General features: G+C 67.6%; 49 protein-coding genes and 2 tRNA genes (2 of these 51 only partly in view). 17 read left to right on the top strand and 34 right to left on the bottom strand.

Annotated features, from left to right (window positions below; translation table 11 throughout):
• From purQ to CVM50_RS14790, 6 genes are all read left to right on the top strand, one after another.
• A protein-coding gene (gene purQ / locus CVM50_RS14815) for a phosphoribosylformylglycinamidine synthase subunit PurQ (RefSeq protein WP_085888220.1) crosses the window boundary here: on the top strand, positions 1-566 show its 3' portion. Its footprint begins 103 nt before the window's first position; the window shows 566 of its 669 coding nt (coding positions 104-669); its start codon lies beyond the left edge, outside the window; its stop codon occupies positions 564-566.
• Between the two features lie 360 nt (positions 567-926).
• A complete protein-coding gene (locus CVM50_RS14810; protein WP_085888219.1) occupies positions 927-2,681 on the top strand; it encodes a sensor histidine kinase in 1,755 nt (584 codons plus the stop codon).
• Between the two features lie 23 nt (positions 2,682-2,704).
• Complete coding sequence (locus CVM50_RS14805) at positions 2,705-4,042, top strand: sigma-54-dependent transcriptional regulator (protein WP_085888218.1); 1,338 nt, start codon at positions 2,705-2,707, stop codon at positions 4,040-4,042.
• A 710-nt stretch (positions 4,043-4,752) separates the two neighbouring features.
• Entirely contained in the window at positions 4,753-7,452 is a 2,700-nt protein-coding gene (locus CVM50_RS14800) for an Rne/Rng family ribonuclease (protein WP_085888217.1), read from the top strand.
• A 240-nt stretch (positions 7,453-7,692) separates the two neighbouring features.
• Positions 7,693-7,769 (top strand) — tRNA-Asp (locus CVM50_RS14795).
• Positions 7,770-7,908: 139 nt separating this feature from the next.
• Positions 7,909-7,985, top strand: a tRNA-Asp gene (locus CVM50_RS14790).
• Between the two features lie 316 nt (positions 7,986-8,301).
• On the opposite strand, the gene CVM50_RS14785 is transcribed toward CVM50_RS14790, so the two are convergent.
• Positions 8,302-8,709 (bottom strand): hypothetical protein, encoded by a 408-nt coding sequence (locus CVM50_RS14785; RefSeq protein WP_085888216.1) that lies wholly within the window; start codon positions 8,707-8,709, stop codon positions 8,302-8,304.
• A gap of 56 nt (positions 8,710-8,765) precedes the next feature.
• Positions 8,766-10,160 carry a dipeptidase gene (locus CVM50_RS14780; RefSeq protein WP_085888215.1) on the bottom strand — a complete coding sequence of 465 codons (1,395 nt, stop codon included), beginning with the start codon at positions 10,158-10,160 and terminating at the stop codon, positions 8,766-8,768.
• 611 nt (positions 10,161-10,771) lie between these two features.
• Here CVM50_RS14780 and hemA point away from each other — a divergent pair.
• The 4 genes from hemA to ispG all read left to right on the top strand — a co-directional run bounded on the left by hemA (position 10,772) and on the right by ispG (position 15,928).
• Positions 10,772-11,995 carry a 5-aminolevulinate synthase gene (hemA, locus tag CVM50_RS14775; RefSeq protein WP_085888214.1) on the top strand — a complete coding sequence of 408 codons (1,224 nt, stop codon included), beginning with the start codon at positions 10,772-10,774 and terminating at the stop codon, positions 11,993-11,995.
• Between the two features lie 461 nt (positions 11,996-12,456).
• Entirely contained in the window at positions 12,457-13,758 is a 1,302-nt protein-coding gene (locus CVM50_RS14770; RefSeq protein ID WP_085888213.1) for a helix-turn-helix domain-containing protein, read from the top strand.
• Positions 13,759-13,947: 189 nt separating this feature from the next.
• Positions 13,948-14,664: a class I SAM-dependent methyltransferase gene (locus CVM50_RS14765; RefSeq protein ID WP_085888212.1), complete on the top strand. Its 717-nt coding sequence runs from the start codon at positions 13,948-13,950 to the stop codon at positions 14,662-14,664.
• Between the two features lie 133 nt (positions 14,665-14,797).
• A complete protein-coding gene (gene ispG / locus CVM50_RS14760; RefSeq protein ID WP_085888211.1) occupies positions 14,798-15,928 on the top strand; it encodes a flavodoxin-dependent (E)-4-hydroxy-3-methylbut-2-enyl-diphosphate synthase in 1,131 nt (376 codons plus the stop codon).
• Positions 15,929-16,187: 259 nt separating this feature from the next.
• On the opposite strand, the gene CVM50_RS14755 is transcribed toward ispG, so the two are convergent.
• Both CVM50_RS14755 and CVM50_RS14750 read right to left on the bottom strand, forming a co-directional pair.
• The gene (locus CVM50_RS14755; RefSeq protein ID WP_157792194.1) at positions 16,188-16,925 is read right to left on the bottom strand and encodes a thioredoxin domain-containing protein; all 738 of its coding nucleotides are present in this window, start codon (positions 16,923-16,925) and stop codon (positions 16,188-16,190) included.
• Positions 16,922-17,728 carry a DsbA family protein gene (locus CVM50_RS14750; RefSeq protein ID WP_232618254.1) on the bottom strand — a complete coding sequence of 269 codons (807 nt, stop codon included), beginning with the start codon at positions 17,726-17,728 and terminating at the stop codon, positions 16,922-16,924. The genes CVM50_RS14755 and CVM50_RS14750 overlap by 4 nt, the downstream gene beginning before the upstream one ends.
• Before the next feature lie 537 nt (positions 17,729-18,265).
• Here CVM50_RS14750 and CVM50_RS14745 point away from each other — a divergent pair.
• Positions 18,266-19,423 carry a pyridoxal phosphate-dependent aminotransferase gene (locus CVM50_RS14745; protein WP_085888545.1) on the top strand — a complete coding sequence of 386 codons (1,158 nt, stop codon included), beginning with the start codon at positions 18,266-18,268 and terminating at the stop codon, positions 19,421-19,423.
• A gap of 79 nt (positions 19,424-19,502) precedes the next feature.
• Here CVM50_RS14745 and CVM50_RS14740 read toward each other — a convergent pair whose 3' ends face one another.
• Complete coding sequence (locus tag CVM50_RS14740) at positions 19,503-20,324, bottom strand: helix-turn-helix domain-containing protein (protein ID WP_085888209.1); 822 nt, start codon at positions 20,322-20,324, stop codon at positions 19,503-19,505.
• A gap of 237 nt (positions 20,325-20,561) precedes the next feature.
• Between CVM50_RS14740 and CVM50_RS14735 the strand changes: the two genes are divergently transcribed.
• Entirely contained in the window at positions 20,562-20,942 is a 381-nt protein-coding gene (locus CVM50_RS14735; RefSeq protein WP_085888208.1) for a hypothetical protein, read from the top strand.
• Positions 20,943-21,065: 123 nt separating this feature from the next.
• On the opposite strand, the gene ilvN is transcribed toward CVM50_RS14735, so the two are convergent.
• From ilvN to CVM50_RS14715, 4 genes are all read right to left on the bottom strand, one after another.
• Positions 21,066-21,629 carry an acetolactate synthase small subunit gene (gene ilvN, locus CVM50_RS14730; protein ID WP_085888207.1) on the bottom strand — a complete coding sequence of 188 codons (564 nt, stop codon included), beginning with the start codon at positions 21,627-21,629 and terminating at the stop codon, positions 21,066-21,068.
• A gap of 67 nt (positions 21,630-21,696) precedes the next feature.
• Entirely contained in the window at positions 21,697-23,451 is a 1,755-nt protein-coding gene (locus tag CVM50_RS14725) for an acetolactate synthase 3 large subunit (RefSeq protein ID WP_085888206.1), read from the bottom strand.
• Positions 23,452-23,875: 424 nt separating this feature from the next.
• Positions 23,876-24,532, bottom strand: coding sequence for a response regulator transcription factor (locus tag CVM50_RS14720; protein ID WP_085888205.1), 657 nt, complete (start codon positions 24,530-24,532; stop codon positions 23,876-23,878).
• Complete coding sequence (locus CVM50_RS14715; RefSeq protein WP_085888204.1) at positions 24,529-26,010, bottom strand: cache domain-containing protein; 1,482 nt, start codon at positions 26,008-26,010, stop codon at positions 24,529-24,531. Before CVM50_RS14715 ends, CVM50_RS14720 begins: the two co-directional genes overlap by 4 nt.
• A 319-nt stretch (positions 26,011-26,329) precedes the next feature.
• On the opposite strand from CVM50_RS14715, the gene CVM50_RS14710 reads away from it, so the two are divergent.
• The 3 genes from CVM50_RS14710 to CVM50_RS14700 all read left to right on the top strand — a co-directional run bounded on the left by CVM50_RS14710 (position 26,330) and on the right by CVM50_RS14700 (position 30,768).
• Positions 26,330-27,415, top strand: coding sequence for a TRAP transporter substrate-binding protein (locus CVM50_RS14710; protein WP_085888203.1), 1,086 nt, complete (start codon positions 26,330-26,332; stop codon positions 27,413-27,415).
• An 88-nt stretch (positions 27,416-27,503) separates the two neighbouring features.
• Complete coding sequence (locus CVM50_RS14705) at positions 27,504-28,397, top strand: TRAP transporter small permease subunit (protein WP_085888202.1); 894 nt, start codon at positions 27,504-27,506, stop codon at positions 28,395-28,397.
• Between the two features lie 13 nt (positions 28,398-28,410).
• Positions 28,411-30,768 carry a TRAP transporter large permease gene (locus CVM50_RS14700; protein ID WP_085888201.1) on the top strand — a complete coding sequence of 786 codons (2,358 nt, stop codon included), beginning with the start codon at positions 28,411-28,413 and terminating at the stop codon, positions 30,766-30,768.
• 69 nt (positions 30,769-30,837) lie between these two features.
• Here the strand turns inward: CVM50_RS14700 and CVM50_RS14695 are convergent, their stop codons facing one another.
• From CVM50_RS14695 to CVM50_RS14675, 5 genes are all read right to left on the bottom strand, one after another.
• The gene (locus CVM50_RS14695) at positions 30,838-31,281 is read right to left on the bottom strand and encodes a DUF1236 domain-containing protein (protein ID WP_085888200.1); all 444 of its coding nucleotides are present in this window, start codon (positions 31,279-31,281) and stop codon (positions 30,838-30,840) included.
• Between the two features lie 299 nt (positions 31,282-31,580).
• A complete protein-coding gene (locus CVM50_RS14690) occupies positions 31,581-32,399 on the bottom strand; it encodes an arginyltransferase (protein WP_085888199.1) in 819 nt (272 codons plus the stop codon).
• Between the two features lie 245 nt (positions 32,400-32,644).
• Complete coding sequence (locus tag CVM50_RS14685; RefSeq protein ID WP_085888198.1) at positions 32,645-33,088, bottom strand: RDD family protein; 444 nt, start codon at positions 33,086-33,088, stop codon at positions 32,645-32,647.
• 186 nt (positions 33,089-33,274) lie between these two features.
• Positions 33,275-33,775: a DUF2852 domain-containing protein gene (locus CVM50_RS14680; RefSeq protein WP_085888197.1), complete on the bottom strand. Its 501-nt coding sequence runs from the start codon at positions 33,773-33,775 to the stop codon at positions 33,275-33,277.
• 106 nt (positions 33,776-33,881) lie between these two features.
• Positions 33,882-34,349, bottom strand: a complete 468-nt coding sequence (locus tag CVM50_RS14675) for a YbaK/EbsC family protein (protein WP_085888196.1) — start codon at positions 34,347-34,349, stop codon at positions 33,882-33,884.
• 79 nt (positions 34,350-34,428) lie between these two features.
• Here CVM50_RS14675 and CVM50_RS14670 point away from each other — a divergent pair, with 79 nt between their 5' ends.
• On the top strand, positions 34,429-37,263 hold the full coding sequence (locus CVM50_RS14670; RefSeq protein WP_085888544.1) for a bifunctional [glutamine synthetase] adenylyltransferase/[glutamine synthetase]-adenylyl-L-tyrosine phosphorylase: 2,835 nt from the start codon (positions 34,429-34,431) through the stop codon (positions 37,261-37,263).
• Entirely contained in the window at positions 37,253-37,525 is a 273-nt protein-coding gene (locus CVM50_RS14665) for a hypothetical protein (RefSeq protein WP_198431908.1), read from the top strand. The genes CVM50_RS14670 and CVM50_RS14665 overlap by 11 nt, the downstream gene beginning before the upstream one ends.
• A gap of 27 nt (positions 37,526-37,552) precedes the next feature.
• Here the strand turns inward: CVM50_RS14665 and CVM50_RS14660 are convergent, their stop codons facing one another.
• From CVM50_RS14660 to CVM50_RS14565, 20 genes are all read right to left on the bottom strand, one after another.
• The gene (locus CVM50_RS14660; protein ID WP_085888194.1) at positions 37,553-38,845 is read right to left on the bottom strand and encodes a DUF3422 family protein; all 1,293 of its coding nucleotides are present in this window, start codon (positions 38,843-38,845) and stop codon (positions 37,553-37,555) included.
• A 68-nt stretch (positions 38,846-38,913) separates the two neighbouring features.
• The gene (gene hypE / locus CVM50_RS14655; RefSeq protein ID WP_085888192.1) at positions 38,914-39,957 is read right to left on the bottom strand and encodes a hydrogenase expression/formation protein HypE; all 1,044 of its coding nucleotides are present in this window, start codon (positions 39,955-39,957) and stop codon (positions 38,914-38,916) included.
• Between the two features lie 46 nt (positions 39,958-40,003).
• Positions 40,004-41,146 carry a hydrogenase formation protein HypD gene (hypD, locus tag CVM50_RS14650; protein ID WP_085888190.1) on the bottom strand — a complete coding sequence of 381 codons (1,143 nt, stop codon included), beginning with the start codon at positions 41,144-41,146 and terminating at the stop codon, positions 40,004-40,006.
• Positions 41,146-41,457 (bottom strand): HypC/HybG/HupF family hydrogenase formation chaperone, encoded by a 312-nt coding sequence (gene hypC / locus CVM50_RS14645; protein WP_085888188.1) that lies wholly within the window; start codon positions 41,455-41,457, stop codon positions 41,146-41,148. Before hypC ends, hypD begins: the two co-directional genes overlap by 1 nt.
• Positions 41,458-41,460: 3 nt before the next feature.
• Positions 41,461-42,939, bottom strand: a complete 1,479-nt coding sequence (locus CVM50_RS14640) for a sigma-54-dependent transcriptional regulator (RefSeq protein WP_085888186.1) — start codon at positions 42,937-42,939, stop codon at positions 41,461-41,463.
• A complete protein-coding gene (hypB, locus tag CVM50_RS14635; protein WP_085888184.1) occupies positions 42,939-43,841 on the bottom strand; it encodes a hydrogenase nickel incorporation protein HypB in 903 nt (300 codons plus the stop codon). The genes CVM50_RS14640 and hypB overlap by 1 nt, the downstream gene beginning before the upstream one ends.
• A 1-nt stretch (position 43,842) precedes the next feature.
• Positions 43,843-44,184 carry a hydrogenase maturation nickel metallochaperone HypA gene (hypA, locus tag CVM50_RS14630; RefSeq protein ID WP_085888182.1) on the bottom strand — a complete coding sequence of 114 codons (342 nt, stop codon included), beginning with the start codon at positions 44,182-44,184 and terminating at the stop codon, positions 43,843-43,845.
• Entirely contained in the window at positions 44,177-45,127 is a 951-nt protein-coding gene (locus CVM50_RS14625; protein WP_232618253.1) for a hydrogenase expression/formation protein HupK, read from the bottom strand. Before CVM50_RS14625 ends, hypA begins: the two co-directional genes overlap by 8 nt.
• Before the next feature lie 5 nt (positions 45,128-45,132).
• The gene (gene hybE / locus CVM50_RS14620) at positions 45,133-46,032 is read right to left on the bottom strand and encodes a [NiFe]-hydrogenase assembly chaperone HybE (RefSeq protein ID WP_085888180.1); all 900 of its coding nucleotides are present in this window, start codon (positions 46,030-46,032) and stop codon (positions 45,133-45,135) included.
• On the bottom strand, positions 46,029-46,844 hold the full coding sequence (locus tag CVM50_RS14615) for a hydrogenase expression/formation protein (RefSeq protein ID WP_085888178.1): 816 nt from the start codon (positions 46,842-46,844) through the stop codon (positions 46,029-46,031). Before CVM50_RS14615 ends, hybE begins: the two co-directional genes overlap by 4 nt.
• A gap of 12 nt (positions 46,845-46,856) precedes the next feature.
• Entirely contained in the window at positions 46,857-47,267 is a 411-nt protein-coding gene (locus tag CVM50_RS14610; protein ID WP_085888176.1) for a thioredoxin domain-containing protein, read from the bottom strand.
• 4 nt (positions 47,268-47,271) lie between these two features.
• On the bottom strand, positions 47,272-47,592 hold the full coding sequence (locus CVM50_RS14605) for a HypC/HybG/HupF family hydrogenase formation chaperone (RefSeq protein WP_085888175.1): 321 nt from the start codon (positions 47,590-47,592) through the stop codon (positions 47,272-47,274).
• 3 nt (positions 47,593-47,595) lie between these two features.
• Positions 47,596-48,204 (bottom strand): HyaD/HybD family hydrogenase maturation endopeptidase, encoded by a 609-nt coding sequence (locus CVM50_RS14600; RefSeq protein WP_085888173.1) that lies wholly within the window; start codon positions 48,202-48,204, stop codon positions 47,596-47,598.
• Between the two features lie 282 nt (positions 48,205-48,486).
• Entirely contained in the window at positions 48,487-49,257 is a 771-nt protein-coding gene (cybH, locus tag CVM50_RS14595) for a Ni/Fe-hydrogenase, b-type cytochrome subunit (RefSeq protein WP_085888171.1), read from the bottom strand.
• Positions 49,254-49,433, bottom strand: a complete 180-nt coding sequence (locus CVM50_RS14590) for a hypothetical protein (protein WP_085888169.1) — start codon at positions 49,431-49,433, stop codon at positions 49,254-49,256. Before CVM50_RS14590 ends, cybH begins: the two co-directional genes overlap by 4 nt.
• A 14-nt stretch (positions 49,434-49,447) precedes the next feature.
• A complete protein-coding gene (locus CVM50_RS14585; RefSeq protein WP_085888167.1) occupies positions 49,448-51,241 on the bottom strand; it encodes a nickel-dependent hydrogenase large subunit in 1,794 nt (597 codons plus the stop codon).
• Between the two features lie 3 nt (positions 51,242-51,244).
• A complete protein-coding gene (locus CVM50_RS14580; RefSeq protein ID WP_085888166.1) occupies positions 51,245-52,339 on the bottom strand; it encodes a hydrogenase small subunit in 1,095 nt (364 codons plus the stop codon).
• Positions 52,340-52,530: 191 nt separating this feature from the next.
• Positions 52,531-54,831: a carbamoyltransferase HypF gene (gene hypF, locus CVM50_RS14575; RefSeq protein ID WP_085888164.1), complete on the bottom strand. Its 2,301-nt coding sequence runs from the start codon at positions 54,829-54,831 to the stop codon at positions 52,531-52,533.
• Positions 54,832-54,847: 16 nt separating this feature from the next.
• The gene (locus tag CVM50_RS14570) at positions 54,848-56,278 is read right to left on the bottom strand and encodes a nickel-dependent hydrogenase large subunit (RefSeq protein WP_085888162.1); all 1,431 of its coding nucleotides are present in this window, start codon (positions 56,276-56,278) and stop codon (positions 54,848-54,850) included.
• Positions 56,275-56,335: the 3' end of an NADH-quinone oxidoreductase subunit B family protein gene (locus CVM50_RS14565; protein ID WP_085888160.1), read on the bottom strand. The gene runs 929 nt beyond the window's last position; 61 of the gene's 990 nt are visible here — the last part of the coding sequence; its start codon lies off the right edge, out of view — the gene reads right to left on this strand; its stop codon occupies positions 56,275-56,277. Before CVM50_RS14565 ends, CVM50_RS14570 begins: the two co-directional genes overlap by 4 nt.

Raw genomic sequence — 56,335 nt, 5'->3', positions numbered from 1 at the left:
ATCATGAGCTGCCCGAGGGTGTCGATATCGTCGGCGTGCCCGGCGGTTTCAGCTACGGTGACTACCTGCGCTGCGGCGCCATCGCGGCGAACTCGCCCATCTGCACCTCTCTGAAGGCCCACGTGGATCGCGGCGGCTATGCCATCGGCATCTGCAACGGCTTCCAGGTGCTGACCGAGACCCGCATCCTGCCGGGCGCGCTGCTGCGCAATGCCAACCTGAAATACATCTGCAAGACCGTGCCGCTGACGGTGCAGACCTCGGAAAGCATCTTCACCCGCCAGTACAACGCCGGCACCACGGTGCATATCCCGATCGCCCACCACGACGGCAACTACCAGGCGGATGACGAGCTGTTGGCCGAGCTGCGCGGCGAGGATCGGGTGGCCTTCACCTACGACGACAACCCGAACGGCTCTGCGGGCGCCATCGCCGGTGTGCTTTCGGCCAACCGCCGGGTGCTGGGTATGATGCCCCACCCCGAGCGCGCCGCCGACGCGGGCCATGGTGGTACCGATGGCGCCGGGGTTTTCCAGGGGATCCTGGACGCGCTGGTCGAGGCCTGATTTCGGGTTCCGGTTTTGGGGGCTGAGGCCGGGCAGGGGGCGCTGCCCCCGTCGCCTGACGGCGACTCCCCCGGAGTATTTCCAGCCTTCAGGATGGGAAAGGGCGCGGCACATGGACGGCCCGGCCTGGGCGCCCTTTGGGTATCCTCCGCCAACGAGCGTCGCGCCCCTGCTAGTCGACAGCGACGTGGCTCTGCCCGTTCGGGCCTGAAGCGCGCCATCGGCGCCTTTCCGGGGCGGCCCTCACCACCCGTCGGAGGCATGGGGCTGGTCTTCGAAGGGCCCATATCGGCGCTTTGCCGCCTGTGTCGTGCCCTTGTCTGCTTGAGCGTACGGCCCCGAGCGGTGTAATTTCGCCCAATGGAGAACGAAAGCCCCCCGGCCGGTCATTCCGGCCGCACCATTTCCTGGCGCGCGCGCATCGCCCTGGCGTTGTTCCTGGTCGTGGTGATCGTCATCATGGCCGTGACGAACGCCATGCTGATGCAGCGCTATACCGAGCCGACCCGCAACCGGGCCGAGCTGCGCCTGGCACTGTTCGGGGCCAATATCGTCAGTGAACTGCAACTGAATTCGATCGTGCCGCAGCTGCTGGCCCGCGACCAGGAGCTGATCGGCGCGCTCAACAGCGACGACTTCAGCACCTCGACCCTGCGGTTGATGTCCTTCCTCGACGAGATCAGCGCCCAGGGGCTGGTGCTGCTGGACGAGGACGGGCGCATCGTGGCTGCCACCAATCGAAACCGCCTGGGCGAGAACCACCGCCAGAGCCGCTATTTCATCGAGGCGCAGCGCTCCAACGGGACTGTGTTCAGCGTCATCCCCCGCGAAACCGGCGGCTTCAGCTTCGTCTATTCGCGGCGCATCGACTTCCAGGGCAGCCTGATCGGGGTCATCATGGTGGAGGCCGACCTGGCGAAGTTCGAACGCTCCTGGGCGGGGATCTCGGACGCGCTGCTGGTCAAGGACAGCGAGGGGCGGATCATCCTGTCGACCGAACCGCTGTGGCGCGGTCTGACCGAGGATCAGGCCGTGGCGCGCGAAACGCCCTCCTCCGCCATCGAGCGGGCGCTCTATGCCACCACCGACTGGACGACCGAGGTGGATGGCTACCTGGAGGGGGAAGCGGTGATGCGCGTCGGCTCTCGCATCCCGTTCCGCGGCTGGCAGGTGGTCAGCTATACCTCCTACCAGTCCGTGCGCGAGCAGGTGAACGGTGTTCTGGCGCTGGAAATCATGGGCTTCGCCATCCTTCTAGCACTGGCCTTCTACGCCCTGTCGCGCAAGACCATGCTGCGGCTGTCGGTCTTCCAGCGGGAGTCGGCGGATCTGCGCGCGCTGAACGAACGGCTGCAGCGGGAAATCGCCGAACGGGAGCGCATGGAGAAGAACCTGGAGGTGGCCGAACAGACCATCGCCCAGAGCCAGAAACTGGCCGCCCTGGGCGAGATGTCGGCGGCCGTGGCGCATGAGCTGAACCAGCCGCTGGCGGCGATGAAGACCTACCTGGCCGGCGCGCAGCTGCTGCTGAAGCGCGCTCGCCCCGACGAGGCCTTGGCCAGCTTCAGCCGGATCGACGATCTGATCGGTCGCATGGGCGCCATCACTCGCCAGCTGAAGAGCTACGCGCGCACTGGCGGGGACGGGTTCACCCCTGTAAACGTTGGCGATGCGCTGGCGTCGTCCCTGTCGATGATGGAACCGCAGCTGCGTCAGCGGCGGGTGCGGATCACCCGCGCGCTGCCAGAACGCCCGGTTATGGTCATGGCCGACCGGGTGCGCCTGGAGCAGGTGATGATCAACCTGCTGAAGAACGCGCTGGATGCCACCGCCAACGTGGAGGATGCGAAGATCGACATCCTTCTGTCGGCGGGGGAGACGGCCACGCTGACCGTGCGCGACAACGGCGAGGGGATCCAGGACCTGGATGCCCTGTTCGAGCCATTCTACACCACCAAGCAGCCCGGTGACGGTACCGGCCTGGGCCTGGCGATCTCGTCAGGGATCATTGCCGACCTAGGTGGTCGGCTGACGGCCCGGAACGCCGAGGCGGGCGGCGCGGTTTTCGAGGTGCAGCTTCCGATCCTCTCGGATGAGATCGAAGCGGCAGAGTAACGACAAGAGCGGAGAAACGTGAGATGCAGAAGGCCATGAAGATCGCGATCGTCGATGACGAGCAGGACATGCGTCAGTCGATCAGCCAGTGGCTGGCCCTGTCGGGCTACGATACCGAGACCTTCCCCAGTGCGGAGGAGGCGCTGAAGACGCTCGGCCCCGATTACCCCGGCATCGTGATTTCGGACATCAAGATGCCCGGCATGGACGGGATGACCTTCCTGAAGAAGCTCATGGGCACCGACAGTTCGCTGCCGGTCATCATGATCACCGGCCACGGTGACGTGCCGATGGCGGTGGAAGCGATGCGTCTGGGCGCCTTCGACTTCCTCGAAAAGCCGTTCAACCCGGACAAGATGACGGCTCTGGCCAAGAAGGCGGCCAATGCCCGCCGGCTGACCATGGACAACCGCCAGCTGCGGCGCGAACTGTCCGATGGCGGCCAGATCATGAAAAAGCTGATCGGGACCTCTCCGGTGATGGAGCGCCTGCGCGAGGACATTCTGGATCTGGGCCAGGCAGATGGCCATGTCCTGATCGACGGCGAGACCGGCACCGGCAAGACCCTGGTGGCCCATGCGCTGCACGCCGTGGGCGCCCGCGCCGGCAAGAAGTTCGTCCTGCTCAGCTGTGCCGCCCTGGAGGAGGAGCAGCTGTCGAAACGCCTCTTCGGTCCGATGCAGCCGGACGACAGCCAGCTGCCGGCCGTCGAGGAGGCCCGCGGCGGCACCCTGGTGCTGGAAGACATCGAGGCGCTGTCGGAAAGCCTGCAAGCGCGGCTGCTGTCGGCGATCAACGAGCAGGGCACGCCGTCCGAGACGCGGATCGTCGCGATCTCCAACCTGCAGGAGCAGGATCGCACCTGCGAGGACGTGCTGCGCCCCGATCTCTTCTACCGCCTGGCCGCGCTGCGCATCACCGTGCCGCCGCTGCGCCAGCGGGGCGAGGACATCCTGGCGCTGTTCACGCGCCTGTCCGAGCAGTTTGCCGACGAATACGGCTGTGACGCGCCGCAGGTGACGGCGCAGGAGGCCGCGCAACTGCTGCAGGCGCCCTGGCCGGGCAACGTGCGCCAGCTGATCAACGTGGCCGAACGCGCCGTGCTGCAGTCGCGCCGCGGTTCCGGCACCATCGCCTCGCTGCTGATGAGCGAGAACGAGGAGATGCAGCCGGTGATGACCACCGAAGGCAAGCCGCTGAAGGAATATGTCGAGGCGTTCGAGCGGATGCTGATCGACAACACAATGCGCCGCCACAAGGGCTCGATCTCCTCCGTCATGGAAGAGCTGTGCCTGCCGCGCCGGACCCTGAACGAGAAGATGGCGAAATACGGTCTGCAGCGCGCCGATTACCTGAACTGAGTGAGGGCGGGCAGGGCGCACGGATCGTGTCCTGCCCGTCACCCCCGGGCCCTCCCTGTAGGGCGACCCATGTCGTGGAGGAACTCGGGCGGATGATCCTTGTGCCGCTCTCCGGTCCTGGCCAGCGCCTCAGTTGCCGGGGCGTCTGATTGCTTACGGGCGAGGCGCGCGGGGTTCCTGCGGCCTCTCTTGCCGAGCCGGCAAGGTGGTCAGAGCGAGGGCATTCTGCGGTTCCCGTTTCGGCTGTGCTATTTTCTGCATTGTCAGAGGCCCACAATGCACCTTATGTTCATGAAACGGCCATAAGCGTTTCCATCGAGGTTTCGCAGAGGCCTGAAGAGTTTCGCTGGCCCCGGATGTGACGGGAAGAACCTCCGTTCGGACGCCAGATCGATTGAACCCCTGATGGGTTTCGCACTTGCCGAAGGATCTTACGGGGTCGCTTCGGTTCAGAATGGGCGGCTGCCCGGCACCAGGAAGCCTCGGACGGTTCACGAAACCGGGGGCTTAACCGGGCCGGAAGGTCGTCGGAGAAGAAACGCGATGACGCGCGACAGGATCGAGACAGGCCGGAGGCACGCCCATGCAGGCGGCCCTTGCCGCGTCGACGCCGGCGCCCAAGTCGCCCCTGACAGTCACGCCCTCAATGCCTTCGCTCCCCCCGGGTTCCGCCCGGGCGACGGGGGCGTTTCGGCGTGCAATTGGAACACATGGCCAAGAAAATGCTTATCGACGCCACCCACGCGGAAGAAACCCGCGTCGTGGTGGTGGATGGAAACAAGGTCGAGGAATTCGACTTCGAATCCGAGAACAAACGGCAACTCGCCGGCAATATCTACCTTGCAAAGGTAACCCGGGTCGAACCGTCGCTGCAGGCGGCCTTCGTCGATTACGGCGGCAACCGCCACGGTTTCCTCGCCTTCTCGGAGATCCACCCCGATTACTACCAGATCCCCGTCGCGGACCGTGAGGCCCTGATGGAGGAAGAGCGCGCCTATGCCGAGGCGGTGCGCGCCCGCGAGGAAGAAGACGAGAAGCCGAAGAAGAGCCGCTCGCGCACCCGCTCCCGCGCCGCCAAGGCCGACAGCGCCGATGCGACGGTCTCCCGGGAAGCAACCGACGGCGACAGCGACCAGATCGAGGGGATGGAAACCATCGACCTCGACGCGGGCGATGTCCCCGAAGAGGGCAGCTCGCCCATGGAAACCGTGCGCGAGACGCCGGTCGAGGAGCCCGAGGACGGGTCCGGCGACGAGGCGCTGAGCGCCGAGGATGACGCGGCCGAGGCCTCCGACGACAGCAGCGATGACGACGACGGCGAAGCCGAGGGCAACGCCCCGCGCAAGGACCGGTCGCGCTCGCGCAGCTCTTCGGAGAAGGACAGCGACATCGAGTCGGTGGCCGATGACGACGACCACGAGGATATTCGCCCGCCGCGCAAGCCGCGGCCCAAGCGCTACAAGATCCAGGAAGTCATCAAGGTCCGCCAGATCCTGCTGGTGCAGGTCGTCAAGGAAGAGCGCGGCAACAAGGGCGCGGCCCTGACCACCTACCTCTCCCTCGCAGGCCGCTACTGCGTCCTGATGCCCAACACCGCCCGCGGTGGCGGCATCTCTCGCAAGATCACCAACGCCGCCGACCGCAAGAAGCTGAAGGAAATCGCCGCCGAGATCGACGTGCCGACCGGCGCGGGCCTGATCGTGCGCACGGCGGGCGCCAAGCGCACCAAGACCGAGATCAAGCGCGACTACGAGTACCTGCAGCGGCTGTGGGAACAGATCCGCGAGCTGACGCTGAAGTCCATCGCGCCGGCGAAGATCTACGAGGAAGGCGACCTGATCAAACGCTCGATCCGCGACCTCTACTCGCGCGAGATCGACGAGGTTCTGGTGGAAGGCGAACGCGGCTACCGCAACGCCAAGGACTTCATGAAGATGATCATGCCGTCCCACGCAAAGAACGTGAAGCATTACACCGATCCGCTGCCGTTGTTCGCGCGATACCAGGTCGAAAGCTACCTGGGCGGCATGTTCAACCCGACGGTGCAGCTGAAATCCGGTGGCTACATCGTGATCGGCGTGACCGAGGCGCTGGTGGCGATCGACGTGAACTCCGGCCGGGCCACCAAGGAAGGCTCGATCGAGGAGACCGCGACCAAGACCAACCTGGAAGCCGCCGAAGAGGTGGCGCGCCAGCTGCGTCTGCGCGACCTTGCCGGCTTGATCGTCATCGACTTCATCGACATGGACGAGCGCAAGAATAACCTCGCGGTCGAGAAGAAGCTGAAGGACAAGCTGAAGACCGACCGCGCGCGTATTCAGGTCGGCCGCATCTCGGGCTTCGGCCTGCTGGAGATGTCGCGCCAGCGTCTGCGCCCCGGCATGATCGAGGCCACGACGCAGCCCTGTTCGCATTGCCACGGCACCGGCCTGATCCGGTCCGACGACAACATGGCCCTGTCGGTCCTGCGCCAGATCGAGGAAGAGGGCACCCGCCGCCGTACCCGCGAGGTTCTGGTGAAGGTCCCCGTGGGCATTGCCAACTACCTGATGAACCAGAAGCGCGAGCATGTGGCGATGATCGAGGCCCGTTACGGCATGGCCGTGCGGATCGAGGGCGTGCCCTCGATGGTCTCGCCCGATTGCGAGATCGAGAAGTTCAAGACCGCCACCCGCAAGGTGGCCGAGGTGGCCCATGTCATCTCCGCCAGCAGCTCGCTGATGGACAGCATCGACGAGTCGAGCGAGGACGAGGACGAGAGCGAGGTTCCGGAAACCCCGGAGGAGGAGACCACCTCCTCCGACGAGAGCAACCGCTCCGAGGCGCCCTCCGGCAATGGTGAGGACGGCGATCAGCCGAAGAAGAAACGTCGTCGGCGTCGCCGGCGTCGGAAGAGCAAGGGCGACAATGGCTCTGGCGATGATTCCATGAGCGGAGACGACAACGTCTCCGGCGAGGATCAGCAGCCGGCGAAGGCGGCAGAGGCCGAAGCGCCGAAGGACAGCGCCCCCAAGGGCAAGCCGGACCCCGAGGCCGCGCCCGCAGAGGCGAAGGTCGAGGCCAAGGCAGCCGAGGAGGCCGCCCCCGTGGCCGAAGCGGCCCCTGCGGCGGAAGACGCGCCTGCCGCGGCCGAAGCGCCGGCCCAGGACGCGACGCCGGTCGCTGTCGAGACGCCCGCTGCGGAGACCTCCGAGGATGCACCCGCCCCCGAGGCCGAACCGGCTGCCGAGGAGGTTGCGGAGACGCCCGAGGCGGAAACCGCCGAAGCTGCCCCGGCAGAGGCCGAGGAGACGCCCGCCGAGGAAGAGCGCGCACCGGAGCCTGCCATGGCCGAGGCCGAGCCCGCGAAGGAGGCCGAAGAGGCCGACCAGGCAAAGCCCAAGAAACGTGGCTGGTGGTCGCTGGGCTGATCCCGCGCCCCATACCCCGACACGGAAGGCCGCCCCCCGGGGCGGCCTTCTTGCGTTTCATGGTGTGCAGGCGCTGCCCTGGTGCGGTCTCTCGGGGGTAGGCGCGCCTCCGCGGCATTCGCGGCACGAGGGAGGATAAAGCGATGTATTTCAAATGGATGCGTGTTTTTCCAATTATTGTCGCTTTTCCTGCTTGACGGTTTGGGCCCCTCCGCTTAGAACGCCCTCCACGGTGAGAGAGCGGTTGTAGCTCAGTTGGTTAGAGTGCCGGCCTGTCACGCCGGAGGTCGCGGGTTCGAGCCCCGTCAACCGCGCCATCACCGTGCTAGAAAGCGTCCCTTCGGGGGCGCTTTTTGCGTTTCGGGCCAAGGCGTTGCGCCGTCCAAAATTCCTTGGGCAGGGGGCGCATTTTCTCATTGACCTGCCCGGCGCCCCAGACTATTCCACGCCCTACGCGCGGTTGTAGCTCAGTTGGTTAGAGTGCCGGCCTGTCACGCCGGAGGTCGCGGGTTCGAGCCCCGTCAACCGCGCCACTTATCTTCCAGATCATCTTTAGATGCCCACGGTCGAAGTGGCCACGACGCGCGCCGGTCGCAGATCATGCCTGTCTCTGCCGCATGCCACGCCCGGCCTGCACGGCAGGGCGCCAGATCGCTCTCGACATCCTCGTCCTGGATGCCTCTAGCCGAGAGGACCTCCTGTCCCAAGCAGGCGTGCTCCGCCGACGGCAAGCATCGTCCCGCCTCTTCACGTCGTGGGAGATACTCCGGGGGAGTCTCCGGCACGGAGACGGGGGCGGAGCCCCCCGCTGCCGTCGCACCCCGGCCTGACGCCGCTCGTGTGCGCTTCTCAGGGCCGCGAGTGCAGATCCGCATAGGTGAACCCGTCCGGCCAGATACCGATCCACAGCCAGCGCTTGCGGTGCTGCAGCTGGTAGAGGACGTGATCCAGGTGCGCCTGGTCGAGCCAGAGGCGGATCGTCTTGTCCTCTTCCTTGTAATAGGGGGGCTTCAGGTCCTCGGGGGCGCGAAAGCGCAGGATGCCGCGCGTCACCCGGGAACTGGGGGAGGCGATACCGGTCACCTCGATCTGGCTGAGGCCGCGCAACGCGGGCGCGGCCTCGGCGCCGGTTGTGTGGATCATGTCCTGCACCAGCAGGATCTCCCGCCGGATGTCCGTCACCGCCGCCGAGGCATAGGGTTCGGCCTCGATGGCATGCAGGCGGGCGTCGATCTCTTCTTCGATATTCAGGGCCATGGCATCTCTCCTCCGGCCGGCGAAACGGGGCGGGGGAGAGACGCGCGGCGGTTTCGTCAGCGGCTCAGCGCGTCCAGCACCCGGGCCCAGCTTCTGATTCCTTTATGAAAGGAGTTAAGATCGTATTTCTCGTTGGGGGAGTGCAGCGCATCATCCTCCAGCCCGAAGCCGATCAGCATGGCGTTCATGTCCAGCAGGCGGCCGAAATGCCCCGCGATCGGGATGGACCCGCCGCAGCCGATATAGGCCGCCGGGTTGGGCCATTCGTCGGACAGGGCCTGACGCGCCTTCTCGAAGGCCGGGTCGGAGATGTCCATCTGCCCCGCGCCCGAGGCGCCATGGGCCTTGAACTCCACCTTGCAGTCCTCGGGCAGCAACTCCTGCACATAGGCGCGGAAGCTTTCGCGGATCGCATGGGGATCCTGCTGGCCGACCAGGCGGAAGGAGATTTTCATGTGCGCCTGCGAGGGCAGCACGGTCTTGAACCCTTCGGAGGTATAGCCGCCCCAGATCCCGTTCACCTCGCAGGTGGGACGGGACCAGACCATTTCCAGCGGCGTCCGATCCTGCTCGCCCGCCGGTTTCGACAGGCCCACGTCGCCCAGGAACTTGTCCGCGTCGAAGCCCAGGCCCTCCCACTGTGCCATCAGTTCCGCCGGCATCTCCGGCACGCCGTCGTAGAAGCCGGGGATGGTCACGCGGCCCTGGTCGTCATGCAGCGCCGCCACGACTTTGGACAGCGCGCGGATCGGGTTCATCGCCGCCCCGCCGTAGAAGCCCGAATGCAGGTCCTTGTCCGGCCCCGTCACCATCAGCTCCTCGCCCAGCATGCCGCGCAGCATGGTCACGATCGCCGGCGTCTTGGGGTCGAACATGGCGGTATCGCAGATCAGGGCGACGTCCGCCTTCAACTCCTCGGCGTTCTCCTTCATGTAGGGGATCAGCGACGGCGAGCCGCTTTCCTCCTCGCCCTCGAAGAAGAAGGTGATGCGGCAGGGCAGCTGCCCGTGCACTTCGGTCCAGGCGCGGCAGGCCTCGACGAAGGTCATCAGCTGGCCCTTGTCATCGGACGACCCGCGACCACGGATGACGCGGCCCTTGGGCGTATCCTGGATCTCCGGCTCGAAGGGCGGTGTGTTCCACAGCTCCAGCGGGTCTACGGGCTGCACGTCGTAGTGGCCGTAGAACAGCAGGTGCGGCACGTCCTCGCCCTCGGGGCCGACATGGCCCACGACCATCGGATGGCCGGGGGTGGGGCGCTTCGACACCTTGGCGCCGATCGAGGTCAGATCGGCCACCAGCCAGTCGGCGGCGGTTTCGCAATCCGCCTTGTAGGCCGGATCGGTCGAGATGGAGGGGATTCGCAGCAGCTCCATCAGTCGCTGGGTGGCATCATCCAGATCGCCGTCGATATGGTTCAGCACGGGATCCAGGGAGGGTGAGGCGGACATGGCGGCTCCTTTCGCGGTTTCGGGCGGAGCGTACCACCGGGCGGCGGAGTGTCCAGCCGCGCCGGAGTGGAGCCGGAGAACGCCCCTGGGCCTCACATGCACGACCCCGCCAGCCGGGGGGCAGACGGGGTCGCAAAAAAAGGGTCGGTGCTGAAAAGGCCTGAAGAAAACGGGTAAACTTGTAGGGGCATTCTGCTGTGCCCGGTGCGGAGCGGTAAAGTAAGGGATACCCGACCTTTTGACACCGGCGGGAGGGAGCGACCGCGGGCAGGCGGGCGCGGCGCGGGGCCGCCTGCTGGAAAAGTCCTGCGCCTCTCGCCAGATAGCCGTCCCGGCTTGACCCATGTCAAAGTTGCGGGGGGCGGCATTTTGTAACGCTTCCGACGCGGGGGGATGATCTTATTTTCATTCCAAAGTGAGGTTCGGGATGTTACACCCGAACCGCCCGAGGGGTTTCAGTGCCCGCGGACAGACCCGAGGCGGCCCGTCATTTGGCGGACCCGATGAGAGACGGACCGAGAGCAGCAAGGGCCCGCACGGGGCTCGTAAAGCCCGTGACAGACCGGCAGCGGCCCGCCAAGGTGAAGACGAAGCAAGGAAAGACCAAGCCCGTGACTTACGAAGCCCAACTCGACCAGGCACTCGGCAAGCTGCATGATGAAGGGCGCTACCGCACCTTTATCGACATCGTTCGTCACAAGGGGCATTTCCCGCATGCGACCTGGCGCCGTCCCGACGGGAGCGAGCGCCCGGTGACCGTGTGGTGCGGTAACGACTACCTCGGCATGGGGCAGCACCCGGTGGTGCTGGAGGCCATGCATGACGCGCTGGACAAGGCGGGCGCGGGCTCGGGCGGCACGCGCAACATTTCGGGCACGACGCTCTATCACAAGGCGCTGGAGGCAGAGATTGCCGACCTGCACCAGAAGGAAGCGGCACTGGTCTTCACCTCCGCCTACGTGGCCAATGACGCGACGCTGTCGACCCTGCCGAAGCTCTTCCCGGGCCTCATCATTTATTCCGACGCGCTGAACCACGCCTCGATGATCGAGGGCGTGCGCCGCAACGGCGGCGCCAAGCGTATCTTCCGGCACAACGATGTGGACCATCTGCGCGAACTGCTGGAGGCCGACGATCCGGCGGCGCCGAAGCTGATCGCGTTTGAATCGGTCTATTCGATGGACGGCGATTTCGGCCGCATCGACGAGATCTGCGACCTGGCCGACGAATTCAACGCCCTGACCTATATCGACGAGGTCCACGCGGTCGGCATGTACGGCCCCCGCGGCGGCGGCGTGACCGAACGGGACAACAACGTGCACCGCATCGACATCGTCAACGGCACCATGGCCAAGGCCTTCGGCGTGCTGGGCGGCTATATCGCGGCCTCGGCCAAGATGGTGGACGCCATTCGCTCCTACGCGCCGGGCTTCATCTTCTCCAGCTCGCTGCCGCCCGCCGTGGCCGCCGGCTGTGCCGCCTCGATCCGCCATCTGAAAGGCGACCAGGCGTTGCGTGACAAGCACCAGGAAGGCGCTTCCATCCTGAAGACCCGGTTCAAGGCCCTGGGCCTGCCGCTGATCGACCATGGCAGCCACATCGTGCCGGTGATCGTCGGCAATCCGGTGCACACCAAGATGCTTTCGGACATGCTGCTGGACGATCACGGCATCTACGTGCAGCCGATCAATTTCCCCACCGTGCCACGCGGCACGGAGCGCCTGCGCTTTACCCCCAGCCCGGTGCACGGACCGCTGGAGACCGAGAAGCTGATCCGCGCCATGGACAGCCTTTGGTCGCACTGCGCCCTTAACCGCCAGGAAATGGCGGGCTGAACGGGGCGGGGCGCGATACTGCCCGTATGACCAGTTCCGCAAACACCCGGGCCAGGCCCGGGTGCTTTCATTTCCGGGGGCCGGGGCAGGGCGTTCGGGGTTTAGGGGGGGCGAGAGTTTGCGAAAAGAGGCCGCGGCCAGAGTTCGCCGGCGGCCAGGCGCCCTTCATTCTTCGGTAAGGGTTTCACGCTTTGTTACCGGGACTGTTACCAGCGGCATAACCCGTAAGCGGTTCCGACGGGTCGGTTTTTCCGCGTTGATCCGGGTGTCTGGTGGGGGAAAAGGCGAGATGGCACGAGGTCCCACAATCTGTGCGCGCTGCGCGGATGGGCGCCTAAATGTGGCGGTCACAGCGCTATTCGCGCACCAAATAGCTTGAAACATGTTACCGTATTCTAAACAAAGAAGCCGACTCGAATCGGGGGATTTACGGGTCGACTCAAGGCAAACGGGGCAGCGGGATGATACGGCGCAGGCAGCCTGACAGGGGAAAAGTACCCAACGATCCGAGAGGATTCGACGACTTCGAGCTGCGGCTCGGGGACGTGATGCGGGGCGAGCGCGCGACCATGGGTAAGTCGCTTCTGGACGTGCAGCGCGAGTTGCGGATCAAGGCAAATTACATTGCCGCGATCGAGAACGCCGACCCCGATGCATTCGATACACCCGGTTTCATCGCAGGCTACGTGCGCTCCTACGCGCGCTACCTCGGCATGGAGCCGGATGAGACCTACGCGCAATTCTGTGCCGAAAGCGGGTTCACCACCGCGCACGGCATGTCGGCAGACGCCTCCTCGCGCGCCAAGCCCGATGCCCGGCTGGAGCCGCGCAAGGCCAAGCGGGCGCCGGGCAGCGATCCCTTCACCGACCCCAACACCCCCTTCGTGCCCCAGGGCGAAAGCTTCCTGTCGCGCATCGAGCCGGCGGCCATCGGGTCGTCGCTGGTGCTGCTTGCGGTGATCGGTGGCCTGGCCTACGGCGGCTACCGCGTGCTGAACGAGGTCCAGCAGGTGCGCTTCGCCCCGGTCGAAAACACCCCGGACGTGCTGGCCGATATCGATCCGCTGGCGGGGGCTACCCGCGTGGTCGAGGACCCGGTGCAAAGCGCCGAGGCCTCCGGCGTCTTCAACCCGCCGCGTGACGGCATGGACCGGCTCTATCGCCCGAAGGCGCTGGATGTGCCGGTGGTCGTGTCCCGGGATGCCCCGATTTCCACGCTGAACCCGTCGCAGATCGGCACCTTCGCCCAAGCGGGCGCGGGGGCGACCGGCCTCGTTTCGGGCCGCGCCCGGTCGGGCAGCCAGATGAGCGAGGAAGACCGCGCCGTGGCCCTGGCCTTGGGCCTGGAAAGTGATGAAGGCGTGACCGATGGCGGCGCCGCACCCGGCTCGCCGCAGGTAGTCGCCGAAGCCCGGGCTGGCGTCAGCCTGGTGGCCGTGCGCCCCGCCTGGGTGCGGGTGCAGAGCAACGACGGCACCATCCTCTTCGAGAAGATCCTGGATGCGGGGGAGACCTACGAACTGCCCAGGACCGAGGATGCGCCGGTGCTGCGCGCAGGCATGTCGGGGTCGATCTACTTCCAGGTGGATGGCGAGTATTACGGCCCCGCCGGTGACGGGACCAGCACGATCCGCAACGTGGGCCTGTCGGTCGATGGCCTGAAGACAAGCTATGCCGTGGCCGACCTGTCGCGCGACCCCGAGGCCGAGCGGATGATCGCCGTGGCCGAGGCGGATCTGGGCCAGATGGTCGTCGAGGACTGAGCGACATCATCGCCGCATGAGTTTCCGAAACGCCCGGGCCACGCGCCCGGGCGTTTGCATTTCATGCCGCCCTGCGCGGCCCCAGGGTCGTGGGGCGAGGGGAGGACCCTTCATGGAACCTTGTCTTGCCAGCCTGGCCAACGATCCTTAGGAGAGGGTCTCTTTGCGAAAGGAAGCGGGGGCAGGGCGATGCAGGATGCGATCAACGGCTGGGCGGCCTCGGCCGAGGCCTGGATGGACAGCCAGGGCGCTGAGGGTGATTTCGCGCGCCGCTGGATCCTCGACCGGGTGATGCTGGAGCGGGTGGAGGCGCAGCAGCCCAAGGCGCGCGCGGCCCTCGACGTCGGCTGTGGCGAGGGGCGCTTCTGCCGCCTCCTGCGGGATCGCGGCATCCCCGCGACGGGGCTGGAGCCGGTGGAGGCCCTGCGCACGCAGGCCGAGGCGCTGGACCCGACGGGTCGCTATTGCGCGGGTCAGGCCGAGGCGCTGCCCTTCGACGACGGCAGTTTCGATCTGGTGGTCAGCTATCTGACGCTGATCGACATTGACGGGCTGGAGGAGGCCCTGGCCGAGATGGTGCGGGTGCTGCGGCCGGGCGGTCAACTGCTGATCGCCAACATCAATCCCTTCTGCTCCGCCGGGGGCTGGGTGAAGGATGCCGAGGGCCGATCGCTCCATTTCGCCGCTGACCGCTACCTGGAGATCCGGGCGGAATGGCAGGAATGGGCCGGGATCCGCATCCTCAACTGGCATCGTCCGATGGAGGCCTACATGCAGCCACTGCTGCGCGCCGGCCTGCGCCTGACTCATTTCAGTGAACCGGCCCCCCATGGCGGCCCCGCCGAACGGGTGGAGAAATACACCCGTCTGCCGTGGTTCCACATCATGGAGTGGCGCAAGGATTAGTCCTGTCGGGCCGAGTGGGGTTTCGCGCGTCGCCCCGGCCTCCTATCTGTGAGGAAGGGCCGGGCGTGACGCATTGCACCGCTGCCCTGCCTGTCGTATCCAACGCCCAAAGCGCAACCAGAGGGCCTGTCCCATGTCGCATAATCCCGTCCGTCCCTGGCGTAACATCGACCGGCGCGAGAGCCGCCGGATCATGGTGGGTGACGTGCCCGTGGGGGGCGGTGCGCCGATCTCGGTGCAGACGATGACCAACACGGTCACCACCGACATCAAGGGTACCATCGCCCAGGTGCAGCGCGCCGCAGAGGCCGGGGCCGACATCGTGCGCGTTTCCGTGCCCGACCAGGACAGCGCCAAGGCCCTGAAGGAGATCTGCCGCGAAAGCCCGGTGCCGATCGTCGCGGACATCCATTTCCACTACAAGCGCGGCATCGAGGCCGCCGAGGCGGGCGCGGCCTGCCTGCGGATCAACCCCGGCAACATCGGGGATGAGAAACGGGTGGCCGAGGTCATCAAGGCGGCGCGGGACCACAACTGTTCGATCCGCATCGGCGTGAACGCCGGCAGCCTGGAAAAGCACCTGCTGGAAAAGTACGGCGAGCCGTGCCCGGACGCGATGGTGGAATCGGGCATGGATCACATCAAGATCCTGCAGGACCAAGACTTCCACGAGTTCAAGATCAGCGTGAAGGCCAGCGACGTCTTCATGTCGGCCATGGCCTACCAGATGCTGGCGGAACAGACGGACGCGCCCATTCACCTCGGGATCACCGAGGCGGGCGGGCTGACCTCCGGCACGATCAAGAGCGCCATCGGCCTGGGCCAGCTGCTCTGGATGGGTATCGGCGACACGCTGCGCGTCTCGCTGTCGGCCGATCCCGTGGAAGAGGTGAAGGTCGGCTACGAGATCCTGAAATCTCTCGGGCTGCGGCACCGGGGCGTCAACATCATCTCCTGCCCCTCCTGTGCGCGGCAGGGCTTCGACGTCATCAAGACGGTCGAGACGCTGGAACGGCGGCTGGAACACATCAAGACACCGATGAGCCTTTCGATCATCGGCTGCGTGGTGAACGGGCCGGGCGAGGCGCTGATGACCGACGTGGGCTTCACCGGCGGCGGCGCGGGCAGTGGGATGGTCTACCTGGCGGGCAAGGCCAGCCACAAGATGTCGAACGACCAGATGGTCGATCACATCGTCGAAGAGGTGGAAAAGCGCGCCCAGGCGATAGAGGACGGCAAGGTCGAGGCCCAGGCGGCGGAGTGATCCGGACCGCCGCGTTGGTCGGAGGCGTGGCGCCCCGTGGTCTCAGCTGCCGTGCAGCAGCAGCAGGACGACCAGCAGGCCTATGGCGATGCCGAACAGCGCCCGGCCCACGTGCCAGAGCACCACGGGCAGAAGCACGACCAGCTCCAGGAGCCGGTCGCTGAGGCGTCTTGGCCGTCTATGGAAGCTTTCCTCGCGCATGGCGGGAAGAATAGCACGCCTGGCTCGCCTGAAAATGTCACGCCGCCGTGATCGGCTTTTATTCGCTGAGGTAGCGCTTCAGCACGATCCCGGGCATGGCGCCCCGGATCAGCCGGTCGGGCATCACGTAGGAGGGGGAGGCGTCTAGCCCCAGCCGCGTAAACAGCGCGGCCTCGGCAGCGAGATCGGCGCGCAGGCTGTCGGAAAGGGGCAGGCTCTCCGGGTCGATGCCGGTCTGACGCAGAACGGCATCGGCATCCGCCCCGGGCGCCTCGGCCAGCGCGGTGCGGTAGGCCAGGGCGGCCTCTGGGCCTTGCGCCTCTTCCAGGGCGCGGGCCAGCAGGTCGGCACGGCTGTCGGACAGGCTGCGGCGTTCCACGCGCAGCCCCGGCATTTCCTCCACCAGCGCGCGCAGCTCGGCCTCGGCCTGCAGGCAGTCGGCGCAGCGCGCGGCGGTGAAGAGGGTGATCCCGGCAGGGCCGTTCGCCGCGCCGAAGCCCCGGGGCGTGACGTTGAACAGCGCCCCGGCCAGATCCGCGATCGTGGCGCGGTCCCCGGCGATCTCGGCGGCCAGGTCGGAGGCGGCATCAGCGGCCATGCGGCGCCGGGCCTCGGCGCGGGTCTGTTCAATCAGCTCCGGTTCCTCCAGCAGCAGCGCGCGCAGTTCTTGGCCCAGAAGGGCAGGATCGCGTTGCAGGGACTGCCAGAGGCCGTCGGCCCGCGCCCCGAGGGGGGCGAAGGCGATCGCGGGGGCGACGAGGCCGACAAGGGCCAGGGCGCGGCGTGGGCGCATCATTCCTGACGCAGGTCCGCCACGATGGAGCGCATGCCCTGCAGCGGTACGTAGCCGCGCAGCATGGTGTCCTCCATGATGAAGGTGGGCGTGCCGGTGATCTGCAGCTGCTGCGCCAGGGCGCGGTTGGCGTTGATCACGGCGTTGACCTCGTCGCTCTGCAGCTCGGCCAGCACCGGGGTCGGGTCGATCTGCAGCGAGCTCAGCAGGCGGGTGGCGGAGACTTCGTCATAGCCGCCGGAATAGGTCATCAGCGCGTCGTGCAGCGTCTTGTAGGCCTCGTCACCGGCGGTGATCTGGGTGGCGATGGCCAGGCGCGAGGCGGCAACGCTGTCTTCGCCCAGGATCGGGAATTCCTTCAGCACGAAGCGGATATTGCCGTCGCTTTCCACCAGCTCCTCGACCTCCTCGAAGGCCTTGCGGCAGTAGCCGCAGCGGTAGTCCATGAATTCCACCAGGGTGATGTCGCCCTCGGGGTTGCCGCCGACCCAGGAATGATCGTCGTTGAAGATCGCCTCGGCGTTCTGCTCGATCATCGAGACCTCGGCCTCGGCGGCCTGTTCCTGCTGGCGGTTCTCCAGCACCTGGATCGCTTCCAGCAGCACCTCGGGGTGTTCCATCAGGTAGGCGCGGACCTCGGCGCGGAACTGTTCGCGCTCCGGCTCGGTCAGGGGCGTGGTGCCGGGCACGCTTTCCTGCGCCAGCGCGGGCGCGGGCAGGGTGGAGGGCAGCAGGGCGGCGCCCAGGGCCAGGGCGGCGGTAGTGGCGGCGCCAAGCAGCGGGCGGGAACGAAGGCTTTGCATCATCTGGGATCTTTCATCGGGCCTGTCGGCCGTTTCGGGCCACCCGATGGGCGGGCGGCGGGACGCGGAAGACCTGCGCCGGTGCGGCGCGGCCCAGGGGAAGCCGCACGCAGGCGGCGGTGACGGGTCGGGGGCGGGGTCGTCTCTCCGCCTCCCTCATGGCATTCAACACATCCCGCCGGCCTTGCCAAGGTGGGCGCCCCTGCGGCACAGGGGCCGGGGCCGGGGCCGGGCGACCGGACAGACGCGCGTCTTTCGGGCGAGCGGTGGCAGGTTGGCGAGGTGTGGGACGCAGGGGCGTGGCGGGCCGAGGGCTGTCCGGGCTGGTTCCGCGCCGATGGCGCTTTTGACCCTCAGGGTGACGCGAATGGATCAAGTCCTGTGCAGGTGCAGCGGGAAAAATCAGGCGAACTGCAAAAACTGTGCGCAGGTGCACCATTTAACGCCCCCCTTTCGGGGCCAATATGGCCCCCCCTTCCTTGACCTTGCGCCACGCGCCTGTTGAAACCATGACATCTGCAACAATCATCGGAGATGCTCATGCGAGTTTCAACCCGCGGAGAGGTTGATGCCTTCATCGTGATGGACGTGATGACCCGTGCGGCCGAACTGGAGGCCGAGGGACGCCAGATCATTCACATGGAGGTCGGCCAACCCGGGACACCAGCGCCGAAGGCAGCACGCGACAAGCTGTCCAGGGCGTTGGAGACGGAGTCGCTGGGCTATTCCCTGACCGTCGGCCTGCCGGAGCTGCGTGAGGGCATCGCGAAGCTCTACGATCGCTGGTACGGGGTCGACCTGGACCCGGAACGGGTGATCGTCACCTCCGGATCCTCCGCCGGCTTCCTGCTCAGTTTTGCATCGCTTTTCGACGCCGGGGACCGGGTGGGGATCGGCGCGCCGGGCTACCCGTCCTATCTTCAGATTCTGAAGGCCATGGACCTGGAACCGGTGGTCCTTGAAACCGCCGAGGCGCGGCGGTTCCAGCCCGCGCCGGAGGACATCCGTGGCGTGGGCCTGGACGGTCTGATGGTCGCCTCTCCGGGCAACCCGTCGGGCACCATGCTGTCCAAGCCGGCGCTGACGGAGCTGGTCGAGGCGACCCAGGCCGAGGGCACCGCCCTGATCTCGGACGAGATCTACCACGGTCTGCACTACGAGGAGCGCGCCCATACCGCGCTGGAGATCACCGACGACACCTATGTCATCAACTCCTTCTCCAAGTATTTCAGCATGACTGGATGGCGCGTCGGCTGGATGGTGGTGCCCGAGGATCACGTGCGCCGGGTCGAGCGGCTGGCCCAGCACATGTTCATCTGTGCCCCCACGGCCAGCCAGGTTGTCGCCTGCGGCGCGCTGGAGGCGATGGACGAACTGGAGGAAAGCCGTGCGGTCTATGCACGCAATCGCGCCCTGCTGCTGAAAGGCCTGCCGAAGGCGGGCTTTGGTCACATCGCCCCGCCCGATGGTGGCTTCTACATCTATGCCGATGTCAGCGGGCTGACCGAGGACTCGCGCGCCTTCGCGCGGGAGATCCTGGAAGAGGCCGGGGTTGCCGTGACGCCGGGGCTTGATTTCGACAAGGCGCGCGGGCTGCGCACACTGCGCTTCTCTTACGCGGGCGCCACCGAGGATATCGAGGAGGGCCTGCTGCGGCTGGAGAAATTCATGGCCCGTCGCGGGGCGCTGGTCGATTGAAACGGCCCGCAGAATGATGAAAGGGGCGCCCGGCGGGCGCCCCTTTCCTGTTTACCGTGAGTGGGGAACCTTGCGGCGTTCAGCGGAAAGGTTCGCTGAGCCGCAGGAGCCGACGATGAAATGCCGGGATCTGATCCGCGTCGATCAGCCCCGCCTGGCGGGCGCTGGCGAAGACCTGGGCCGTGTTGCGGCCGAGATGTTCATAGACGACACGGGCCGCGCGCGGCCCCGAGGCCGCCTCGCGGATGGTGCGGGTGGTGTAGCCTTCCCAGAAATTGTTGTCGAAGGCGGCCACCCGGGCGAGGAAGTTGAACGAACAGGTCACCGAACCCCGGCGCGACACCAGGGCGGCGACGCCCTGTTCCTGAGCCATCAGCAGGCCACGGAACTCGCGGGTCTGCGGATCGTCGGGCAGACCCTGCTGGCGCATCGCCTCGCGGGCTTCGAAGCCGCGCAGGAAGGTGAACCCGTCCTCGCGCGAGACATGCACGAGGCCCAGAACGGCCTTTTCGCTGTCAATGAAGCTGACACGGGTGAAGCGGTAGAAGCCCGACGGAAACATCTGCTCATCCACCAGCGTGGCGGCCCGGCCCAGGTACTCGGCGATGATGGGGTGGCTCAGCAGGTCCTGATTGGCCGGCTTCACTTCGCTCACCGGTTCCAGCAGGATCCGGGCGTCGGTGCCGAAGAACTGGCAGATGCGGTGCAGGACGTCCGGACGCGGGAAGCTCTCTCCGGAGAGGTAGCGATTGTATTGCGTCCGGTTGATGCCCAGCTCGCGGCACAGGCCGGCGATGGACGGGTACTGGCTGCTGAGCTGTCGCAGATTCGCACCGAAGATGCCGCGGATTTCGACCGGCTTCAGGTCGGACTGATCGGTTTTGAAACCAAGGTTAACCACTTGTTATCTCTCCGGATGCGCGTTGATGGCATCTGCCCATCATTATTCCACTGATTGTGTCTTCTTCTTCCTTGATGTGACGCGAAAAGACGTCACGTATGTTTCTCTATAACGTCATTTTGTTATTGATGCGACACAAAAACAGACACCACGACACGGAAAGGCCTATGTAAAAGCGCGCGCTTTTCACTCATCCTGAATCAAGGGTAAACGCGTCTTCAATTCACGGGGAAGCCAATGTTCGGGATAGTTCTGTGGAGTGCAGCCGAGAACGACAGGGCGGTGGTCTGGTGCGAGGATCACGGTGATCTGGCGTTTTTCCGAGCGGAATCAGTGGGTAGCAAGGGAGCGCGGCCGCATCTTGATGCCGGCGACCTGCTTCAGTTCGAGCTGAATGAGCGAGGGGACATGCGCCTGGTGGAGAACCCGCGCGTGGTCGCCGAGGAACACTACCCGTCGCTGGCCTGCAAATTGCGCGAAGTGGGGGACATCCGCCCGAAAGCGGGCGCTAGGTCGCATCCGACGCCGCCCAGCGACAACGGGCGCCCGATCGTGGTGCCATTCCCCGGCAAGGCACAGCGTGATGCTAAAAAGCGTCAGAAGGGGCATATCGCCTGAGCGGTATGGCGTCGCTTGGGGCTCGAGCGCAATAATTTGCCAAACGAAAAGCCGCGCGGGCCTCGCGCGGCTTTTGCTGTTTCAGGGGGTGTTCCGGGGGGCGCAGGGCCAGAGGCCCCGCCGTCAGCCTTCGCCGCGCGACAGCGCCGCGACGCCGGTACGGGCCAGCTCAGCCAGGCCCAGGGGGCGCATCAGCTCGGCGAAGGCGTCGATCTTGTCGGGCGTGCCGGTCAGCTCGAAGGTGAAGCTCGACAGCGTGGAATCCACCACCTTGGCGCGGAAGATATCCGCCAGGCGCAGCGCCTCGACCCGCTTGTCGCCGTCGCCTGCAACCTTGATCAGCGCCAGCTCACGTTCCACCGTGGGGCCTTCGACGGTCAGGTCGTTGACCTGGTGGACCGGCACGATGCGGCCCAGTTGGGCCTTGATCTGTTCGATCACCTGCGGCGTACCGCGGGTGACGATGGTGATGCGGGACCGCTTGCCGGTGTGATCCACCTCGGCCACCGTCAGGCTTTCGATGTTATAGCCGCGACCCGAGAACAGGCCGATGACCCGTGCCAGCACGCCGGCCTCGTTGTCCACGACCACCGCCAGCGTGTGCTGCTCGATCGTGTCCGAGAAGGTGGGACGTAGGTTGTAGGCGGAATGGCTCGTCGAGCCTTTTTTCAGTTTCAGAGCGTTCATCTTCTTTCCTCCGAAGGGGATCCGTTGAGACGGCAGGGCGGGGCGGGCCCGCCTTACCTTCGGTTCATCACACCAGCACGGCGCCACCGGCCTGGATGGCGCCTTCGGTCGAGGCGTCGCCAAGCAGCATCTCGTTATGCGCCTTGCCCGACGGGATCATCGGGAAGCAGTTCTCGTGTTTCTCCACCAGGCAGTCGAAGATCACCGGGCCGTCGTAATTGATCATCTCCATGATCGCGTCGTCGAGGTCTGCCGGGTCGGAGCATTGGATGCCCTTGGCGCCGAAGGCCTCGGCCAGCTTGACGAAATCAGGCAGGCTTTCCGACCAGCTCGACGAATAGCGTTCGCCGTGCAGCAACTGCTGCCACTGGCGCACCATGCCCAGACGTTCGTTGTTCAGGATGAACTGTTTCACCGGCAGGCCGTACTGCATGGCCGTGCCCATTTCCTGCATGTTCATCAGCCAGGACGCCTCGCCGGCGACGTTGATGACCAGCGCGCCCGGATGCGCTTGCTGCACGCCCACGGAGGCGGGGAAGCCGTAGCCCATGGTGCCCAGGCCGCCGGAGGTCATCCAGCGGTTGGGATCGTCGAAATGCAGGAACTGCGCGGCCCACATCTGGTGCTGGCCGACCTCGGTGGTGATGTAGCGATCCATACCCTTGGTCAGGGCCTCCAGCCGCTCCAGCGCGTACTGGGGTTTGATGATCGTTTCCGAGTTCCTGTAGGCAAGACAGTTCTTCGTCTTCCAGCCCTCGATCCTCTGCCACCACTTGGCCAGCGCCTCGCGGTCCATCTTGCGTCCGCGAGCCTTCCAGACGCGCAGCAGGTCTTCCAGCACATGGGCCACATCGCCGACGATGGGGAAATCGACATGGATGATCTTGTTGATCGAGCTGGGGTCGATGTCGATATGGGCCTTCACAGAATGCGGCGAGAAGGCATCGGTGCGGCCGGTGATCCGGTCGTCGAAGCGGGCGCCGACACAGATCATCAGATCGCAGTCGTGCATCGCCATGTTCGCCTCGTAAAGGCCGTGCATGCCGAGCATCCCCAGCCATTTGTCGCCGGAGGCCGGGTAGGCGCCGAGGCCCATCAGGGTCGAGGTGATCGGCGCGCCGGTGGCTTCCACCAGCTCGCGCAGAAGCTGGCTGGCTGCGGGGCCGGAATTGATGACGCCGCCGCCGGTGTAGAAGACGGGCTTCTTGGCGGTTTCAAGGGCGGCGACCAGCTCGGTGATCTCCTCCATGTCGCCCTTCACGGGCGGCTGGTAGCGGAATTCCGAGGCTTTCGGCTTGGGCGTGTAGGTGCCGGTGGCGAACTGCACGTCCTTGGGGATGTCGACCAGGACGGGGCCGGGGCGGCCCGAGGTGGCGACATGGAAGGCGGCATGCAGCAGGCGCGGCAGGTCCTCGGTATCCTGAACCAGCCAGTTATGCTTGGTGCAGGGGCGGGTGATGCCGACGGTGTCGGCTTCCTGGAAGCCGTCGGTTCCGATCATGAAGGTGGGGACCTGGCCCGACAGGACGATCAGGGGGATGGAATCCATCAGCGCGTCGGTCAGGCCCGTCACGGCGTTGGTCGCGCCGGGGCCGGAGGTCACCAGGGCCACGCCCGGCTTGCCGGTGGAGCGCGCATAGCCTTCGGCGGCATGCACCGCGGCCTGTTCGTGACGCACCAGGATGTGGCGAATGTCGTTCTGCTGGAAGATCTCGTCATAGATCGGCAGGACGGCCCCGCCGGGATAGCCGAATACCGTGTCCACACCCTGATCCCTCAGGGCCTGGACCACCATTTTCGCACCGCTCATCTGACGTGCCATCTTGCTTCTCCGTCTGTCGCCGCAGGGGCGGCTTCTCCTCACACCGCGGCCAGGCCGCGGACAATAAAAAACCCCCGGGGGACAATCCGGGGGCGCATGGGATCCTGATAGGGTTTCCGGCTTTCACCGGCCCACGCGCCAAGCTCCTACAATAATTACTAGTGCGGTCATGTCCCGAGGGCTCCTTCAGTCGTGAGAGGAGGAATAGGAGGTCGGTGAAGCGAGGTCAATGGCTAATCCAGGATAAAAATGTCGCGGAGGGCCGATTTTATTTCCGAAAGTTGCGCGAAGTGAAGGTGATCTTTGCGCGGGTCGGCTGGCGGGGCCGGGGGCGCTGCCCCTGTCGTCTCTGCGAAGCGACTCCCCCCGGGAGACATCCGGCAAAGAGAAGAGCCGGGGCGGCGCGGCACCCGGCGCCGGGGCCTCAGAACCTCTTGCCCGGGGCCTGCAGCACGCCGTGTTCTATCGCGTAGCGGGTCAACCCGGCGGTGGAGGAGATCCCCAGCTTCTTCTTCAGGTTCTTGCGATGGGTCTCGACCGTGCGCACGGAGATGTCGAGGGCGATGGCGACTTCTTTATTGGATTTGCCCTGGGCCAGTTGCAGCAGGATCGTCTGTTCGCGGTTGGTCAGGTGACCGGCGCCGCGCGGCGGGGCGAGGGAACCCTGGGCGCCGGTGCATAGATAGCGTTCGCCCTGCATCACCATGTCGATCGCCGTCTTGATCTCATCCGTGGGCACGTCCTTCAGGATGTAGCCAAGCGCCCCGTGGTCCAGCGCGGTGGAGATGTATTCGGGGCTGTCGTGCATCGACAGGATCAGGATCTTCAGCCAGGGGTGTTCCTCCAGAAGGATCTCGCAGGCGGTCAGCCCGCCCATCTCGGGCATGTTGAGATCCAGCAGGATCACGTCGGGCCGGACGTCCTCCACCGCGTCGATGATCGCCCGGCCGTTGCGATAGGTGCCCACCACGGCGATGTCGGGAAAACTGTCGAGGATCGCCTCGATTCCCTCGGCCACCATGGGATGGTCGTCGACGATGGCGACGCGGATCATCTGCGGTGTCTCGGGCGTGTCGGTCATGCGGTGTCCTTTGTTGCGTCGGGCGATTGGGGGCGCGTCGGCCGGTCCTGGCCGTCGAGATCGGGGGAGGCGGCGTCGATCACCTTGGACAGGGGCACGGTGACCTCGATCCGGGTGCCGTGGTCCGGGCCGGACCGCTGGCCGCTGATATGCAGGGTGCCGCCCATCTGGTCGACCCGTTCCTGCATGTTGCGCAGGCCCATGCCGCGCGCTTCGTCGGCGTGATGCGGCAGGCCGTGACCATTGTCGTAGATCTTCAGCGTGGCGCCCGATCGGTGGCCGCGCAGGTCCATTTCCACCCGGGTCGCGCCGGAATGGCGTTCGACATTGGTCAGCGCCTCCTGCGCGATGCGGTAGAGGCCGATCTTGGCATCATTGTGCAGCCGGTTTCGGAAGACGACGGTGGTGAACTCGGTCTCGATGCCGGTGCGGGCGCCGAAATCCTCCACCAGGGCCTTCAGCGCGGGGCCGAGGCCCAGATCGTCCAGCACCCCGGGGCGCAGGTCGCGGGAGATCCGGCGCACCTCCTGGATGGCGCCGGAAAGGCCGTCCATGCCCCGGTCCAGCTGCTCGCCGGCCCGCGCGTCCCCGGCATCGAGCCGGCGCCGCGCGGCGTCGAGGGCGTATTTCACCCCGACGAGGAGCTGCGAGATACCGTCGTGCAATTCCCGCGCGACCCGGCCGCGTTCCTCTTCCTGGGCGTCGAAGACCCGCTGGGTCAGCGCTGTCAGCTTGGCGTCCGCCAGGCGGCGTTCGCGGATGTTGATCAAGAGGCCGGAGGCAAATACCAGTACCAGCGCGGCCGCCGTGATCGCGCCGATATAAAGGAAGGTGCGCTGCACCCTTGCCTCCACATCGGCCCGGGCGGCGGCTGTGGTGGCCAGCACGTCGTCGATGAAGACGCCGGTGCCCATGGCCCATTTCCACGAATGCAACGCCGTCACGTAGGAGACCATCAGCGCCTCTTCCCCGGTGTCGGGCTTGGGCCAGAGGTGGGTGACATAGCCGGTGCCCTCGCGCGCGGTCTCGATGAACTCGCGCACCACATACTTGCCGTTGCCGTCGCGCAGGTCCCACCAGTTTTCGCCGATCATGTCGGTCTGGCGTGGGGAGACGAGGTTGGTGCCGTCGTAGTCGTAGACGAAGAAGAAGCCCTCGTTGCCATAGATCATCGCCGACAGGATCTGCTTCACCGTTTCCTGTGCCGACAGGTCGTCGGGCCCGGCCATGCCGTAGACCCGGTTCAGCCCATTACGCGCCTGGTCGACGTAGTTGCGCAGCTCCGCCTGCTTGGCCAGGATCATCTGTCGTTCCAGCGCCGCGATCTCCCGTTCCGCCAGTTCGCGTGACTGGGCCTGCACCAGGATCGAGATCGCGGCCACCGCCAGGATCAGGGGCAGGGTGGCCAGAAGGAAGAGCTTCTTGCCGTAGGTCAGGCTGATGCGGGACAGAAGGGACCGGGTGGCAGGGCGGGGCATATGTCGGGTCGGGGACCTTTCGGGCGCGGCGGCCGCAAAGGCCGGTGTTGGGGCGGCGCACGCGGCACAGGGCAGGGCCGCCAGGTGATTCCTCTCCCCCAGGTTACTGGGCATTCATCCCACAAATAGCGGCGCGGAGGGGCAAGAAAAACCGTGTGACGTGGCGCTCACGCCCGCGTGTTCGGGTATTTTCTGCAAAGAATGCGGGCGAACTACGTAATCTTTGGTATTTCGCGGTTTCGGGGCTGCGACTAGGGTCCACTGCACTGAGGACGTCTCTCCGGGAGGGAGAGGCGGGGACACATGGGGAGGAGCCCAAATGGATCGTCGTTCTTTTCTGAAAACTTCCGCCATCGGCGGGGGGGCTGCCGCAGCCGCATCGCTGGCCGCACCAGCCGTCGCGCAGGGTCAAGTCAAGCTGACCATGGTGACGACCTGGCCGCGCGGCCTGGCGGGCGTCTGGGACTCGGTTGAGCGTTTCGTCAACAACGTCAACGAGATGTCGGGCGGCTCCATGGTCGTCGAGGCAAAGGCCGCCGGCGAGCTGGTGGGGGCACTGGAGGTGTTCGACGCCGTGACCGCAGGCCAGGCCGACATGTACCACGGCGCGGATTACTATTTCGTCGGTCAGCATCCCGCCTGGGCCTATTTCACCACTGTGCCCTTCGGCATGACCGCCCCGGAAATGATGACTTGGTACTATGCCAACGGTGGCATGGCGCTGCATCACCAGCTGGGTGAAATCTTCGGCCTAAAATCCTTCCTGGCCGGTCAGACCGCGGCCCAGGGCGGCGGCTGGTTCCGCAGCCCGATCACCTCTGCCGACGACTTCAAGGGGCTGAAGTTCCGCATGCCGGGCCTCGGTGGCCAGGCGCTGTCAACCCTGGGCGCCTCCGTGCAGGTGCTGCCGGGCGGCGAGATCTACCAGGCGCTGTCCACCGGCGCGCTGGACGGGACCGAGTGGATCGGCCCGTGGTCGGACGAGAAGCTGGGCCTGCAGGAAGTCTGCAAGAACTACTATCCGGCTGGTTTCCACGAGCCGGGCGCCGCGCTCTCCGTGGCCTGCAACCTTTCCGTCTTCGAGGGCCTGACCCCGGAACAGCAGAAGATCATCGAAGTGGCCGCGGCGGAAGCGCATCAGCACAACTACGCGCTCTTCATCGCCAACAACGGCCCGGCGCTGGATCGTCTGCGATCGACCGGCATCCAGGTGCAGGAATTCCCCGACGACGTCTGGGACGCCTACGGGTCGGCCTCGAAAGAGGTGCTGGACGGCTTCATGGATGATGAGATCTTCGCCGAGATCCGCAACTCCGCCGAAGCGTCGATGGCCTCGGCCTCTGGCTGGATGAGCGTGTCGGACAGCGCCTACACCGCGCAGCGGAACCGCGTCCTGGGCGGCTGATCGGCGCCGTTGGCAACATGATCCGGGCTGCGCACCGATATCGGTGCGCAGCCTTTCCTGACAAAGAATATCGAGGTGGGGGGACAGGATGCTCGACGGGCTCATCTGGTTCGTGACGCAGATCGGTCTTGGCTTTTACCACATTGCCCTTGCGGTGACCCAACCGGGGCTGTGGCTGGACTGGTCTGACAAGGAAGCGCTGATCCGCTTCATCTATTACGGCGGCTCGGTCGAACTGTTCTTCGCCGTCTTCGACATCTTCCTGCTGGTGACGCTGGCCGGTCTGCTTTACCGGCCCTTCATGTGGGGCTGCGTGCGGGTGCTGGAAGGCTTCGGCAATGCCGTGGGCCGTACCGCCGCCTGGGCCGGCCTGATCATGGTGGCGCAGCAGATCCTGATCGTCTTCCTGCAATCCATCTTCCGGCTGGGCGAGATCACCATCGCGCCGCTCGGCATCGGGTTCACCCAGTCGGTGGGCTGGTACGCCGAGGGGCTGAAGCTGTGGAACGCCGCCGTGGTCGCGCTTTGCGTGGCCTATGCCTTCGTGCAGGGCAGCCATGTGCGAGTCGATCTGGTCTATGCCGCCATCGGCCACCGTGCCAAGCGCGCCGTGGACATGTTCGGCGCGCTCTTCTTCATGATCCCCGTGGCGGTGCTGACCTGGATGTATTCCTGGTTCTTCCTCTGGCGCCACCTGATCACGCCCAAGGTTTCGGCCAGTGACCAGCTGGAGATGATGCTGCGCAAATCCCGGATCGTGAAATGGAACGTGGAAACCATCGGCTTCAGCCCCGACGGCTTCAACGCCTACTTCCTCTTCAAGATCCTCATCCTGTGCTTCGTCGCCCTGGTCTTCGTCCAGGCGGTGGCCTTCTTCTACCGCTCCTACCTGGAGTTCGTCGAAGGCGAGGAAAGCGCGGGCAAATACCTGGATCTCGACACGCTCGGGTCCGGAGAAGAAGCCTACGAAGGCACGCACTGAGGGAACCTGACACATGCTTTTCGGACTTGATGGGGTCGAGATCGGCCTTCTGATTGTATTCCTGAGCCTTTTCGCGGGCATCCTCTCGGGTTTTCCGGTGGCTTTCGCGATCCCCGGTGCGGGCCTCTTCGCCTTCACCATCATCGCCTACCTCGATGCCAGCGGCATCCTGATCCACCAGGCCATCGACACCGGCAGCGACGCCTACCGGGCGCTGACGGCCTCGGGGGTGCATCCCGACATGATCTCGCATTTCCGATACCCGGAATTGCCGACCGTCGGCGTGCCGGTCTTCGAGCGCGGTTGGGAAACCGCGATGGACCGCAACATCAGCTTCATCGTGAACCGGATGAACGAACGGGTCTTCGCCGGCCAGTCGATCGAGACGCTGCTGGCGGTGTTGATGTTCGTGATGATGGGGATCACCCTGGAACGCTCGAAGATCGCCAATGATCTGCTGACCACCATGGCGCGCGTCTTCGGGCCGCTGCCGGGCGGCCTGGCCGTGTCGGTGGTCGTCGTCGGCGCCTTCCTGGCGGCCTCCACCGGCATCGTCGGTGCCACCGTGGTGACCATGGGCCTTCTGTCGCTGCCCACCATGCTGCGCAACGGCTATTCGCCGGAGCTGTCCACCGGTGTGATCGCGGCGAGCGGAACGCTGGGTCAGATCATTCCGCCGTCGATCGTGCTGGTCCTTCTGGGCACGCTCTCGGGCGATCTCTACTCCGCCGCGCAGGAAGCACGGGCGCAAAGCTTCGGCTGTACCGATGCGCTGACCTACCTGGGCCGTCCGGCCGTGGTCTCGGTTGGCACGCTGTTCCAGGCGGCGATGCTGCCGGGGATCCTGCTCGCGGGCCTCTATGCAGGCTATGCCTTCCTCTATGCGCTGGTGCGGCCGCAGAACGCCCCGGCGGTGCATTCGGGCGAGCATACCCAGCACGCCATCATCACCCGGCAGGAGGCGCTGACCTGGTTCTTCGTCGTCCCTGCCATCCTGATCGTCGGCACCGTGGTGCTGTCCCAGGTGGGCGTCGTCGGCAGCCAGGACCTGGCGGTGTCGAACTTCGCCCAGGGCGGCGAGGGCGCGATCCTGCGCACCAATGTCTCCGAGACCTGCCAGGCCGCGATGATCGAGCTGCACGGTCAGGCCAAGTGGGACCTCGCCGTCGCCCAGCAGGAGGCCATCATGGCCGCCGGCGGGCTGGAAGAGGGGCATGAGCTGAGCGCCGAGGAGATCACCGCGGCGATTGCCGCCAAGGCGGCCAGCGCGGCGCCGATCGGCACCGGCATTGCCACGATCATCGTGCTTCTGGGGCTGGTTCTGGCCACCGCGCGGGGCGTACGTCCCGCCGATGATGGGCGTCCGCTGGTCATTGGGGCCACGGCGCTGGCGGTGATCGCGCTTCTGGACGTGTTGTTCATCCATCCCGCCATGTCGGCCGGGGCAACCCTGCTGATCATCGCGATCCCGCTGGTCGTCGCGCTCTGGGCCTGCAAACATGCCGCGTCGCGGCTGGCCTCGAACGAGCTGACCCGCGTGATCTTCCCGCCGCTGGTGCTGATCGTCGCGGTGCTGGGCTCGATCCTGGGAGGCATCACCAACCCGACGCCGGCGGCGGCCCTGGGCGCGGGCGGGGCCATCCTGCTGGCGGCCTACCGCAAGTTGAAGGAAGAGGGGCGCGATCCCTGGATCATCATCTGGTCCACCTTTGCGCTGATCGCCCTGGTCCTGCTGGGCGCCAACTTCGACCTGCGGATCACCCAGGCCGAGGTCGCGGTGGAGGGCTACCTGGCCTATCTCGCCGCCGCCGTCTGCTTCATGTTCGCCTGCTTCGGCCTGATCTATTCCGGCTGGGTCCTGCTGCGCACCTCGGTGCTGGGCAAGATCGTGCGGGAAACGGCGAAGGTGACCTCGATGGTCTTCACCATCCTGGTGGGGTCCCAGCTGCTGAACCTGGTGGTTATCTCCTTCGGCGGCGAACACTACATCCAGCAGTTCCTGAAGAGCTTCGACAGCGAGTTCCAGGTCTTCCTGATCGTGATGCTGGTGCTCTTCGTGCTGGGCTTCGTCCTGGACTTCCTGGAGATCATCTACATCGTCATCCCGATCGTGGGGCCGGTCATCTACGGCGGCACTTTCGATCCCAAGTGGGTGACGATCATGATCGCGGTGAACCTGCAGACGTCTTTCCTGACGCCGCCCTTCGGCTTCGCGCTGTTCTACCTGCGCGGGGTGGCCCCGGCGAGTGTCACCACCGGTCATATCTACCGCGGGATCGTGCCCTTCGTGCTGATCCAGGTGGTGGGCTTGGCGCTGCTGTGGTTCGTGCCGGGCATCGTGACCATCGTGCCGGACCTGATCGGCAACTGATCGACAGGCCAGACCGGAAACGGCCCGGGCAAGGCCCGGGCCGTTCTGCGTTCTACCATTGCGACCGGATCAGCGCACGATCGTGATCACCTCACGGGTCTGCGGATCGACGATCACCGGCGCCTGGTCCGTGTAGACATAGGCGAACTGGCTCTCGGGCACCGGCGTCAGGGTCACGGTGTCGGGCACGACATAGCCCGCGACGACATCGCCCTGCATCGGCGAGACGCGCACCGGGTTCTGCTGCACGTAGGTGACCGTCTTGGTGTCGGGCGTCAGCTGGTTGCCTGCCGTGGCGCCGATGGCGCCGCCGACGATGGCCCCGACCGGGCCGCCTGCGATGGCACCTGCGGTGGCGCCGGCGACCAGACCGGAACGCGCGTTGTCCTCGACCTGGTCAGAGTTGTCGACCGAGTAGGTCGAGGTGGTCGTGGTTGTCGCGGTCTGGGCGGCGACGCCCCCGGCGATCAGCGTGGAACCGGCGGCGGCGGCAAGGATGGCTTTCTTGAACATGGCGTGTCCTTTCCATTGAAGGCCCTGGGGGCCGATTTAATGCCGGGGCGCCTGTAGCGAGAGGGCGGCGCCCCGGCGTCGGTGACAGGACAACGGCGGGACATGGCGAGCGGGTCCGGCGCCGGGGGCGGCGGGGCCGAACGGGCGGGAAATCGCCGCAGGACGGGGCTGGACGCAGGGGAAGCACTGGCGAAAAGCCGCAGGTTCCGGCGCGGTGGTCGGGCCCCGGGCAGGATGGCGGTATTTGGCAGCTAGAGGCAGCCCGTATCGGCGGGAAATGTGCACGCCGGCGGCTGGCGTCAGCGCAGCGGGCCGCGGGTGTCGGGCAGGGTGATGTTGGCCACCTGCTCGGCGATCGGGTCGGATTTCAGCGGATGGGTGGTGCTGTCGTAGTCCGACGGCTGGCGCATCCGCTGCCAGGTGCCGTTGTGATACAGTTCCAGCCCCGAGAACTTGCACTTGTAGCCCATCTTGGGGGAGCCGGGCACCCAGTAGCCCAGGTAGACGTAAGGCAGGCCGGCCTGGCGGGCGATCTCGATATGATCGAGGATCAGGTAGGTGCCCAAAGAGCGCCGCTCCATCGTCGGGTCGTAGAAGGAATAGACCATCGACACCCCGTCATCGAGGACATCGGTCAGCCCGGCGGCGCGCAGCCCGCCGTCCGCGTCGACATATTCCACCACGCGCGACCGGATCGGGGTTTCCTCGATCATCGCGGCGAACTCGAAGACATCCATGTCGGCCATGCCGCCATCGGCATGGCGGCTGTCGAGGTAGCGCCGGAAGAGGGCATATTGCTCCTCCGTGGCCCAGGGGGAGGTCGCGCGCCGCTCGATGTCGGCATTGCGCTTGATCACCCGGCGCTGGCTCTTCGACGGGGTGAAGGCCGAGACGTCGATCCGCGCCGACAGGCAGGCGGCGCAATCGGCGCAGGAGGGCCGGTAAAGCACGTTCTGCGACCGGCGGAAGCCCTGTTTCGACAGGGTGTTGTTCAGCTGCTCCGCCGTTTCGCCCTGCAGCGAAGTGAACAGCTTCCGCTCCATCCGGCCCTCAAGGTAGGGGCAGGGCTGGGGGGCCGTCACGTAGAACTGGGGGGCAAGCGGAAGCGAATGGCGCATGGGTCGGAACTGTGTCGGCTGTCGGGACGGTCTTTCGGTGGCAACGGGGATCGCCCGGATCTTCTGGCGGGGCGCGGGAAGTCCGGCGGGGTGGTCAGTCGGCGGCGGCGCCGCGGGCGAGTGCACCCGGGCGCCGTCTGATTTGCCGAGACGATAGCAACGAAGGTCGCCCCCGCCAAGCCCCTCGCGTTGCGCCGCATCGGTGCAGGCGAGGACCGGCGGGTGGACGCCTCAGGGCTGGGGCTTCAGCGGCGGGGGCTGTTCACCGCGGTGGTGTTCAGCACCATGTCGGTCAGACCCTGACCAAAGGGGGTGACGCACATCATGATCACCGAGATCAGCTGCAAGGGCGAGATCGCCAGCGACACGGTGTAGCCCAGCACGTGCAGCAGGGCGTCCTGGCCCGAGAGCAGCTCGCCGTCGAGGGTGCGGAACTCGATCCCGAAGAGGCGCATGCCCCAGGTGGCCGAGCCGGAGGCGATTGTGAAGAGCCGGTAGAAGAACCCCACCAGCAGCACCATGGCCGGGAAGAAGAACAGCGACAGGAAGGCGGTGAAGGGGATCGTCAGCGCCGCCAGGAACAGGATCAGGGCCATGTCGACCAGCCAGGCCAGGCCGCGCTTGACCGCGACGCCTTGGTAGGGGGCGGGCGAAAGGTCCGGATCGGGCAGGGGGTAGGCGGGGGTCATCGGGGTCTCCGTGAAGGGGCGCGCGGGGTTACACTGGCCCCGGCGCGGCAGTGCCGCAAGGGGCTGGGCGCTGCGGGCGCATCGGATCGTGGGGCTGTGGCGGGAAAAGCGGGCGGCAGGGGAACCCATGCCGCCTCGGTCGGGGACGGGCGGCCGGCCCCCGCGGGGGCCGGGCCGGGGCCGGGATCAGACCTCGGCGTAGGGCTTGGGCGCCTGGTTGTCGTCGCCCGAGCGGGCCACGGCGTCGCGTTCGGCACGGGCGCGGTCGGCGCGTTCATCCATGAACTCGTCGAACTCGGCCTTGTCCTTGGCGGCCCGCAGGCGTTCCAGGAAGGCTTCGAACTGTTCCTGCTCGTCTTCCAGACGGCGCAGGGTCTCTTCCTTGTAGGCGTCGAAGGCGCTGTTGCCCGAGGGGCGCATCGCGGCGTAGCCCGAACGGCGCATCGCCTGCATGTGGCCCTGGATGTCACGGGCGCGGCTGTTGCGGCAGGATTTTCCGAACATTTGTTTTCCCCAGATCATGTAGAACAGGATGGCGAGGCCGATCGGCCAGAAGAAGATGAAGCCCAGGACCATCGCGGCGATCCAAGCCCCTTTTCCCTTGCTGTCGAGCCAGTCCTCGGTGCGGCCCAGCCAACTGCGCCGTTGCGGCGCATCGTGACGGGGCGAATAGGTGGCGGTGGTCATTGGTGTCTCCTCGTGGATGGATGTGAACGTCTTTCACATTGCATAGATTGGCATCCCGGAGGCCCCGCGCAAGCCCCTATGTGAAACTATTTTACATTATCCTGGATCACTCAGTGAAATCAGCCTCTTGCGCGCCCGTCAGCCGGGGAAGAATATGCGCGTCCATGGCAAAGACATGGCGTGGCGTGCCCGCGGCGGCCCAGATTCGGTTGAACTCCAGCAGGCGCGGGTCCAGGTAGGCGCGGATCGGGTTGAGGTGCCCGATGGGGCTGACACCGCCGATGGCAAAGCCCGTCTGCGCACGGATCAGCGCGGCGTCCGCCTTGCCCAGCGGTTCCCCGGCCACGGCGCTGGCCTTCGCCGCATCGACCCTGTTGCTGCCCGCGGTCAGGAACAGGATTGCCTCGCCGCTTTCTTCTCCGCGAAAGATGATCGACTTGGCGATCTGATCCAGCGCGCAACCGGCTGCGTCGGCGGCCTGCTGGGCGGTGCGGGTCTCGCCCAGGTCCTGGATGTCGGTGTCGATCCCGGCCTCTTCAAGGGCGCGCGTCACGCGTTTCAGGCTCTTGCTCATGCTCGTCTCCTTCTGCGGCGCGAGGATGCCGCGCCTGTCGGGGATTGACCAGAGCCGCGCCGCGCCGCACCTTCCGGCCATGAACGACATCCTCACGATCACCCGCTGTCCCCGTCCCTTCGATCCAGACAAGGGCGCCGAAGTGCGCGCGCTGTTTCCGGAGGTCGACAGCCGGATGGCGGAGCTTCTGGAGGGCACGGGCGGCAGTTCGCCCTACCTGGCCGGGCTGATGGCCAAGGAGGCCGACTGGCTGCGCGGCGCGCTGGAGGCCCCGCGCGCGGCGCTTTCGGCCGAAGGTGCGCGGCTGCAGGGGCTCGACCCGCTGGATCCGTCGCTGGGGTCGGAACTGCGCCGGGGCAAGCGGCGCATGGCGCTGATCGTGGCGCTGGCGGACCTGTCGGGGGCCTGGCGGCTGGAGGAGGTGACCGGCGCGCTGACCGATTTCGGCGATCTTTCCGCGGGCGTGGCCCTGCGCGCGGGGCTGGCGAGCGAACTGAAGCGGAAGAAACTGCCGGAGATGACCGAGGCCGACCTCGATACCGGCTGTGGCATCACGCTGCTGGCAATGGGCAAGATGGGCGCGGGGGAGCTGAACTACTCCTCCGACATCGACCTCATCGCGCTCTACGACGAGGATCGGTTCGAGGATCACCGCGAGGCGCGCCCGGCGCTGATCCGGGCGGTGCGCAAGATGTCGTCCCTGCTGAGCGAGATCACCGGCGAGGGCTATGTTTTCCGCACCGACCTGCGGCTGCGCCCCGACCCGTCGGTCACCCCGGTCTGCGTCGGGATGGAGGCGGCGGAAAATTACTACGAAAGCGTCGGGCGGACCTGGGAACGGGCGGCCTACATCAAGGCCCGCGCCTGTGCGGGCGATGTGGACCGGGGGGAGCAGTTCATCGCGACGCTGCGCCCCTTTGTCTGGCGGCGGCATCTCGATTACGCGGCCATCCAGGACGCCCACGCGGTGCGCCTGGCGATCCGCGACAGCAAGGGTTACCACGGGCCGCTCTGCCTGCCCGGGCACGACATGAAGCTGGGGCGCGGCGGCATCCGCGAGATCGAGTTCTTCGCCCAGTTCCACCAGCTGATCGCGGGCGGGCGCGACCCCTCGCTGCGCATCCGGGCCACGGTGCCGGCGCTGGATCGGCTGGCGGTGACCGGCTGGCTGCCCTCGGACCTGGCGACCGAGCTGGCCGATCACTACCGCGCGCATCGCGAGGTGGAACACCGCGTGCAGATGATCAACGATGCCCAGACCCACAAGCTGCCCGGCAAGGGGGAGGGGCTGGCCCGCCTCGCCGCCCTGATGGGGCGTGACGAGGCCGAGCTGCGCGCCGACCTGAGCCGGCGGCTGGAGGCGGTGCATGAGGCCACCGAGGCCTTCTTTGCGCCCGACCCCGCTGCCCCGCTGCCGCCCACAGACGGGCCGGAGGCTGAGGAAGAGGGCTTTGATGATGCCGTGCTGGACCGCTGGCACCACTACCCGGCGCTGGCCTCGACCCGCGCGCGGGAAATCTTCTCGCGCCTGCGTCCGCAGCTTCTGGCCGGGCTCCGGCGGGCGGCGAAACCCGACGAGGCCTTGCAGGCCTTCGACGGTTTCCTGAAGGGGCTGCCGGCGGGAGTTCAGCTGTTCTCGCTCTTCGAGGCCAACCCCCAGCTGGTGGACCTGATCTGCGACATCGCGGGCACGGTGCCGGACCTCGCGCTCTACCTCAGCCGCAACTCGGGCGTTTTCGACGCGGTGATCGGCGGCGGCTTCTTCGAACCCTGGCCCGGGGTGCAGGCCCTGTCGGTGGAACTGGCCGAGGTTCTGGCGCATGAGGCCGATTACGAGACGCGGCTGGATGCGGCGCGCCGCTGGGCCAAGGAATGGCACTTCCGCATCGGCGTGCATCACCTGCGCGGGCTGATCGCCCCCGAAGAGGCCGGCGCCGAATATGCCGGGCTGGCCGAGGCCGTGCTGCAGGGCGTCTGGCCTGTGGTCCAGGAGGAGTTCGCCCGCCGCCATGGCCCCGCCCCGGGACGCGGGGCGGTTGTCATGGGCATGGGTTCGCTCGGGGCGGGGCGCCTCAACGCGCGCTCGGATCTGGACTTGATCGTGATCTATGATGCCGACGGGCAGGACAGCTCCGAAGGGCGTCGCCCGCTGCCGGCCCGCGTCTACTACTCCCGCCTGACCCAGGCGCTGGTCACGGCGCTGTCGGCACCCATGGCGCAGGGGCGGCTATACGAGGTGGACATGCGGCTGCGCCCCTCGGGCAACCAGGGGCCCGTGGCCACCTCCTGGCCGGCCTACCGCAGCTACCAGACCGAAAGCGCCTGGACCTGGGAACACCTGGCCCTGACGCGGGCGCGGGTGATCGCGGGGCCCGCGGCGCTGGCGGCGGATGTCATGGCCTTCCGCGCCGGGATCGTGTCGCAGGGACGCGATAAGGGGGCGGTTCTGCGCGAGGTGGCCGAGATGCGCCGGCGCATTCTGGTGGCCAAGGGGGCCGGCGCCCCCTGGGAGGTGAAGGTCGGCTGGGGTCGCAACCAGGAGATCGAGCTGATGGCACAGGCCGGTGGGCTGATCGCGGGGGATCCCGAAGGCTGGATCGCCGACGGGCTGCAGCTGGCGGTCGGCAGCGGCTGGATGCGGGAGGAGGAACGGGCGCACCTGTCCGACACCTACCGCCTGTTGTGGAGCATCGGTCAGGTCGGCAAGCTGCTGAGCGATCATCGCCTCGACCCGGCGACGATCGGCGAAGGCGGGCGGGCTCTGCTGCTGCGCGATACCTGCGCCGAGAGCATGGAGGCGCTGGATGCACGGTTCGAGGCGGCCACGCAGCGGGCGGGGGAGATGATTTCCCAGGTGCTGGAGCGCGAGGCCGCGCCGCCGCAGGCGCCGGAGGAGGAGAGTGATGAAAGGTGATGCGTTGGACCCCAAGGCCCTGATCCGCGAAGCCTACCGCATGGAGCACGTGGGCCAGGTGGAATGCCGTTCGATCCTCATGGACTGGGCGCTGAGCCTGCCCGATGGCACCGATCAGCGCGCGGCGCTTGAGGCGTTGCTGGCCCGCCATGGGGCCGGGGCAGAGGGGCATCCGATGACGGAGCTGTTGCAGGAAGGGCTGGCGCGGCTGGCCTCCACGGGCCGTCGCGGCGGCTGGCGCGGGTGCCGCGCCAAGCCCTGAGCCCCGGGCCGGGGCTGGTGAGCGTGGTCAGTGCAGCGAATTGCGGATCCGGCGCAGGGCCAGCCAGGTCAGCAGCACCACCACCGGCGTCAGCAGGGCCGCAAGGGTCGTCTTTCCCAGGCCCGTGTAGCTTTCCAGCGGGGCCGCGACATAAAGCGCCAGCGACGTGGCGTAGTAGGAGATCGCCACCACCGATAGCCCCTCGACCGTGTGCTGCAGACGCAGCGCCTCGTCCGAGCGGCGGTCCATCGACAGCAGAAGTTCACGGTTCTGCCGCGACAGCTCCACCTCGACCCGGGTGCGCAGCAGCTCTCCCGCGCGCCCGGCGCGTTCGGTCAGCTGGGCCAGGCGGCGGTCGGTGGCCTCGACCGTGCGCATGGCCGGGTCGAACCGGCGCATCATGAATTCGCCGAAGGTCTGTCGGCCCTCGAACCGCGCCTCGCGCAGGACCTGGATGCGGGCGTTGACGATACGTTCATAGGCCTGGGTGGCCGAAAAGCGGAAACTGGCGCGTGCGTGCAGCTGTTCCAGGGTCGCGGCGCTGTCCAGGAGGGCCTGCAGCGTGGCCTGGGCGTCGCTGTCGGGCAGGCCGATGCCGGCGATCTGGGACGACAGCCGCGCCTCGGCCTGGGCCAGATCCGGCCCCATCTCTCGCGCGCGGATCAACCCCAGCATGGCCATGGCCCGGTAGGCCTCGATCTCGCACAGGCGTTGCAGGATGCGCCCCGTCCGGCCCGGGCCGGTGCCGGGGCGGATGAAGACCGAAAACCGCATGTCGCCCCCGGGATCGGGGTGGAAATCCCCGGCGATCACCGCCTGGTCGTCGATCACCCGCGCCACGGCCAGGCTGTCGCCGCTTTGCCCTGCGGCCAGGGCGTCGCGCACCTGCTGGTCGTCCGTCACCTCGGTCACACGGAAGCGGGCGGAGGCGATACGCGCACCGACTGCCTCGGCCAGTATGCGCGCGGCTAGGTCGCTGACGTCACGCTCCTCCGCGCCCCAGATCAGGTAGGTCACCACCTCCGTATGGCTTTCCCATTTCAGGGTCAGCGGCCCAAGCCGGCCGGACCAATGGGTGGCTCCCTCCGCCGGCGGGCTTTGGCAGCCGCCACGGATCAGCCCGTCCAGCTGGGCCCGTTCCGCCGCGTGGTCGCGATCGCTGCGGCGCAGCGGGCGCAGGGCGACGAACCAGGCGAAGCTGCCCGGCGGGATCGCCGGGAAGGGACGGGCGTGCAACTCGTCCACCGTGGCGGCGCGCAGCGGATGGTCGACCGCGCGCGGGGCGTCGGCGGAGGCGGAAGCAGGGGGCGTTTCGGTCATCGGTCAGGTCCAGTCGGAACGGCGGGAAGCCGGAGGGAGAGAGGAGGCGACGCGGCACGCGCGGACCCTCAGCATATACGCGGAAGCTGCTCTCCCACCAGCATGTCGACGATGCGCTGCCCGCCGAAGGCCGTGCGCATGGTCACAGGCACCGAGCCGCGCGGTCCGGCCCGACCGACAATCGTTGCGTCCCGTCCCGCCGGGGTGGCGCGCATCGCCGCCAGCGCGGCCTCGGCCTCGGCCTCCGGCACGAAAAGCACCAGTGTCCCCTCGTTGGCGAGGTAGAGCGGGTCCAGCCCTAGGATCTCGCACAGGCCCTTCACCTCCGTGCGCAGGGGCAGGGCGGCCTCATCCAGCTCGACCGTGACGCCTGCCGCCTCGGCCATCTCGTTCAGGGTGGACGCCAGTCCGCCCCGGGTGGCGTCGCGGGCCGCGTGGGTGCCCGGCGCAGCGGCCAGCACCGCCTCCATCAGGTGGGTGAGGGACTGGCAGTCGCTTTCCAGCGGGGTCGACAGCGCCAGGTCGCCGCGCGCGGCCAGGATGGTGGCGCCGTGATCGCCCAGCACCCCGTTGACCAGCGCCACGTCGCCGTCGCGGATCTGCGCCGCGCCCAGGTCACGGCCCGCCGGGATCACCCCCACGCCCGAGGTGGTGATGAACACCCCGTCGCCTGATCCGCGCCCCACGACCTTGGTGTCGCCGGTGACGATGCGCACGCCCGCCGCTTCCGCCTCCCGCACCATGGAGGCGACGATGCGGCGCAGCAGGGCGATCTCGGTGCCCTCCTCGATGATGAAGGCCGCCGACAGCCACAGCGGCCGGGCGCCGCCGACCGCCAGGTCGTTGACCGTGCCGCAGACCGCCAGCTTGCCGATGTCGCCGCCGGGAAACTCCAGCGGCGTGACGACGAAACTGTCGGTGGTGAAGGCCAGCCGCGCGCCGGGCGTGGCCAGGGCCGCGTCGGTCAGCCGCGCCTGATCCTCATCCCCCTCGGGGCGGAAGACGTCGGTGAAGACCTCCTCGATCAGGTCGCGCATGGCGCGGCCGCCGCCGCCGTGGGACAGGGTGACATGGGTGTCGCGAAGGCGGGACGGTTTCGTAGCGGCGTTCATCACGGATCCTCTGGAGCGTCGGGTCTGGGTCGAAAAGGGGCGGCGGTCACTCGGCGGCGACGCGGGCCCCGCCGTAGGTCCAGTAAGCAGCGCAGGCCCCTTCGGAGCTGACCATCAGCGCGCCCAGCGGTGTGTCGGGGGTGCAGCCGCGCCCGAACTGCGGGCAGGCCGTGGGTTTCATCCGTCCGGTCATCACCTGGCCGCAGGCACAGCCCTCGGGGTCTGGGACCTGGGCCCGGCCCTGCGGCGCGCCATAGCCCACCTGGAACCGCGCCTCCGCGTCGAAGGCGCGGAAGGCCTCGCGCATGCGCAGCCCGCTGGCGTCGATCTCGCCCAGCCCGCGCCATTCGAAACTGGGGCGTGGTTCATAGACTGCCTCGATCGCGGCCAGCGAGACGGGGTTGCCATGCTCGGGCACGACCCGGGCATACTGGTTCTCGATCTCGGCGCGGCCTTCGCGGATCTGCTCCAGCACCATCAGCACCGATTGCAGCAGGTCCAGCGGCTCGAACCCCGCCACCACCAACGGCTTGCCGTAGTCGCGAGCAATGAAGTCGTAGGGGTGCGTTCCGATCACCATCGACACGTGGCCAGGCCCGACGAAGCCGTCCAGCAGCATGTGCGGATCATCCAGCAGCGCCTTCAGCGGCGGCGGCACGGTGATGTGGTTCACGAAGACGCAGAAGTTGGTCAGCCCCTCCGCCGCCGCCTGCTGCACCGACAGCGCGGTGGAGGGCGTGGTCGTCTCGAACCCGAGGCCGAAGAAGATCACCTCCCGGTCCGGGTGGCGGCGAGCCAGTTCCAGCGCATCCAGCGGCGAATAGACCGTGCGCACGTCCGCCCCCTGTGCCTTGGCCTGCAGCAGGGACCGCGAGGTGCCGGGCACCCGCATGGCATCGCCGAAGGTGGTGAAGATCACGCCGGGCCGTTCGGCCAGGGTCACGGCCTCGTCCACGCGCGAGCGGGGCAGAACGCAGACCGGGCAGCCGGGGCCGTGGATAAACTCGATCCCCTCGTGCACCAGCTTGTCCAGCCCGTAGCGGAAGATCGAATGGGTATGGCCGCCGCAGATCTCCATGATGCGGATCGGCGCGGCGCGGCTGGCGCCCAGGGCCTCGGCGCTGCGGCCGATGGCCTTCAGCAGGGCGCGGGCCTGCGTGGGGTCGCGGAATTCCTCGACATAGCGCATCAGACGGCTCCTTCGGCGGGGGCGGGAGATGCGGCCAGGGCGCGGTCGCCCTCGGCCATCTGGTCCAGCGCCTCCTGCGCCTCGCCCAGCTCGCGCAGCGCCTCCAGGGTGGCGGCGGCTTCGGCCTCGTCGATGATGGCCATGGCAAAGCCCACGTGGATCAGCACCCATTCCCCGACCAGCCGGTGCAGGGGGCGGTCGGCGACGGGGGCCAGGCTGACCTCACGCCGCACGCCGGAAATCTCGGCCAGGCCCATCTGCCGGGCGGGGTCGGAAATGGCTATGATCTGGCCCGGAATACCAAGACACATCGGCTAGTCCTCCTCGGATGACACGGACGCATGGGGTTCGATCCCGTAGCGGTCCAGCTTGGCGCGCAGGCCGACGCGGGACAGGCCCAGCTCGGCGGCGGCGCGCGACTTGTTCCAGCGCAGCCGGGTCAGGGTCTCGCCCAGGATGCGCATCTCCATGATCTCCACCCGTTCCTTCAGCGTGCCGTCCAGCTGGCTGAAGTCCGGGGCGGCCTGGGGCGCGCCCTCGCGCGGGTCGCGGGCCTGCAGGATCGGGCGCGAGATCAGGTCGGCGCCCAAGGTGACATCCTGCGCCAGGATCAGCATCCGCGTCACCTCGTTGCGCAGCTCGGGCAGGTTGCCGGGCCAGTCGTAGCCTTCGAGGAAGGCGGCCGCATCGGGGGCAAACCCGCGTGCGGGCTTGCCATGCTCCTGCGCCGCCTCGTGCAGGAAGCGTTCGGCCAGCAGCACGATGTCGTCGGTGCGCGCCCGCAGGGGCGGCAGGGTCAGCTCGGTGACCTGCAGCGCGTAGTAGAGGTCGCTGCGGAACCGCCCTTCGGCAACCATGGTGCGCAGGTCGCGGTGGCTGCCGGCCAGGATGCGGGCGTTGGTGGTCAGCGTCTCATGCGCGCCGTAGGGCTGGAAAGCGCCCTCGGTCACCACGCGCCACAGCGCCATCTGCATGGCGGGCGACAGGGTGTCGATCCCATTGAGGAAGACCGTGCCGCGCACCGCCTTCTGCAGCAGGCCGGTGCGGGTCTGCGGGCTGCCCGGCAGGGCGCCACGTCGGGCGCCGAACAGCTCTGCCGCCAGCACCTCGTCGCCAAGGCCTGCGCAGTTCAGCTCGAAGAAGGGCCGTTCGGCCCGCAGGGAGCCGTAGTGGATCGCGCGGGCCAGCTCCGTCTTGCCGGTGCCCGGCTCGCCGGTGATCAATACCGGCACGTCGAAGCTGGCGAAATGCCGGGCGCGGGCGATGGTGGCGTTCAGGGGCGAGTTCGGCCCGCGTAGCACCTTGTCGAAGCCCAGCCCGGCCTGCAGGATCTGGCGCCGTTCCTCGGTCCGCGCGGCGGCGGCCGTGCCGAGATAGCGCATCTCCAGCGTCATGCGTTCATGATCGCGCGCCAGTTCGAACAGCCGCGCCGCATTGTTGACGGCCATCAGTAACTGGTCGGGATGCCAGGGCTTGGTGATGAACTGGTAGATGCCGGCCTGGTTGATCGCGTCGATCATGTCGCCGCTTTCGGTGTAGCCGGTGACGATGATGCGCACCGTGTCGGGCCAGCGGTCGCGCACCCGGGTCAGAAGGCCCACGCCCGTTTCGCCCGGCATCCGCTGGTCCGAGATCACCACATGCACCCAGTGCTGTTCCATCTGCGCCCAGGCCTCCTCGGCGCTGGTCGCCTCCAGGACGGTGAAATCATCCTCCAGCGCCATCCGCATGGCGGCGACGGAATGCGGTTCGTCATCGACGACCAGCACGGTGGGCAGTTGCGCCTCGGCCATCACTCGGCCGCCATGCGGATGCGTTTTGCCGCTGCCTCGCTGCGCAGCCAAGCGATCCAGCGGTCCAGCCCCTCGCCGGTGCGGGCGGAGACGCGGATGACCTCGATCACCGGGTTCACGCGGCGCAGGTTGGCCTCGTAGAGATCCAGGTCGACGTCGCAATGGGGGGCCAGGTCGGTCTTGTTCAGCAGGGCCAGGCGCGAGGCGGTGAACATGTCGGGATATTTCAGCGGCTTGTCCTCGCCCTCGGTGACCGACAGGATCGCCACCTTGGCGTCCTCGCCCAGGTCGAAGGCCGCCGGGCAGACCAGGTTGCCGACGTTCTCGATGAACAGCGTGCTGTCGGGGGCCAGGCCGAGGTGCTCCATCGCGTGGCCCACCATGTGCCCGTCCAGGTGACAGCCCTTGCCGGTGTTGACCTGCACCGCCGGGGCGCCGGTGGCGCGGATGCGGTCGGCGTCGTTGGTGGTCTGCTGATCGCCCTCGATCACCGCGACGGGGCCCGCGTCCGGCGCCGCCTGCATGGCGCGGATCGTGGCACACAGCAGCGTGGTCTTTCCCGACCCGGGGGAGGAGACGAGGTTGACGGCATAGGCGCCCAGCTCGGCCAGGCGAGCACGGTTGCGGGCCGCATGGGCATCGTTCTGGCTGAGGATGCCGGTCTCGATCTCGATCAGCCGCTCCTGCGACATGCCGGCCACCTCGGTGCCTGCAGGCCCCTGGCCGAAATGCAGATCGCCCGCGGCGCCGTGGTGATGGTGCCCGTGATGATGGTGCGCATGGTCGTGGGAATGCCCGTGGTCATGCGTGTGTGCATGGCCATGATCGTGCCCATGCCCATGCCCATGATCGTGGGAATGACCGGCGACGCTGGCGTCGCCACAACCGCAAACAGTGCACATATCAGAGCACCTCCATGTCCTTGATCTGCATTTGATCGCCGCCCTGGGGCAGCAGCTTGCCGCCGCCGCAGCGCGGGCAGGGCGACAGGCGTTCGGGGATCTCGACCTCTTCCATGCAGTCGTAGCACAGCGCCTTTCCGGGCAGGTCGATCATCACGAGGTCCGCGCCCTCGGCCTTGGAGCCGCGCATCACGACCTCCCAGGCGAAGGACAGGGCGGCCTTCTCCACGCCGGCGAACTGGCCAATTTCCAGCCGGACCCGGGTGACGCGGGTCACGTCGGGACGGTTCGCGGCCCTATCCACCACGCGGCGGATCCCTTCGCACAGCGCCATCTCATGCATCGGAGGCCTCCTCTGCAGGGGCGGCGTCGCGGACGGGGTCGGGGTGCGGAATGGGAGACCCATCGGTCGCTTCCAGTTGGACCGGGGTACAGGGATCGAGGATATCCAGCAGCAGCGGCGCGCGGTCTTCGGCGCCGCCGGGCAGGCTGGCCAGGGCCCGGTCCGCCACACCGCCCGGCGCCAGCAGGGAGCAGGTGGGCGTGATGCGTTCAAACTCCGTCACGATCCCCTCCTTCTGGGCAATACGGATGGCATAGGCGCCCCGTGTCGCGGGAACGATGGCCGTGCCGGGGGCGGGGCAGTGGATCGCGGGCAGGGCGCAGCGCAGCGCGCTTTCCGTATCGTAGGCCCGGCCCAGGGCGCGCCACAAGGGGCCTCGCCCCAGGACTTCCAGCGCTGCCATGGCGGGGCGTGTCGCGTGGCGTGCTGCCGGGCCATTGTCGACGCCGCGATCCCAGGCATTCGCCGTCGAGGCCAGGGGCAGGCTGTCGGCCACACCGTGGCCCGGGCCGAAGGCGGCGTCGATGCCGGCCAGGACCGGCGCGATGCCCCGGCCGGACCCCAGGAAGGCGGTCATGTCGGCCGGACGCGTCGGCAGACGACCCGCCGAGCCGAAAAGAGACAGGGCGATCCAGTCCGGTGGCGCGTGCAGGATGTCCAGGTCGCGCGGGGTCAGGCCCAGCAGGCGGGGCCAGGACTGGAGAAACTTCAGCAGGTTGTCGCGCAGCATGTCCTCGGCGATGCCGCGCAGCGCCGGCGGCACCCTGGTCGCGTCGAGGCGCCCCAGGGCGCCCTGAACCGCGGCGGTCTGGGCGTTGCGGCACAGGGAGAAGATCCGGGGCAGCAGGGCCTCAACCTCCTCCACGCGCTTGCCGATCACCAACCGCGCCACCGGCAACGTTGGGGCGCGTCGCAGGCGCAGGCCTGAGGGTGGAGCGACCATGGCGTTCATCTGTCCGTATCCGCCGTGCCGTCCGATGGGGCGGTTTCAGGCGCGTCGGACGGGGCAGGGGCCGCCTCCGCCAGCCCCGCGGTCAGCACCGCGCGGCGGCTGGGGCGGTCGGTGAGGATCGGGATGGGGGGGGCCTCGGGGCCGTCCGTCCCGGATTCGTCACTTGCCGCTGCCTCCAGCTCTGCCTCGCGGGCGGCGCGGATGTCGGCGCTTCGGTCGGTTTCGGCGCGGTTGGCCGCGTCGAAGATCGCGATCATCACCGCACGAGCCACGTCGGTTGCGTCCTTCTGGCGGGTGAAGTCGCCCATGGGAGAGAACAGCGAACAGGCCTTGTAGCTGCCGATGGCAGGGCGGGTGTTGTGCAGGAATTCGTAATCGCCCGAGGGGAAGGAGATCACCTCCTTCTCACCCGGCACAAGGTCCCAGCTGTCGCCGTCGGGCAGGAGCACCAGGTTCATGAACCATGGCGAGACCAGCACGCCCAGGATCTGCCCCTGCCAGGCACGAAAGCCCACGGCTTCCACCTGCAGCGACTTGTTGACCAGCGGCACGTCCCGCATCTTGGCATGCCAGACCTCGGTGAAATCATCGACCAGCCGTGCGGTCACGGCGGCGATGCGAGCGGCCTCGCGCATCTCGGCGGCGCCGGGATCCTCCAGCACCATGAACTGTTCGGCGGGGGCCGAGCAGGTCGGGCAGGTCCAGTCCTCGGGCAGGGCCGAAAACGGCGTGCCGGGGTCCACCTGGCGGCTGTCGTCGCCGTCTGCCGGGTCGTAGGGGGTCCAGCAGACCTTGCATTCCATGATCGCCTGGTCGGAAATCTTGTCCTGCGCGCCGAGGTAGGAGCCTTCGAAGGTCGCGACCGGCGCGGCGGGGGCGTGGCCTGCGGCACTCATCGGATCGCCTCCCGAACTTCGCGCAGCCGCTCGGCGCTGTCCGACAGGTCCTCGCCTGCGGCCAGGGCGACCTCGGGCATCGGGGTGATCTCGTAGGTGTCGAGGATCAGCTGATCGGTGGAGTTGTAGAACTGCACATGCCAGCAGCGCGGCAGGGCGGTGGCGGTGACGCGGCAGTTGCCATAGCCACGCGACAGAATGTCGACGGAGCCTTCGCCCAGGCGCGCGGTGAGCCAGGCCAGGTCCTCTTCGGTATGGGGCAGCAGCGACAGGTTGATGACGTGATGCGCGACGTCCCGGTTGGCGGCGTGATCCTGCAACTCGATCAGCAGGGCGGGGGCATTGACCACGCCGGGCCCGGGGGTGTCGCCGGTGGCGGGGCGGTAGGGCTCGGCGGCCCGGTCGATGGCCGCGGCGGGCACCTGGGCCACCTCGACCAGGTCGACGCCCGCGCCGGTCAGTGACCAGACCCCGGCAAAGACGCTTTCCTGCACGCGGATCGCCGGGATGCCGCGGATCTTCATAGCCACCTCGCCTTCGCCCAGGGTCTCTGCCATCACGGCGCGGGCCGGGCCCTCCATCGTCGACAGGTCGAACCGTTCCGGCGCGCCGCCGGCGGCCACCCGGTCGCAGGCGGCGGCCAGGGCGTCCAGCATCGCCAGCGCTGCCGCCGGGGCCTCCTCGACCTCGGGCAGATGCGCGGAATAGGTGCGCATGTCCTGCGGCATCGGCAGGTATTCAAGTTCCTCGCCATCCTCGGAGGTCTGAGAGCCGGGGCCGTAGCCCGTGGGGGGCATGTGGAAGTTCTGCATCTTGGCCTCTCCTCAGGCGGCGGGGGTCGGGACGGCGGGGGCCTCGGCGGCGGGACGGGCGGCCAGGAAGCGCGGGATGCGCGCCATGTAATCGTCCCAGTCGCGCACCCGGGCGATACCGCCCAGGCAGATCCCGTCGCGGAAGAAGATCAGCGAGGGCGTCTTCAGCACGCCGGTCTCGTTGCGCAGCTCCCGCTCGATCCCGTCGCCCACGACGCAGACGACGAAGGCCCGCTGAAAGGTCATGTGCAGCTCGGGCAGGATCACCGCGACGTCGGGCGTTTCCAGGTTGCGCGCGGCGTCCCCGGGGACGAAGGCCACCTGGACCCCGGGCCGGTCGCGCCAGGCGTCGAAGGCGACGCGATCGTCGAACGCAGGAAAGCCGAACTCCTCGGTCAGGCGCGTCACGAGAGGGTGGGTCATCGGATCATCCTTCGGTTCGGCCGCTGGCCTGGGCTGCGGCAAGATGCGGGGGAAGCTGCGGCGTGCGGGCGTCGAGATCGGCGAAGGCGTCGCCGCCGGTGCCGCCGGCCATGATGTCGCGCAGGCCCTGCAGCGCATCGAGGATCAGCAGCGCCTCCGCCTCGGGCAGGACCGCGCGGGCGGTGCCGAGGAAGGTCAGCACCCAGGTGCCCCGGGGCAGCGGGCCGGTCAGCGACAGGTCGATCAGCACCTCGCGGTTGCCATCGGCGGCGGTCGCGGCGATGCCGTCGCAGTCGAGGATCTGCATGGGGATGCCGACGCACATGGTTCAGCCCTCCGCCGGGAAGAACCGGGCGTCGCCGGTGCGGCAGGCTTCCGTCTCCGAGGGGCGGTTGCCCTCGTAGTTCTCGCGCCGCAGTGAGGCATCGGCCAGGTCGTCCGTGCGGGTCTGGCCCGCGCTGGCGTGGTGGCCGCGGGCGGCCAGCCAGTCGCGGGCGATGGCGATGGCGTCGGGGATGCGCTCGGCGGTGGCGGGGCGCAGGCCGCCGCCGTAATCCTCCAGCTCGACCGGCTGACAGCCGATCAGCACGATCTCGGCCGGGCAGCAGCCCATGAGCTGTGCCGTGGCGATCACGTCCTGGAACCCGGTCTGGTGCAGCGACATCTTCTTGGCGCCCATGAAGGCGGGCACCTCGTCGCCTTCGACGACCTTCATCGTGCCGGGTGCCAGGCCGTAGTCGACCGCGTCGAAGACGACCATGGCGTCGACCTCTTCGAGGAAGGGCAGCAGGTAGAGCCCCTGCGTGCCGCCGTCGAGGATCTGCACCTCGGGTCCGTAGGACAGCGTGCGGGCGAGCTCCTCGACGCAGCGCACGCCAAATCCTTCGTCCGCCCAGAGCACGTTGCCGATGCCGAGGATCAGGGCCTTGCCTGTCATGTGATGCGCCTCCGCTGGTCTTCGACGGGGCTCCTCTTCCCCGTGGGTGTGGGGCCAATCTAGGCCTGGTGCGACCATCTGGACAGGGAAATGCCGGTCTGGTCGTGGAGGAGGTAAGGATCTGAAAGTATTTATTAAATCTTTCTTTTTTGAGTCCGCTGCGCTGTTGATGGTGGTCACTATCTTTCCACTTGCCGCCTCGCGTGGAAAGTTTTTGTCGCCAATGAAAATGGCGGCCCCCGCAGGGACCGCCATCCACTTTCCACCCGACTCACGAAACGGTCACTCCGGTGCGTCGTCCTTGAAGGTGCGGTGGCCCGAGATCATGGTCGAGACCATGGACTGACGCGACATGATGTCTTCGCGGATGGCCGCGTAGATGTGGATCATCATGAAAACCAGGATCGCGTACATGCCCAGGTGATGCAGCGAGTGCAGGACCTGGCTGTTGCCGATCCAGTCGCGCAGAGGCCCGAAGATCGCGTCAAGCCAGCTGCCCTGACCGACCCCTTCGGCATAAAGGGCAAAGCCCGTCACGATCATGAAGGTCAGGCCCACGGTCATGAATAAGAACATGGCGATCTGCGCCAGCGGGTTGTGCCCGATGTACTTCTTCGGGGTCTTCTCGATGAAGGCGTACCACTTCATCTCGTGCCAGATCTCCTGCCACCAGCTCTTGCGGGCCAGGGGCAGGTAGAACATCTGCTGCGCGTGGTGATTGCCGACGAAGGCCCAGTAGATGCGCCCGAAGAAGCCCACGGTCATGATCATCGCTGCGGCGAAATGGGCAAAGCGGATGTAGCCGAAGACGAACTGATGCGTCGCCTCGCCGATCTGCATAGAGGGCGGTGGCGAGCCGATGAACCAGCCGGTGCCGATCAGCACCAGGATGGCGGCGGCGTTGACCCAGTGCCACAGACGCACCGGCCACTCGTAGACATAGATCGAGGTCTGGCGGGTGACGTGGTGCTGGCCCGTGTAACCGGCGTCGGCTGTGCCGAGGGGCGGGCGGCTATCCGCAGGTTGCCCGGAAGAGCCTGCCGCGCCGGTCATTTCCGCGCCCTCCGCAGCACCAGCAGCGACACCACGGCGACCGCGGCCAGCACCAGGACGGGCCAGGCGTGGGCCGCGGCATGATCGGAGACCGGGCCGTGCAGCCCGTGGGCCAGGGCCACCCCGGGCAGGGGGGCCAGGGCGCCTGCGGCGATCAGGATTGCAAGACGTGTCATGAGCTGTTCCTCCCTCAGCGAACCTTGACTTCGGTCAGTTCGTCGCCGTCGGGCGACATCACGTGGGTCGAGCAGGCCAGGCAGGGATCGAAGCTGTGCAGGGTGCGCAGGATCTCCACCGGTTCCTCGGGGCGCTCCATGGGCGTGTTCATCAGGCTGGCCTCGAAGGCACCGATGTTGCCCTGAACGTCGCGGGGGCTGCCGTTCCAGGTGGTGGGCACGACGCATTGGTAGTTCTCGATGCGTCCGTCCTTGATGCGGATCCAATGGCCGAGCGCGCCGCGCGGCGCCTCGGTCATGCCCACGCCCTTGGCCTCGGCGGGCCAGGTGGAGGGATCCCATTTCTCGATGTTGGCCGTCGTCTCGTCGCCGTTCTTGATGTTCTGCACCAGCTTGTCGAAGAAGTGGCGCTGCAGGCGGCCGCAGTATTCGGATTCCAGCGCCCGTGCGGCGGTACGCCCCAGGGTGGAGAAGATGGCGTCGAACGGCAGGTCCATGTCGCGCAGAAGCCCGTCGACCTGGTCCTTGATGTCCTCATGCCCCTGGGCATAGCCGATGATGTAGCGGGCCAGCGGGCCCACCTCCATCGCGTGGCCGCGCCAGCGGGGCGCCTTGATCCAGGAATACTTCGCCGCCTCGTCCAGCTCCTCGATATTGGTGCGGGTGCCCTTGGCATTGGGGCCCAGTTCGTACTGCGCCTCGGTCACCCCGTCCCAGGGGTGCAGGCCACGCCCCGGCTCGCCGTAGGTGTACCAGGAATGGTCAACGAATTCCTGCACCTGCTCGGGGTCGCGCGGATCGACGTCCAGCACCTCGTTCAGGTTGCCGTTGATGATCGCGCCGCGCGGCAGGTGCAGCTGTTCGGGCGAGAAATCGTTGGGGTTCTCGGGGATGTCGCCATAGGCCAGGCAGGCCTGCGAGGACAGCCCGCCGCCGTAGAGCCAGTTGCGGTAGAAGCCGCCGATGGCCTTCACGTCGGGAATGTAGACGTTGCGGTTGAACTCCTGCGTCTTGTCGATGATCGACGACACCAGGTTCAGCCGTTCCATGTTGATCGCGCCGACCGCGCCGGTGGAATGGACGTTGATCGGGCAGGGCACGCCACCCACCAGCCAGTTGGGGTGGGGGTTCTTGCCGCCGAAGATCGTGTGGATCTTCACGATCTCCTTCTGCAGGTCCAGCGCCTCCAGGTAGTGGGTCGTGGCCATCAGGTCCGCCTCGGGCGGCAGCTTGTAGGCCGGGTTGTCCCAGTAGCCGTTCTTGAACAGGCCCAGCTGGCCGCTTTCGACGAATTTCTTCAGCCGGTTCTGCACGTCGCGGAAATAGCCCGGGCTGGACAGCGGGTGGTTCGGCCCCACGGTCTGTTGCAACTCGGAGGTGGCGCGGGGATCGGCGCGCAGAGCGTTGATCGGGTTCACCCAGTCCAGCGCGTGCAGGTGGTAGAAGTGGACGATGTGGTCGTGGATCTCCAGCGCCAGCTGCATCATGTTGCGGATCGAGTTGGCATTGTCGGGGATCTGGATGCCCAGGGCATCCTCGACCGCCCGCACCGAGGTCAGCGCGTGGGTGCCGGTGCAGACGCCGCAGATCCGTTCGGTGAAGGCCCAGGCGTCGCGCGGATCGCGGCCCTTGAGGATCACCTCCAGCCCGCGCCACATGGTGCCGGTGGAGACGGCGTTGCGGATGACCCCCTCGTCATCCACGTTCACCTCGCAGCGCATGTGCCCCTCGATGCGGGTCACCGGGTCGACGACGATGCGGCGACCGGAATTGTCGAGCGAAAAGCCGTTGGGCGTGTCGAGAACCATGGCTTACACCTCCTCCTTGGACCGGGCGTCCTGTGTCTTGCGTTGGGCAGATTTCAGCGCCGAGACGGCGGCGTGCAGGGCGATGCCCCCGCCAACGACACCGGCAGCCGTCAGGCCTACCTTGTCGGCGTTCGCCTCCACCCCGAACTGGGTCAGGTCGGTGACGCGGTTGTAGAAACTGCCCTGGTCCCAGAACCCGTCCTCGGAACAGCCGATGCAGCCATGGCCCGACTGGATGGGGAAGCTGGTGCCCTCGTTCCAGCGCACGGTGGAACAGGCGTTGTAGGTGGTCGGGCCCTTGCAGCCCATCTTGTAGAGGCAGTAGCCCTTGCGCGCGTTCTCGTCGTCCCAGTGTTCGACGAACTGGCCGGCGTCGAAATGCGGACGGCGGTAGCATTTGTCGTGGATCCGCTGGCCGTAGAACATCGCCGGGCGCCCCTGGCGGTCCAGCTCCGGCAGGCGGTCGAAGGTCAGCATGTAGGTGATGACGCCGGTCATCACCTCGGCGATCGGCGGACAGCCCGGCACCTTGATGATCGGCTTGTCGGTGATGACCTTGTGCACCGGCGTGGCGCGCGTGGGGTTCGGTTTCGCCGCCTGGACGCAGCCGTAGCTGGCGCAGGCGCCCCAGCTGATGATCGCCTTGGCGTCCTTCGCGGCATGGCGCAGCTGCTCAACAAAGGGCTTGCCGCCGACGATGCAGAACATGCCGTCCTCGTCCAGTGGCGGGTTGCCCTCCACGGCCAGGATGTAGTTGCCCTTGTACTTCTGGATGGTGTCTTCCAGCGCCGCCTCGGCCTGGTGCCCGGCGGCGGCCATCAGCGTGTCGTCATAGTCGAGGCTAATCATCGACAGCACCACGTCCTTGGCCAGTGGATGCGCGCTGCGGATAAAGCTCTCCGAGCAGCAAGTGCATTCCAGCCCGTGCACCCAGATGACGGGCGTGCGCGGCTTCGTCTCCATCGCATGGGCGATCTTGGGCACGAAACTGGGGCCCAGTCCCAGGGCGGCTGCGGTCAGCGAGCAGTACTTCATGAAGCTGCGGCGGGTGATCCCCTGCCGGCGCATCACGTCGTAGAATGTCTCGATCTGTGTCACGTGGCGTCTCCTCCGGTCCTTTGGAACGGGCGGGGCACCGCCCGGAGTGGATCCGTTTTCGCGCGTATGCCGGCGTATGCGGAGGAGAAAGTGGAGCCCGGGGGATCACCTTTTTATCGAAATACTCTCAATGGATTAGCGGGATTTTCCGCGCTGCGGCGCCCGGTTTCTGCGGGAGCGGTGCTTCCGGGCTACCAGGTGATCCGGTCAGGGTCTTTCCAGTCGGCCCCGCGCCGGGCCAGGGCGATGACCGCCTGACCCAGGGCCAGGCCGCCGTCCCCCGCCGGCACATCGGCATGGTGCAGGACGGGCAGGTCGCAGAGCGCCTCGGTGATCATCTCCGACAACAGGGCGTTCTGGAAACAGCCCCCCGACAGGGCCACGGCGCGGGCCTCTCCGCGTGCCACCAGGGCGCGGGCCGGGCGGGCGAAGCTGTCCGCAATCCACAGGTGCACGCCTCGCGCCAGAGCCGCCCCGGAGGTGCCCCGGGCCAGCCCCTCGATCAGCCCGTGGAACAGTGGCGCGGGGTCCAGCGTGCCGGTCTCAACGCCCTCTGCCAGGTCCCATCGGGGCGTTTCGACATCGCGGGCGCGGCCCGCCAGGGCCTCCAGCCGCATCGCGGCCTCGCCTTCATAGCCCTGTGCGTCCGGACAGATCCCCAGGCAGGCGGCCGCTGCGTCGAAGAGGCGCCCGACAGAGGAGGAGAGCGGCGCGTTCATGCCGGAGCTGGCGGCCTGACGCAGCAGGGCGCGCGGCGCATCCGGGAACAGCCGGTCGGCCGCTGCGCCGAGGCCCGCCGCATCGAGGCGCATCACTGCGTTGCGCCAAGGCTCTGATTGCGCCCGGTCCCCACCGGGCAGCGGCGCCGGGGCCAGTGCAGCGGCACGACGTGCACCGGCGTAGCTGCCCAGAAGGATCTCGCCCCCCCAGACGGTGCCATCATCGCCCAGGCCCAGCCCGTCGAGGATAATACCGGCCACGGGCCCGTCCTCCGCCCCCCAGCCCGCCTCGGCCATGCAGGCGGCCATGTGGGCGTGGTGGTGCTGGACCCGGACCAGCGGCAGGCCGGCGGCCCGGGCCCGTTCGGCCCCATGTTGCGAGGCGCGGAAATCGGGGTGCCGGTCCACCGCCACCGCCTCCGGCGCGTGATCGAACAGGCCGGCATAGTCGCCATCGGCCTGCTGGTAGGCCTGCCAGGTCAGCGGCGCGTCCAACTCTCCCAGGTGGTGCGACAGCAGCGCGCGCCCGGATTTCACCAGGCAGATCGCCGATTTCATCTGACCGCCGCAGGCCAGCACCTGGCCATCGGGCAGCCCCGGCGGCAAGGGCAGGGTGCCGGGCACCGACCCACGCCCGCGCCGCAGCACCACGGGGCCGCGCGGACTCATCCGCTCCACCTGATCGTCGAGGCGGCGGGCGATGGCGCGGTCATGCTGCACGAAGGCCTCGGCGATCCCGCCCAGGGTGGCGCGGGCCTCGTCGTTGCCGATGGCCTGCGGCTCTCCCGAGAGGTTGCCGGAGGTCATGACCAGCGGGCGTGCCATGGCATCGGACAGCAGGTGGTGCAGCGGCGTGGCGGGCAGCATCCAGCCCAGCTCATCCAGCCCCGGCGCCAGGCTGTCGGGCAGGGGCTTTCCCGCGCGGGGCAGCAGCAGGATCGGGGCGGCGGGATCGGCCAGCCGGGTGGCGGCGGCGTCGGACACTGTCGCATGACGCCGGATCAACGCCAGCGGCGCCATCAGGGCCAGCGGTTTGGTCGGCCGGTGCTTGCGCGCGCGCAGACGCTCGATGGCCGCGGCGTTGGTGGCGTCGCAGCACAGGTGGTAGCCGCCCAGCCCCTTGATCGCCAGGATCTCACCCGCGCGCAGGCGCTCCGCGGCCAGGGCGATCGCCTCACCCGGCACCTCCGCCCCGTCGCGGGTGGCCAGCCAGGTGCGCGGGCCGCAGTCGGGGCAGGCCACGGGCTGGGCGTGAAAGCGGCGGTCCGCCGGATCCTCATACTCCGCCCGGCAGGCGGGGCAGAGCGCGAAGGGCGCCATGGTGGTCTGCGCCCGGTCGTAGGGCAGGCCGGTGACGATGGTGAACCGCGGCCCGCAATTGGTGCAGTTGGTGAAGGCATAACCGGCGCGGCGCCCCGTGCCGCGGATATCCGCCAGGCAGTCGGGGCAGGTGGCGGCGTCGGGTGTCACCCGGGTTTCTGCGCCCGGCCCGCCGGAGGCGCGTATCTCGAACCCCGGGCCGGGAGCGGAGCAATTGTCGAAGCGATGCGGCGTAACCTCGATCACCTCGATCCGCGCCAGCGGCGGGGCGTCGGCCCGAAGGGCGGCGGCGAAGTCACCGGCCCGGAGGCCGGCCACGGCGATCAGCACCCCTTGGGCATCGTTCAGGACCCAGCCGCGCAGGCCCATGCGTCGGGCCAGCTGCCAGCAATGGGGGCGAAAGCCGACCCCCTGCACCTGGCCGCGTACGCGAAGAAGATAGCCCAGCTCCATCGTTGTCCCCGGTCCGTCAGTGCACGGTGCAGACCATGCAGGGATCGAAGCTGCGCACGATGTGCTGCACCGACAGCGGCGTGTCCTCCTCGGCGCCCACGGGGGCACCGACCAGCGCGGCCTCGACCGGGCCCGGGGTGCCCGCGGCATCGCGGGGCGAAAAGTTCCAGGTGGTCGGCGCGATGATCTGGTAGGAGGCGATGCGCCCGCTCTCGACCCGGATCCAATGGCCCAGGGTGCCGCGCGCGGCTTCCAGCAGACCGGTGCCGCTGCCCTCGCGCAGGGTCGGGGCCGGATCCATGAAGCGCGCGTCGGGATCCAGATCGCGGGCCAGTTCCTCCAGCAGGATCTGGGTGCGTGCGATCTCCAGCAGGCGGCCGGCGATGCGGGCACGCACGCCGCCTTCCGCCGCCAGGGCGCGCGCCAGCGGATGACCGTCCACGATCTGCCGGGCCAGGGCGCCGACCTCCACCGTGCGGCCCCCGAGGCGCGGGGCCTTGCACCAGGAATAGGCCGTCTCGCGCATGTCCTCGTCGGGTTCTGTCCGCCCGGCCTCGGGGTGGGCCGTCTCGCCCAGCATCCAGGCATGGGACAGGTCCTCGGCGATCTGCGCCGGATCGAAGGGCGACAGCGCGCCGTCTTCCCAGACGCCGGCGGCCAGGGCGCGGCCCTCGGCCAGGGGATAGGCGCCGGCGGACAGGTAACGCCCGGGGCCACGGCCCGCTTGCGCCAGCCCCAGGTCTGCGGCGATGCGCAGGAAGAGGCCGGCATCGCCGCTGTCCCAGCTCTCCAGCGACGGGATATCCTGAAGCGCGGCGAAGGCCTCCGGCGCGCCGCCCAGAAGCACCTCTTCGAGGTAGCGGCGGTGGCCACGCAGGACCGACAGGATGCGGATGCGGTCGCGGGCATCGGGGGCGCGGGTGACGCCGCCGGGCTGGATGGCCAGCGTATGCGGCCACTTGCCGCCCAGAAGCCCCGCGATATGGAAAAGCTGTGCGCGCGCCTCGGCGGCGCGGCGCACGGCGCTGCCCTGCTGGGCGGTGAACCGCTCCACCGCCGCTGCGTGCCAGGCCCGTCCGGCATAGGCGGGGCGGGCGAAGTCGGGCATGAAGAACAGGTTGAAGTGGGTCACGTGGTCGGCCAGGTTTTCCACCGCATGCAGGATCGCGGCGGCGCGGGCGCCCTGGGGCGGCATCTGCACGCCCCCCGCATCGGCCAGCGCAAAGGCCGCCGCCGCCGACTGGCTGACCGAACAGATGCCGCAGATCCGCGGCGTGATCGTCAGCGCGTCGCGCGGGTCCTTGCCCTGCAGCATCATCTCGAACCCGCGAAACAGCGGCGAATTGGCCCGGGCCGCCGCCACATGGCCGTCACGGATGTCCAGCTGGATCTCCAGGTCGCCCTCGACCCGGTTGAAGGGGCCGACCAGCAGTTGTCTTTCGCTCACTTGCGCGTGTCTCCTCCCGGCGGGATGCGGATGCGATCCGAATGGGCGTTGGTGTCG

The organism is Pseudooceanicola marinus, from assembly GCF_002786295.1.
Taxonomy (GTDB): domain Bacteria; phylum Pseudomonadota; class Alphaproteobacteria; order Rhodobacterales; family Rhodobacteraceae; genus Pseudooceanicola; species Pseudooceanicola marinus.
Note: the sequence above shows the minus strand (reverse complement) of the source record. Positions and strands in the feature narration are given on the sequence as shown.

What these genes read in the sequence shown, in the direction of transcription:
- CVM50_RS14810 (WP_085888219.1), top strand. Translation starts at nt 927, where the DNA reads ATGGAGAACGAAAGCCCCCCGGCCGGTCATTCCGGCCGCACCATTTCC.
- CVM50_RS14805 (WP_085888218.1), top strand. Translation starts at nt 2,705, where the DNA reads ATGCAGAAGGCCATGAAGATCGCGATCGTCGATGACGAGCAGGACATG.
- CVM50_RS14800 (WP_085888217.1), top strand. Translation starts at nt 4,753, where the DNA reads ATGGCCAAGAAAATGCTTATCGACGCCACCCACGCGGAAGAAACCCGC.
- CVM50_RS14785 (WP_085888216.1), bottom strand. Translation starts at nt 8,709, where the DNA reads ATGGCCCTGAATATCGAAGAAGAGATCGACGCCCGCCTGCATGCCATC.
- CVM50_RS14780 (WP_085888215.1), bottom strand. Translation starts at nt 10,160, where the DNA reads ATGTCCGCCTCACCCTCCCTGGATCCCGTGCTGAACCATATCGACGGC.
- CVM50_RS14770 (WP_085888213.1), top strand. Translation starts at nt 12,457, where the DNA reads ATGATACGGCGCAGGCAGCCTGACAGGGGAAAAGTACCCAACGATCCG.
- CVM50_RS14765 (WP_085888212.1), top strand. Translation starts at nt 13,948, where the DNA reads ATGCAGGATGCGATCAACGGCTGGGCGGCCTCGGCCGAGGCCTGGATG.
- ispG (WP_085888211.1), top strand. Translation starts at nt 14,798, where the DNA reads ATGTCGCATAATCCCGTCCGTCCCTGGCGTAACATCGACCGGCGCGAG.
- CVM50_RS14755 (WP_157792194.1), bottom strand. Translation starts at nt 16,925, where the DNA reads ATGATGCGCCCACGCCGCGCCCTGGCCCTTGTCGGCCTCGTCGCCCCC.
- CVM50_RS14750 (WP_232618254.1), bottom strand. Translation starts at nt 17,728, where the DNA reads ATGATGCAAAGCCTTCGTTCCCGCCCGCTGCTTGGCGCCGCCACTACC.
- CVM50_RS14745 (WP_085888545.1), top strand. Translation starts at nt 18,266, where the DNA reads ATGCGAGTTTCAACCCGCGGAGAGGTTGATGCCTTCATCGTGATGGAC.
- CVM50_RS14735 (WP_085888208.1), top strand. Translation starts at nt 20,562, where the DNA reads ATGTTCGGGATAGTTCTGTGGAGTGCAGCCGAGAACGACAGGGCGGTG.
- ilvN (WP_085888207.1), bottom strand. Translation starts at nt 21,629, where the DNA reads ATGAACGCTCTGAAACTGAAAAAAGGCTCGACGAGCCATTCCGCCTAC.
- CVM50_RS14725 (WP_085888206.1), bottom strand. Translation starts at nt 23,451, where the DNA reads ATGGCACGTCAGATGAGCGGTGCGAAAATGGTGGTCCAGGCCCTGAGG.
- CVM50_RS14720 (WP_085888205.1), bottom strand. Translation starts at nt 24,532, where the DNA reads ATGACCGACACGCCCGAGACACCGCAGATGATCCGCGTCGCCATCGTC.
- CVM50_RS14715 (WP_085888204.1), bottom strand. Translation starts at nt 26,010, where the DNA reads ATGCCCCGCCCTGCCACCCGGTCCCTTCTGTCCCGCATCAGCCTGACC.
- CVM50_RS14710 (WP_085888203.1), top strand. Translation starts at nt 26,330, where the DNA reads ATGGATCGTCGTTCTTTTCTGAAAACTTCCGCCATCGGCGGGGGGGCT.
- CVM50_RS14705 (WP_085888202.1), top strand. Translation starts at nt 27,504, where the DNA reads ATGCTCGACGGGCTCATCTGGTTCGTGACGCAGATCGGTCTTGGCTTT.
- CVM50_RS14700 (WP_085888201.1), top strand. Translation starts at nt 28,411, where the DNA reads ATGCTTTTCGGACTTGATGGGGTCGAGATCGGCCTTCTGATTGTATTC.
- CVM50_RS14695 (WP_085888200.1), bottom strand. Translation starts at nt 31,281, where the DNA reads ATGTTCAAGAAAGCCATCCTTGCCGCCGCCGCCGGTTCCACGCTGATC.
- CVM50_RS14690 (WP_085888199.1), bottom strand. Translation starts at nt 32,399, where the DNA reads ATGCGCCATTCGCTTCCGCTTGCCCCCCAGTTCTACGTGACGGCCCCC.
- CVM50_RS14685 (WP_085888198.1), bottom strand. Translation starts at nt 33,088, where the DNA reads ATGACCCCCGCCTACCCCCTGCCCGATCCGGACCTTTCGCCCGCCCCC.
- CVM50_RS14680 (WP_085888197.1), bottom strand. Translation starts at nt 33,775, where the DNA reads ATGACCACCGCCACCTATTCGCCCCGTCACGATGCGCCGCAACGGCGC.
- CVM50_RS14675 (WP_085888196.1), bottom strand. Translation starts at nt 34,349, where the DNA reads ATGAGCAAGAGCCTGAAACGCGTGACGCGCGCCCTTGAAGAGGCCGGG.
- CVM50_RS14670 (WP_085888544.1), top strand. Translation starts at nt 34,429, where the DNA reads ATGAACGACATCCTCACGATCACCCGCTGTCCCCGTCCCTTCGATCCA.
- CVM50_RS14665 (WP_198431908.1), top strand. Translation starts at nt 37,253, where the DNA reads ATGAAAGGTGATGCGTTGGACCCCAAGGCCCTGATCCGCGAAGCCTAC.
- CVM50_RS14660 (WP_085888194.1), bottom strand. Translation starts at nt 38,845, where the DNA reads ATGACCGAAACGCCCCCTGCTTCCGCCTCCGCCGACGCCCCGCGCGCG.
- hypE (WP_085888192.1), bottom strand. Translation starts at nt 39,957, where the DNA reads ATGAACGCCGCTACGAAACCGTCCCGCCTTCGCGACACCCATGTCACC.
- hypD (WP_085888190.1), bottom strand. Translation starts at nt 41,146, where the DNA reads ATGCGCTATGTCGAGGAATTCCGCGACCCCACGCAGGCCCGCGCCCTG.
- hypC (WP_085888188.1), bottom strand. Translation starts at nt 41,457, where the DNA reads ATGTGTCTTGGTATTCCGGGCCAGATCATAGCCATTTCCGACCCCGCC.
- CVM50_RS14640 (WP_085888186.1), bottom strand. Translation starts at nt 42,939, where the DNA reads ATGGCCGAGGCGCAACTGCCCACCGTGCTGGTCGTCGATGACGAACCG.
- hypB (WP_085888184.1), bottom strand. Translation starts at nt 43,841, where the DNA reads ATGTGCACTGTTTGCGGTTGTGGCGACGCCAGCGTCGCCGGTCATTCC.
- hypA (WP_085888182.1), bottom strand. Translation starts at nt 44,184, where the DNA reads ATGCATGAGATGGCGCTGTGCGAAGGGATCCGCCGCGTGGTGGATAGG.
- CVM50_RS14625 (WP_232618253.1), bottom strand. Translation starts at nt 45,127, where the DNA reads ATGGTCGCTCCACCCTCAGGCCTGCGCCTGCGACGCGCCCCAACGTTG.
- hybE (WP_085888180.1), bottom strand. Translation starts at nt 46,032, where the DNA reads ATGAGTGCCGCAGGCCACGCCCCCGCCGCGCCGGTCGCGACCTTCGAA.
- CVM50_RS14615 (WP_085888178.1), bottom strand. Translation starts at nt 46,844, where the DNA reads ATGCAGAACTTCCACATGCCCCCCACGGGCTACGGCCCCGGCTCTCAG.
- CVM50_RS14610 (WP_085888176.1), bottom strand. Translation starts at nt 47,267, where the DNA reads ATGACCCACCCTCTCGTGACGCGCCTGACCGAGGAGTTCGGCTTTCCT.
- CVM50_RS14605 (WP_085888175.1), bottom strand. Translation starts at nt 47,592, where the DNA reads ATGTGCGTCGGCATCCCCATGCAGATCCTCGACTGCGACGGCATCGCC.
- CVM50_RS14600 (WP_085888173.1), bottom strand. Translation starts at nt 48,204, where the DNA reads ATGACAGGCAAGGCCCTGATCCTCGGCATCGGCAACGTGCTCTGGGCG.
- cybH (WP_085888171.1), bottom strand. Translation starts at nt 49,257, where the DNA reads ATGACCGGCGCGGCAGGCTCTTCCGGGCAACCTGCGGATAGCCGCCCG.
- CVM50_RS14590 (WP_085888169.1), bottom strand. Translation starts at nt 49,433, where the DNA reads ATGACACGTCTTGCAATCCTGATCGCCGCAGGCGCCCTGGCCCCCCTG.
- CVM50_RS14585 (WP_085888167.1), bottom strand. Translation starts at nt 51,241, where the DNA reads ATGGTTCTCGACACGCCCAACGGCTTTTCGCTCGACAATTCCGGTCGC.
- hypF (WP_085888164.1), bottom strand. Translation starts at nt 54,831, where the DNA reads ATGGAGCTGGGCTATCTTCTTCGCGTACGCGGCCAGGTGCAGGGGGTC.